The organism is Pseudomonas sp. Irchel 3E20 (assembly GCF_900187645.1).
Lineage (GTDB): Bacteria > Pseudomonadota > Gammaproteobacteria > Pseudomonadales > Pseudomonadaceae > Aquipseudomonas.
In genome coordinates this window covers 1-57,671 of sequence record NZ_FYEE01000016.1, presented here as the reverse complement: position 1 = coordinate 57,671, position 57,671 = coordinate 1, and the positions used below count along the sequence as shown (strand labels likewise).

43 protein-coding genes and 3 pseudogenes (1 of these 46 running past the window's edge) are annotated in these 57,671 nt (G+C 63.3%); 25 read left to right on the top strand and 21 right to left on the bottom strand.

Annotated features, from left to right (window positions below):
• The 12 genes from CKW13_RS22275 to fdhA form a co-directional block, all read left to right on the top strand.
• Positions 1–279: the 3' end of a type VI secretion system Vgr family protein gene (locus tag CKW13_RS22275; RefSeq protein ID WP_095110936.1), read on the top strand. Its footprint begins 2,397 nt before the window's first position; 279 of the gene's 2,676 nt are visible here — the last part of the coding sequence; the start codon falls outside the window, past its left edge; the stop codon is at positions 277–279.
• 4 nt (positions 280–283) lie between these two features.
• The gene (locus CKW13_RS22270) at positions 284–1,168 is read left to right on the top strand and encodes a DUF4123 domain-containing protein (protein WP_095110935.1); all 885 of its coding nucleotides are present in this window, start codon (positions 284–286) and stop codon (positions 1,166–1,168) included.
• Positions 1,165–1,632 carry a DUF3304 domain-containing protein gene (locus CKW13_RS22265; protein WP_095110934.1) on the top strand — a complete coding sequence of 156 codons (468 nt, stop codon included), beginning with the start codon at positions 1,165–1,167 and terminating at the stop codon, positions 1,630–1,632. The genes CKW13_RS22270 and CKW13_RS22265 overlap by 4 nt, the downstream gene beginning before the upstream one ends.
• 3 nt (positions 1,633–1,635) lie before the next feature.
• On the top strand, positions 1,636–2,106 hold the full coding sequence (locus CKW13_RS22260) for a hypothetical protein (RefSeq protein ID WP_218192068.1): 471 nt from the start codon (positions 1,636–1,638) through the stop codon (positions 2,104–2,106).
• A 161-nt stretch (positions 2,107–2,267) separates the two neighbouring features.
• Complete coding sequence (locus CKW13_RS22255) at positions 2,268–4,127, top strand: phospholipase effector Tle1 domain-containing protein (RefSeq protein WP_176465161.1); 1,860 nt, start codon at positions 2,268–2,270, stop codon at positions 4,125–4,127.
• A gap of 205 nt (positions 4,128–4,332) precedes the next feature.
• On the top strand, positions 4,333–5,586 hold the full coding sequence (gene glyA / locus CKW13_RS22250) for a serine hydroxymethyltransferase (RefSeq protein ID WP_095110932.1): 1,254 nt from the start codon (positions 4,333–4,335) through the stop codon (positions 5,584–5,586).
• 22 nt (positions 5,587–5,608) lie between these two features.
• Positions 5,609–6,859: a sarcosine oxidase subunit beta gene (locus CKW13_RS22245; protein ID WP_095110931.1), complete on the top strand. Its 1,251-nt coding sequence runs from the start codon at positions 5,609–5,611 to the stop codon at positions 6,857–6,859.
• A gap of 15 nt (positions 6,860–6,874) precedes the next feature.
• Positions 6,875–7,204, top strand: a complete 330-nt coding sequence (locus tag CKW13_RS22240) for a sarcosine oxidase subunit delta (RefSeq protein WP_095110930.1) — start codon at positions 6,875–6,877, stop codon at positions 7,202–7,204.
• Complete coding sequence (locus CKW13_RS22235) at positions 7,201–10,218, top strand: sarcosine oxidase subunit alpha (protein WP_095110929.1); 3,018 nt, start codon at positions 7,201–7,203, stop codon at positions 10,216–10,218. Before CKW13_RS22240 ends, CKW13_RS22235 begins: the two co-directional genes overlap by 4 nt.
• Positions 10,219–10,295: 77 nt before the next feature.
• Positions 10,296–10,928: a sarcosine oxidase subunit gamma gene (locus CKW13_RS22230; RefSeq protein ID WP_095110928.1), complete on the top strand. Its 633-nt coding sequence runs from the start codon at positions 10,296–10,298 to the stop codon at positions 10,926–10,928.
• Positions 10,929–10,996: 68 nt separating this feature from the next.
• The gene (gene purU / locus CKW13_RS22225; protein ID WP_095110927.1) at positions 10,997–11,854 is read left to right on the top strand and encodes a formyltetrahydrofolate deformylase; all 858 of its coding nucleotides are present in this window, start codon (positions 10,997–10,999) and stop codon (positions 11,852–11,854) included.
• Between the two features lie 111 nt (positions 11,855–11,965).
• Positions 11,966–13,165 (top strand): formaldehyde dehydrogenase, glutathione-independent, encoded by a 1,200-nt coding sequence (gene fdhA / locus CKW13_RS22220; protein WP_095110926.1) that lies wholly within the window; start codon positions 11,966–11,968, stop codon positions 13,163–13,165.
• Between the two features lie 47 nt (positions 13,166–13,212).
• Here the strand turns inward: fdhA and CKW13_RS22215 are convergent, their stop codons facing one another.
• Positions 13,213–13,560 carry a DUF3757 domain-containing protein gene (locus tag CKW13_RS22215; RefSeq protein WP_095110925.1) on the bottom strand — a complete coding sequence of 116 codons (348 nt, stop codon included), beginning with the start codon at positions 13,558–13,560 and terminating at the stop codon, positions 13,213–13,215.
• A 250-nt stretch (positions 13,561–13,810) separates the two neighbouring features.
• On the opposite strand from CKW13_RS22215, the gene CKW13_RS22210 reads away from it, so the two are divergent.
• On the top strand, positions 13,811–14,362 hold the full coding sequence (locus CKW13_RS22210) for a DUF2780 domain-containing protein (protein ID WP_095110924.1): 552 nt from the start codon (positions 13,811–13,813) through the stop codon (positions 14,360–14,362).
• 1 nt (position 14,363) lies between these two features.
• Here the strand turns inward: CKW13_RS22210 and CKW13_RS22205 are convergent, their stop codons facing one another.
• Complete coding sequence (locus CKW13_RS22205; RefSeq protein WP_095110923.1) at positions 14,364–15,251, bottom strand: acyltransferase; 888 nt, start codon at positions 15,249–15,251, stop codon at positions 14,364–14,366.
• 174 nt (positions 15,252–15,425) lie between these two features.
• On the opposite strand from CKW13_RS22205, the gene CKW13_RS22200 reads away from it, so the two are divergent.
• The 4 genes from CKW13_RS22200 (at position 15,426) to creD (ending at position 19,562) form a co-directional block, all read left to right on the top strand.
• A complete protein-coding gene (locus CKW13_RS22200) occupies positions 15,426–15,926 on the top strand; it encodes an ATP-dependent zinc protease (protein ID WP_095110922.1) in 501 nt (166 codons plus the stop codon).
• A gap of 61 nt (positions 15,927–15,987) precedes the next feature.
• On the top strand, positions 15,988–16,668 hold the full coding sequence (creB, locus tag CKW13_RS22195; protein WP_095110921.1) for a two-component system response regulator CreB: 681 nt from the start codon (positions 15,988–15,990) through the stop codon (positions 16,666–16,668).
• Positions 16,668–18,092: a two-component system sensor histidine kinase CreC gene (creC, locus tag CKW13_RS22190; RefSeq protein ID WP_095110920.1), complete on the top strand. Its 1,425-nt coding sequence runs from the start codon at positions 16,668–16,670 to the stop codon at positions 18,090–18,092. Before creB ends, creC begins: the two co-directional genes overlap by 1 nt.
• 105 nt (positions 18,093–18,197) lie before the next feature.
• The gene (gene creD / locus CKW13_RS22185) at positions 18,198–19,562 is read left to right on the top strand and encodes a cell envelope integrity protein CreD (protein ID WP_095110919.1); all 1,365 of its coding nucleotides are present in this window, start codon (positions 18,198–18,200) and stop codon (positions 19,560–19,562) included.
• 198 nt (positions 19,563–19,760) lie between these two features.
• Here creD and CKW13_RS22180 read toward each other — a convergent pair whose 3' ends face one another.
• From CKW13_RS22180 to CKW13_RS22145, 8 genes are all read right to left on the bottom strand, one after another.
• On the bottom strand, positions 19,761–20,390 hold the full coding sequence (locus CKW13_RS22180) for a glutathione S-transferase N-terminal domain-containing protein (RefSeq protein WP_095110918.1): 630 nt from the start codon (positions 20,388–20,390) through the stop codon (positions 19,761–19,763).
• Between the two features lie 151 nt (positions 20,391–20,541).
• The gene (locus CKW13_RS22175; RefSeq protein WP_095110917.1) at positions 20,542–20,721 is read right to left on the bottom strand and encodes a hypothetical protein; all 180 of its coding nucleotides are present in this window, start codon (positions 20,719–20,721) and stop codon (positions 20,542–20,544) included.
• Positions 20,718–21,836: a PepSY domain-containing protein gene (locus CKW13_RS22170; protein WP_095110916.1), complete on the bottom strand. Its 1,119-nt coding sequence runs from the start codon at positions 21,834–21,836 to the stop codon at positions 20,718–20,720. Before CKW13_RS22170 ends, CKW13_RS22175 begins: the two co-directional genes overlap by 4 nt.
• A gap of 169 nt (positions 21,837–22,005) precedes the next feature.
• A complete protein-coding gene (locus CKW13_RS22165; RefSeq protein WP_095110915.1) occupies positions 22,006–24,453 on the bottom strand; it encodes a TonB-dependent siderophore receptor in 2,448 nt (815 codons plus the stop codon).
• 362 nt (positions 24,454–24,815) lie between these two features.
• The gene (locus tag CKW13_RS22160) at positions 24,816–25,793 is read right to left on the bottom strand and encodes a FecR family protein (protein WP_095110914.1); all 978 of its coding nucleotides are present in this window, start codon (positions 25,791–25,793) and stop codon (positions 24,816–24,818) included.
• The gene (locus tag CKW13_RS22155; protein ID WP_095110913.1) at positions 25,790–26,308 is read right to left on the bottom strand and encodes an RNA polymerase sigma factor; all 519 of its coding nucleotides are present in this window, start codon (positions 26,306–26,308) and stop codon (positions 25,790–25,792) included. Before CKW13_RS22155 ends, CKW13_RS22160 begins: the two co-directional genes overlap by 4 nt.
• A 122-nt stretch (positions 26,309–26,430) precedes the next feature.
• Positions 26,431–27,138, bottom strand: coding sequence for a PolC-type DNA polymerase III (locus CKW13_RS22150; protein WP_095110912.1), 708 nt, complete (start codon positions 27,136–27,138; stop codon positions 26,431–26,433).
• Positions 27,135–29,069, bottom strand: a complete 1,935-nt coding sequence (locus CKW13_RS22145) for a putative nucleotidyltransferase substrate binding domain-containing protein (protein WP_095110911.1) — start codon at positions 29,067–29,069, stop codon at positions 27,135–27,137. Before CKW13_RS22145 ends, CKW13_RS22150 begins: the two co-directional genes overlap by 4 nt.
• 243 nt (positions 29,070–29,312) lie before the next feature.
• Here CKW13_RS22145 and CKW13_RS22140 point away from each other — a divergent pair, with 243 nt between their 5' ends.
• A complete protein-coding gene (locus CKW13_RS22140; RefSeq protein ID WP_095110910.1) occupies positions 29,313–29,756 on the top strand; it encodes a response regulator in 444 nt (147 codons plus the stop codon).
• An 82-nt stretch (positions 29,757–29,838) separates the two neighbouring features.
• Here CKW13_RS22140 and CKW13_RS22135 read toward each other — a convergent pair whose 3' ends face one another.
• On the bottom strand, positions 29,839–32,016 hold the full coding sequence (locus CKW13_RS22135; protein ID WP_095110909.1) for a malate synthase G: 2,178 nt from the start codon (positions 32,014–32,016) through the stop codon (positions 29,839–29,841).
• 494 nt (positions 32,017–32,510) lie between these two features.
• On the opposite strand from CKW13_RS22135, the gene CKW13_RS22130 reads away from it, so the two are divergent.
• A complete protein-coding gene (locus tag CKW13_RS22130; protein WP_095110908.1) occupies positions 32,511–33,029 on the top strand; it encodes a glycine cleavage system protein R in 519 nt (172 codons plus the stop codon).
• A gap of 220 nt (positions 33,030–33,249) precedes the next feature.
• Here the strand turns inward: CKW13_RS22130 and rarD are convergent, their stop codons facing one another.
• From rarD to CKW13_RS25065, 8 genes and pseudogenes are all read right to left on the bottom strand, one after another.
• Positions 33,250–34,137, bottom strand: coding sequence for an EamA family transporter RarD (rarD, locus tag CKW13_RS22125; RefSeq protein WP_095110907.1), 888 nt, complete (start codon positions 34,135–34,137; stop codon positions 33,250–33,252).
• Positions 34,138–34,366: 229 nt separating this feature from the next.
• Entirely contained in the window at positions 34,367–35,341 is a 975-nt protein-coding gene (locus CKW13_RS22120) for a serine/threonine protein kinase (RefSeq protein WP_095110906.1), read from the bottom strand.
• Between the two features lie 155 nt (positions 35,342–35,496).
• Positions 35,497–37,398, bottom strand: a complete 1,902-nt coding sequence (locus tag CKW13_RS22115) for a PhoX family phosphatase (RefSeq protein WP_095110905.1) — start codon at positions 37,396–37,398, stop codon at positions 35,497–35,499.
• 66 nt (positions 37,399–37,464) lie between these two features.
• Entirely contained in the window at positions 37,465–38,928 is a 1,464-nt protein-coding gene (gene selO / locus CKW13_RS22110) for a protein adenylyltransferase SelO (protein WP_095110904.1), read from the bottom strand.
• A 48-nt stretch (positions 38,929–38,976) separates the two neighbouring features.
• Positions 38,977–42,327 (bottom strand): mechanosensitive channel MscK, encoded by a 3,351-nt coding sequence (gene mscK / locus CKW13_RS22105; protein WP_095110903.1) that lies wholly within the window; start codon positions 42,325–42,327, stop codon positions 38,977–38,979.
• Between the two features lie 34 nt (positions 42,328–42,361).
• The gene (locus CKW13_RS22100; RefSeq protein ID WP_095110902.1) at positions 42,362–44,104 is read right to left on the bottom strand and encodes a potassium/proton antiporter; all 1,743 of its coding nucleotides are present in this window, start codon (positions 44,102–44,104) and stop codon (positions 42,362–42,364) included.
• Positions 44,105–44,588: 484 nt separating this feature from the next.
• A pseudogene (locus CKW13_RS25070) lies at positions 44,589–45,185 on the bottom strand (methyl-accepting chemotaxis protein); the annotation flags it as partial.
• A 306-nt stretch (positions 45,186–45,491) separates the two neighbouring features.
• A pseudogene (locus CKW13_RS25065) lies at positions 45,492–46,148 on the bottom strand (MCP four helix bundle domain-containing protein); the annotation flags it as partial.
• Between the two features lie 333 nt (positions 46,149–46,481).
• Between CKW13_RS25065 and CKW13_RS22090 the strand changes: the two are divergent.
• Together CKW13_RS22090 and CKW13_RS22085 are read left to right on the top strand one after the other, a co-directional pair.
• A complete protein-coding gene (locus CKW13_RS22090) occupies positions 46,482–46,712 on the top strand; it encodes a hypothetical protein (protein ID WP_095110900.1) in 231 nt (76 codons plus the stop codon).
• Positions 46,709–47,014 (top strand): cell division protein ZapA, encoded by a 306-nt coding sequence (locus tag CKW13_RS22085; protein ID WP_095110899.1) that lies wholly within the window; start codon positions 46,709–46,711, stop codon positions 47,012–47,014. Before CKW13_RS22090 ends, CKW13_RS22085 begins: the two co-directional genes overlap by 4 nt.
• Positions 47,015–47,131: 117 nt before the next feature.
• Here CKW13_RS22085 and CKW13_RS22080 read toward each other — a convergent pair whose 3' ends face one another.
• The gene (locus tag CKW13_RS22080) at positions 47,132–48,934 is read right to left on the bottom strand and encodes an acyl-CoA dehydrogenase (RefSeq protein ID WP_095110898.1); all 1,803 of its coding nucleotides are present in this window, start codon (positions 48,932–48,934) and stop codon (positions 47,132–47,134) included.
• A gap of 214 nt (positions 48,935–49,148) precedes the next feature.
• Complete coding sequence (gene putA, locus CKW13_RS22075; RefSeq protein WP_095110897.1) at positions 49,149–53,102, bottom strand: trifunctional transcriptional regulator/proline dehydrogenase/L-glutamate gamma-semialdehyde dehydrogenase; 3,954 nt, start codon at positions 53,100–53,102, stop codon at positions 49,149–49,151.
• Between the two features lie 461 nt (positions 53,103–53,563).
• On the opposite strand from putA, the gene putP reads away from it, so the two are divergent.
• The 4 genes and pseudogenes from putP to CKW13_RS22050 form a co-directional block, all read left to right on the top strand.
• Positions 53,564–55,048: a sodium/proline symporter PutP gene (putP, locus tag CKW13_RS22070; protein ID WP_095110896.1), complete on the top strand. Its 1,485-nt coding sequence runs from the start codon at positions 53,564–53,566 to the stop codon at positions 55,046–55,048.
• A 299-nt stretch (positions 55,049–55,347) separates the two neighbouring features.
• Positions 55,348–56,970, top strand: a complete 1,623-nt coding sequence (locus tag CKW13_RS22065; RefSeq protein ID WP_095110895.1) for a type VI secretion system Vgr family protein — start codon at positions 55,348–55,350, stop codon at positions 56,968–56,970.
• A 200-nt stretch (positions 56,971–57,170) separates the two neighbouring features.
• The gene (locus CKW13_RS22055) at positions 57,171–57,395 is read left to right on the top strand and encodes a hypothetical protein (protein WP_095110894.1); all 225 of its coding nucleotides are present in this window, start codon (positions 57,171–57,173) and stop codon (positions 57,393–57,395) included.
• A 35-nt stretch (positions 57,396–57,430) separates the two neighbouring features.
• A pseudogene (locus tag CKW13_RS22050) lies at positions 57,431–57,671 on the top strand (hypothetical protein); the annotation flags it as partial.

Genomic DNA, 57,671 nt, shown 5'->3' with positions numbered 1-57,671 from the left:
GCACAACGGGATTTGCACATGCGCAGTACCCAGGCCAGCGCCCGGGTGCAGGGCCACCGCCAGGTGTTGTTGCACGTGCAGGGCGCAGCCATCCGCCTGAGGGGAGGCAACATTGAAATCACGGCGCCGGGCAGCGTGACGTTCAAGGCACAGCACCATGCGCTGACCGGGCCAGCCCAACGCCCCGCGCCCACGCTGCCCGCCCTCAACCCACCCGTGTGCGTGGAATGCCTGCGCCACCTGGCGCGCTTGCATCGAAACGTCTCGCCCAGAGGATAAAAACATGCCGACCTTACTGGCGCGCTGGCACCTGGCCGCGCAACAAGCCCACGACAACCACCCCACACTGGCCCGCTACCTACTGATCGATGCGGCACAGTTATCTATCAATGCGCTCCCGTGGAAAGACCTGCTCGCGTGCCGGCAAATCGACAACCTGCTCAAAGGCCGGCCCGAAGCCAGCGCACCCGAAATCTGTGGCCTGTTGATGCCGTATGAGCACCATTGGGTGGCGTCGCTGCTGGAGCGCTCCCTGGCCCGCCGCCCTTTCGCCTTTACCCTGTTGGTCAGTGCCTTGCCCCGCGAGCAACTGGCCCGGGGCCTGAGTCGAAAAACCAACGTGGCCCTTTCTAAACACCGTACCGGGTTGCTGCGCTTCTACGACTCAACGTCATTACAGGCGCTGCTCAAGGTCCTTGAGCCTCGGCGCATCAATGCCTTGTTGGGCCACGCCCAGGCGTGGGTTTACGTGCGCCGCGACGGCGTCATCGACACGGCAAACCCATCCATCCCCCTGTTTGGCCGCTCAGCGACGTGGGGCCTGAGCGATCAGGAACTGCTGGCGCTGGAGCGATTGGAATGGGCGGACCGACTGACCGTTGAACTGCAAAACAGCGGACATGTACCGGTAAATGTCGATCCGTTTTTCATCTATGAACACATCACCCAGTTGATCGCGCTATTAAACGATGGCGGCGAACTTGAACTTACAACGCTCTACCGCTGTTGCGCGCTGCTCATCGGATTGCCCTTGTCAGATATTGAACGGGGCGAAATTTCTGCGTTGGTGATGCGTTGTCGCAATAGCGGTGAAGACTTGCTGTCAAGCCTGCGGGCATGGCGTACAGGGAAGCACTTGAGTCGTGTTTTTGATAGGCGCGAAAAATGAAAAAATTACTATTTTTGGGTGGCGTGGCGTTGGTGAGTTTGTTGGTGGGGTATGGCGATATTTTTTCGCCTGCCTCGAAGGAGGTTTGTATTACTGGGTATAACCAGTATGAGCGGCAGTTGCATAAGTTTCGATTGGATGCGGAAAGTAAATCTGGTTGCTGGGGGAATCCCTCTGGAAGAGAAGGGCATGGCACCTATGGCGGCGGCGGGGGATATGTGTGTGGGTGTCGTGTGACGCCAGGGAAGCAAGTGAGTTTGTATTGGGTTTTTGCTCAGAATAAGGCAGAGTATGCCGCTAAGGTTCCGGAAGTTGAACATACAGTGCAGGTCACTATTCCTCAGCCTGAATCTCCTACCTCTCGATATTTCCGAATCTTCTTTATGAAAAATGGAATTCCGCAGTTGCAGTGGGTTGATGATTTGCGTGCCCCAAGAGTCATGCCGCCAACCGAAGGAGAATAAGGGATGAATAAACAACTACTGATGGCAGGCCTATTGGTGACTTCGCTGGCGGGTTGCGGTGATGTTTTTGCGCCTGCCTCGAAGGAGGTTTGTATTACTGGGTATAACCAGTATGAGCGGCCAATTCATGAATTTAGATTGGATGCTACAAATAAGACGGGGTGTTCAGGTAACCCATCTGCGCGTAAGGGGAACTACATGTATGGCGGTGGAGGGGGGCTTTCGTGTGGTTGCCGTGTAACTCCGGGGAAGCAAGTGAGTTTGTACTGGAGTTTTGAGCCGACTCTTGAAGAATTCAGGAACGGTTTTCCATTGGAAGAATATTCTGTCGTGGTAACTGTTCCGCAGCCCGAGTCGTCGACTTCTCGCTATTTCCGAATTTTCTTTATGAAAGATGGAGTTCCTAAATTGCAGTGGGTAGACGATTTACGTGCTCCTAGAATAATGCCTTCGTCCGTGGAGGATCTGAAATGAAGGATGATATTGAACTCGGGTTGGATGATGTTTTCTTTGAAAGAGTTAAGTCAGAGTCTGAGCAGTTGTGCCCTATCTGTCAGCAGGTCTTGTGGCTAAGTTTTTACTTTGATGGGTTTGGTTGTTCAAAAACTACAACGCCGGCTACTAACGTACTCAAGTTGCATAATGCAAGCTATGAATTCGAGGATGAAGGCAAGCGCAAGTTTTACTACCCCGGCCTCGGCGCCGACTTTGACCCTGAAACCCGAGTATTGGCCGCTGCCATCGCCGATAAAGCCGGTGACGCTATTTACGATAAAGCCCCTGAGATGGCCCAAGACAAGGCCCGGGAACGCACGAAGGCCGCCGTGGAAGATGCCTGGGCCCGCAGCCAGGGGATCCGCGATCGTAGCCTGATTCGGCGGGCGATGTGGACGGCGCAAGAGGTCTTGGAGCAAGGCAAGGAGGCGGCCGGCAGGGCGGGGCGCCAGGCCAAGCGCCTGGTGGCCAAACCCCGTAAACAATGGGCGCGTATCGAGCGCAACCTGCGCCGCGAGTGGCAGGACTATTGGGAGGAGGTGACGCGCCACCCCTGGCGCGCCGCCCAGTCGGCGGGGCAAGCCGGGGCCAAGGTTTCGGCAGGGGCTGTGGCCGAGTCCTGGGGCTGGGTGCGTGATGGCTCCCTAGGGGCCGCGCTGTTCAATACCGGCGTGGAGGTGCGCCTCAACGCCGCCCGGCGCGACTTTCAACTGGCGGTGATGAGCGCCCAGCAGCGCCTGCCGATCCATAAGATCAACGTGGCGATTTTCGGCTACGACACGGGCGGTGGCCTGGCCCTGGCCTTTGCCCAACGCCTGCTGGAAGGCCTCATGGAGGGCGGGGCTTACCAGGGCATTCCCGTGCACATCCGGTTCATGGGCTTGTTCGATTGCGTGACCAACCGCTATGACGACAACCTGCTGACAGGGTTTATGCCGCTGAGTAACCAGGTGTCTTCGCAACTGCACCTCTCGCCCCAGGTTGAGCGTTGCGTGCATTACGCTGCCGCCCACGAACTGCGTTTTTACAAACCCCTGAGCATGCTCGGCGCCGACCCCGAGGACTGTCGCGGCCCCCTCCAGGAGCGTTTGTTTCCCGGTGCCCAGGTCGATGTAGGCGGTGGGGCCGATGAGGATGACGAGAACGCTTCGGATAACGTGTCGCGGTACCCGTTGCAGATGATGTATCACCGCGCCTACGCCGCGGGAATTCCGATGCCGAGCCTGGCGGCATTAGAGCGTGAAAGGCCGATTCTGTACCAAACCTTCCTCATCCCCCCCGAAATCACCACCTTCCAGCGCAACTACCGCGCCGCTGTTAAGCAACTGGCGGCCACCACCCGGGAAATCCCCTCGCTGGTGCTTGAGTCGGGCCGGGCCACCGAGCGTTTCAAGCCGCAGATCGTCAACGCGCAGGCCTCGGCGTACCAATGCACGGTGCCGGCAGCGCCCTTGTTCATCAGCCTACTGCCGACAACCATCGAAGAAGAACTCAGCGGCCACACGGTGATCTTCATCCACTGGCTGCGTATGTGGTACGACCAGCACCAGCACAGCGCCGGGCGCAAGACCCGTGGCTGGGGCCTGGGCGTGCCGCTGGACCCCAAAGCCTTTGGCCGCTACCAGAAACTGGCCGACGAGTTGGCCTACATGGACCGCCACGCCCGCTCCGGCCCGCAGTTCGACCCGCCGCAAGCGCGGCGCCAACTCGACGGCGAAGTGGCGCCGGACATCTTCATCAGCGACCCGCAGGCCCAGGCGTTGTTTTGGCTGTGGAACAACCCCGGCAGCCGAATCGCCGAGATCGAAGCGCTGTACCCGCACTTTCTCAGCGACATCCACGACAGCATGGCCGAGTCGGATATCGAGACGGCCTTCGGCGCGTGGGTGCATGCCCGGCACTACATGAACCGCCGGGCGATCCATCGGTTATCCACCGCGCCGGACCCCGGTTTCTTGCAGCGTTTGGAGCTGGCGTATGAGAGGTTTTTCGCCCATTGAGCGCCGCGCCAGTACTGCCGGGGAGTGTTTAGCCGCAATGCGCGAATGGCCGCTGGCCGCCCATGTCGCAAACAAACCCCTGCGTGGCGTCCATGGGCATTTGGCCGGCCTGCGCCAGCCCTACCATCGCATCCAAAGGGCACGGCCTTAAGGGCTTTTGCCTCACCGAGACGAATGGCGCAGCGCCGCCGCTGGGAGAGATGCGATGTTCAGCAAGCAAGACCAGATCCAGGGTTATGACGATGCACTGCTGGCGGCGATGAATGCCGAGGAGCAACGCCAGGAAGACCACATCGAACTCATCGCGTCGGAGAACTACACCAGCAAGCGGGTGATGCAGGCCCAGGGCAGCGGCCTGACCAACAAGTACGCCGAAGGCTACCCGGGTAAGCGCTACTACGGCGGTTGCGAGCACGTGGACAAGGTCGAGGCGCTGGCCATCGAGCGCGCCAAGCAGCTGTTTGGCGCCGATTACGCCAACGTCCAGCCCCACTCCGGGTCCTCGGCCAACAGCGCCGTGTACCTGGCCTTGATCCAGCCCGGCGACACGATTTTGGGCATGAGCCTGGCCCACGGCGGGCACCTGACCCACGGCGCCAAGGTGTCGTCTTCGGGCAAGCTGTATAACGCCGTGCAGTACGGCATCGACACCCGCACCGGGCTGATCGACTACGACGAAGTCGAGCGCTTGGCGGTGGAATGCCAGCCGAAGATGATCGTTGCCGGCTTCTCGGCCTATTCCAAGACCCTGGATTTCCCGCGCTTTCGCCAGATCGCCGATAAGGTCGGCGCGCTGCTGTTCGTCGATATGGCCCACGTCGCCGGGTTGGTCGCCGCCGGCCTGTACCCGAACCCGCTGCCCTACGCCGACGTGGTCACCACCACCACCCACAAGACCCTGCGCGGCCCCCGTGGCGGCTTGATCCTGGCCAAGGCCAACGAAGCGATCGAGAAAAAACTCAACGCCGCGGTGTTCCCCGGTGCCCAGGGCGGCCCACTGATGCACGTCATCGCCGGTAAAGCGGTGTGCTTCAAGGAGGCCCTGGAGCCTGGCTTCAAGGTTTACCAGCAGCAGGTGATCGACAACGCCCAGGCCATGGCCGGCGTGTTTATCAAACGCGGCTACGATGTAGTGTCCGGCGGCACCGACAACCATTTGTTCCTGGTCAGCCTGATCCGCCAGGGCCTGACCGGCAAGGACGCGGACGCGGCCCTGGGCCGGGCGCACATCACGGTGAACAAGAACGCGGTGCCCAACGACCCGCAGTCGCCGTTCGTCACCTCGGGCCTGCGCATCGGCACCCCGGCGGTGACCACGCGCGGCTTCAAGGTCAGCCAGTGCGTGGAACTGGCCGGCTGGATCTGCGACATCCTCGACAACCTCGGCGATGCCGATGTCGAGGCCAATGTGGCGCGCCATGTCGCGGCCCTGTGCGCGGACTTCCCGGTTTATCGCTGAGCGCGGTTTTGGAGTAACGACTATGCAACGCTATTCGGGCTTCGGCCTCTTCAAGCACTCCTTAAGCCACCACGAAAACTGGCAGCGCATGTGGCGCACGCCCACCCCGAAAAAAGTCTATGACGTGGTCATCGTCGGCGGCGGCGGGCATGGCCTGGCCACGGCCTATTACCTGGCCAAGGAGCACGGCATCACCAACGTGGCCGTGGTCGAGAAAGGCTGGCTGGGCGGCGGCAACACGGCGCGCAACACCACCATCGTGCGCTCCAACTACCTGTGGGACGAGTCGGCGCACCTCTACGAACACGCGATGAAGCTCTGGGAAGGCCTGTCCCAGGACCTCAACTACAACGTGATGTTCTCCCAGCGTGGCGTCTACAACCTGTGCCACACCCTGCAGGACATCCGCGACTCCGAGCGCCGGGTCAGCGCCAACCGCCTTAACGGCGTTGACGGCGAATTGCTCAACGCCCAGCAAGTGGCCGACGAAATCCCGTACCTGGATTGCTCGAAAAGCACCCGCTACCCCGTGCTGGGCGCCACCGTGCAACGGCGCGGCGGCGTGGCCCGCCACGATGCCGTGGCCTGGGGCTTTGCCCGGGCGGCGGATGCCCTGGGCGTGGACCTGATCCAGCAGACCGAAGTCATCGGTTTTCGTAAGGAAAACGGCGTGTGCATCGGCGTCGAAACCAACAAGGGTTTTATCGGTGCCAAGCGTGTGGGTGTGGTCACGGCCGGTAACTCCGGGCACATGGCCGGCCTTGCCGGGTTCCGCCTGCCGATCGAATCCCATCCGCTGCAAGCGCTGGTTTCGGAGCCGATCAAACCGATCATCGACAGCGTGATTATGTCCAACGCGGTGCACGGCTATATCAGCCAGTCCGACAAGGGCGACCTGGTGATCGGCGCCGGCATCGACGGCTACAACGGCTACGGCCAGCGTGGCTCGTACCCGGTGATCGAGCACACCATCCAGGCCATCGTCGAGATGTTCCCGGTGCTTTCGCGGGTACGCATGAACCGCCAATGGGGCGGCATCGTCGATACCACGCCGGACGCCTGCCCGATCATCTCCAAGACCCCGGTGCCGAACATGTTCTTCAACTGCGGCTGGGGTACGGGCGGCTTCAAGGCCACGCCGGGCTCGGGCAACGTCTTCGCGGCCAGCCTGGCCAAGGGCGAAATGCACCCCTTGGCGGCACCTTTTTCCATCGACCGGTTCCACAACGGTGCGTTGATCGACGAACACGGCGCTGCGGCCGTCGCCCACTAACAGGAGAAATTCCCTATGTTGCATATCTTCTGTCCTCATTGCGGCGAGCTGCGCTCGGAAGAGGAATTCCACGCCTCCGGCCAGGCCCACATCCCGCGCCCGCTGGACCCTAACGCCTGCACCGATGAGCAGTGGGGCGACTACATGTTCTTTCGCGACAACCCCCGTGGCCTGCATCACGAGTTGTGGATTCACGCTGCCGGTTGCCGCCAGTATTTCAACGCCACCCGCGACACCCTCACCTACGAAATTCTTGAAACCTACAAGATCGGCACCCGGCCGCAATTCACGGCCAGCGCAGGCGACACCAAAGCGGCCGCGCCGGCCTTGGGAGAGAAGGTATGAGCCAGATCAATCGCCTGGCCAACGGTGGCCGGATCGACCGCACCAAAGCCTTGACCTTCACGTTCAACGGCCAGAGCTACAAGGGCTTTGAGGGCGACTCCCTGGCCGCGGCCCTGTTGGCCAACGGCGTGGACATCATTGGGCGCAGCTTCAAGTATTCGCGCCCGCGCGGCATCTTCGCTGCCGGTGCCGAGGAGCCCAATGCGGTGCTGCAGATCGGCGCCACCGAAGCGACGCAGATCCCCAACGTGCGCGCCACCCAGCAGGCGCTGTATCAAGGGTTGGTCGCCACCAGCACCAACGGCTGGCCAAGCGTGAACAACGACGTGATGGGCATTCTTGGCAAGGTCGGCGGCAAGCTGATGCCGCCGGGTTTCTACTACAAAACCTTCATGTACCCGCAGTCGTTCTGGATGACCTACGAGAAGTACATCCGCAAAGCTGCGGGCCTGGGCCGCTCGCCCACCGAGAACGACCCGGACACCTACGACTACATGAACCAGCACTGCGACGTGCTGATCGTCGGCGCCGGCCCCGCCGGGCTGGCCGCCGCCCTGGCCGCCGCGCGCAGTGGTGCGCGGGTAATCCTCGCCGATGAGCAGGAAGAGTTCGGCGGTAGCCTGCTGGATTCACGCGAGAGCCTGGACGGCAAACCGGCCATGGATTGGGTGGCCAGCGTCATCGCCGAATTGAAAGTGCTGCCCGACGTGCTGCTGTTGCCGCGCGCCACGGTCAACGGCTACCACGACCACAACTTCCTGACCATTCATGAACGCCTCACCGACCACCTCGGCGACCGTGCGCCCATCGGCCAGGTGCGCCAGCGCATCCACCGTGTGCGGGCCAAGCGCGTGGTGCTGGCCACCGGTGCCTGCGAGCGGCCGCTGGTGTACGGCAACAACGATGTGCCAGGCAATATGCTCGCCGGCGCGGTGTCTACCTACGTGCGCCGTTACGGTGTGGCGCCGGGTAAAAAACTCTTGCTCTCGACCAACAACGACCACGCCTACCGCGTGGCCCTGGACTGGTTCGACGCAGGCCTGGCCGTGGTGGCCGTGGCCGATGCCCGCCACAACCCACGCGGTGCGTTGGTGGAAGAGGCGCGGGCCAAAGGCATCCGCATCCTCACCGGCAGTGCAGTGATCGAGGCCCGTGGCAGCAAGCACGTGACGGGTGCCCGGGTCGCCGCCATCGACGTGCGTGCCCACACCGTCACCAGCCCCGGCGAATGGCTGGACTGCGACCTGGTGGCCAGCTCCGGCGGCTACAGCCCAGTGGTCCACCTCGCCTCGCACCTGGGCGGCAAACCGACCTGGCGCGAAGACATCCTGGGCTTTGTGCCGGGCAATGCCCCGCAAAAACGCGTGTGCGTCGGCGGTATCAACGGCGTGTATGGCCTGGGGGATTCCCTGGCCGACGGTTTCGAGGGCGGCGTGCGTGCTGCCAGCGAAGCGGGTTTCGGCGCGGTGCAAGGGGTGTTACCCAAGGCCCTGAGCCGCCTCGAAGAGCCAACCCTGGCGCTGTTCCAAGTGCCCCACGAAAAAACCACGGCGCGGGCGCCCAAGCAATTCGTCGACCTGCAAAACGACGTCACCGCCGCTGCTATCGAACTGGCCACCCGTGAAGGCTTCGAGTCGGTGGAGCACGTCAAGCGCTACACCGCCCTGGGGTTCGGCACCGACCAAGGCAAGCTGGGCAACGTCAATGGCCTGGCCATCGCCGCCCGCTCGCTGAACGTGACCATCCCCCAGATGGGCACCACCATGTTCCGCCCCAACTACACGCCGGTGACCTTCGGCGCCGTGGCGGGCCGCCATTGCGGGCATATTTTCGAGCCGGTGCGCTACACCGCGCTGCACGCCTGGCACGTGAAGAACGGCGCCGAGTTCGAGGACGTCGGCCAATGGAAACGCCCTTGGTACTTCCCACGCAATGGCGAAGACCTGCACGCGGCGGTCAAGCGCGAATGCCTGGCGGTGCGCGACAGCGTGGGCCTGCTCGACGCCTCCACCCTGGGCAAGATCGACATCCAGGGCCCCGACGCCCGTGAGTTTCTCAACCGCATCTACTCCAACGCCTGGACCAAACTCGACGTGGGCAAGGCCCGCTACGGCTTGATGTGCAAGGAAGACGGCATGGTCTTCGACGACGGCGTGACGGCATGCCTGGCCGACAACCACTTCCTGATGACCACCACCACCGGCGGCGCGGCCCGCGTGTTGCAGTGGCTGGAGATCTACCAACAAACCGAATGGCCGGATCTGAAGGTGTACTTCACCTCGGTCACCGACCACTGGGCGACCATGACCCTGTCGGGCCCCAACAGCCGCAAGCTGCTCAGCGAAGTCACCGACATCGACCTGGACAAGGACGGCTTCCCGTTCATGACCTGGAAAGAAGGCCTGGTGGGCGGCGTACCGGCGCGGGTGTTCCGCATCTCGTTCACCGGCGAGCTGTCCTACGAGGTCAACGTGCAGGCCGACTACGCCATGGGCGTACTGGAAAAAATCGTCGAGGCCGGCAAACCGTACAACCTGACCCCCTACGGCACCGAGACCATGCACGTGCTGCGGGCCGAGAAGGGTTTCATCATCGTCGGCCAGGACACCGACGGCTCCATGACCCCCGACGACCTGAACATGGGCTGGTGCGTGGGCCGCACCAAGCCGTTCTCGTGGATCGGCTGGCGCGGAATGAACCGCGAGGACTGCGTGCGTGACGAGCGCAAGCAACTGGTGGGCCTCAAGCCCATCGACCCGAAGGTGTGGCTGCCGGAAGGCGCGCAACTGGTGCTCGACCCCAAGCAGACGATCCCGATGAAGATGGTCGGCCACGTCACCTCCAGTTATGCCCACAACTCCCTCGGCTATTCGTTTGCGATGGCGGTGGTCAAGGGCGGCTTGAAGCGCCTCGGTGAGCGGGTGTTCTCGCCCCAGGCGGACGGCAGCGTGATCGAGGCCGAGATCGTTTCCTCAGTGTTCTTCGACCCTAAAGGCGATCGCCAGAACATCTGACGGACCCACGCGCCTGCATCGGGGGCTTGCCCCCGGTGAGGCCAGAACAGCCACCACAGAATTCGCACAGGTGCTTTATGACCGCAGCCAACGTTTACCAACAACGCCCCACTACGGGGGCCAGAGCCGAATCTTCGCTGCATCACGCCGACCTCGCCAGCCTGGCCGGCAAGGGCCGCAAAAGCGCCGGCGTAACCGTGCGCGAACGCAAACTCCTGGGCCACCTCACGATCCGGGGCGACGGCCACGACCCGGCCTTCGCCGCCGGCGTGCACAAGGCTTTGGGTATCGAACTGCCCGGCGCGCTGGCTGTGATCGTCAAGGGCGAGACCAGCCTGCAATGGCTCGGCCCGGACGAGTGGCTGCTGGTGCTGCCGGGCGGTGAAGAATTCGCTGCCGAACAGAAACTACGCGAAGCGTTGGGCGAGCTGCATATCCAGATCGTTAACGTCAGCGGCGGCCAGCAGATCCTCGAACTCAGCGGCCCGAACGTGCGCCAGGTGCTGATGAAATCCACCAGCTACGACGTGCACCCCAACAACTTCCCGGTGGGCAAGGCCGTGGGCACGGTGTTCGCCAAATCCCAACTGGTGATCCGCCATACCGCGCCCGACACCTGGGAACTGCTGATCCGCCGTAGCTTCTCGGATTACTGGTGGTTGTGGTTGCAGGACGCCGCGGCCGAGTATGGCCTGAACGTGCAGGCCTGATATGACACTGCCCCGGGTAGCAAGCCCGCTTGCTACCCGGGCCCGTCACCCAGAGGAGTCACCGAGCAATGAGCCGCGCCCCCGACACATGGATTTTGACCGCCGACTGCCCCAGCGTGCTGGGTACGGTGGATGCGGTGACCCGTTTTCTGTTCGAGCAAGGCTGTTACGTCACCGAACACCATTCCTTCGATGACCGGCTCTCGGGGCGGTTTTTCATTCGCGTGGAGTTCCGCCAGCCCGAAGGTTTTGACGAACTCGCCTTTCGTGCCGGCCTGGCCGAGCGGGGCATTGCCTTTGGCATGGTCTTCGAGCTGACCCCGCCGCACCACCGGCCCAAGGTGGTCATCATGGTGTCCAAGGCCGACCACTGCCTCAACGACCTGCTCTACCGCCAGCGCATCGGCCAGTTGGCGATGGAGGTGGTGGCGGTGGTGTCCAACCACCCGGACCTCAAGCCCCTGGCCGACTGGCACCAGATCCCCTATTACCACTTTCCCCTGGACCCCAACGACAAACCGTCCCAGGAGCGCCAGGTGCTGCAGATCATCGAGGAGGCGGGCGCCGAATTGGTGATCCTTGCGCGCTACATGCAAGTGCTGTCGCCGGAGTTGTGCCGGCGCCTGGACGGCAAGGCGATCAATATCCACCACTCCCTGCTGCCCGGTTTCAAGGGCGCCAAGCCCTACCACCAGGCCTACAACAAAGGCGTGAAACTGGTGGGCGCTACGGCGCACTACATCAACAACGACCTGGACGAAGGCCCGATCATCGCCCAGGGCGTGGAAGTGGTGGACCACAGCCACTACCCCGAAGACCTGATCGCCAAGGGCCGCGACATCGAAGGCCAGACCCTAGCCCGGGCGGTGGGTTATCACATTGAGCGCAGGGTCTTTTTGAATGCCAACAGAACGGTGGTGCTTTGAGTGGCGAGCGGCAAGTAAGGGCAGTACACCGCACACCACTTGCAGCTTGTAGCTTGCCGCTCAAATCGCTTCCTGCTTTTTCATAACAACAAATGAGTAAAGGTGACTGACATGTCTGACAATCGTGGTGTCGTATATCTCGGCAACGGTAAGGTCGAAGTGCAGAAAATCGACTATCCGAAAATGCAGGATCCCCGTGGCCGCAAGATTGAACACGGCGTCATCCTGCGCGTGGTCTCCACCAATATATGTGGCTCCGACCAGCACATGGTGCGTGGCCGCACCACGGCCCAGACCGGTTTGGTGCTAGGGCACGAAATCACCGGTGAGGTGATCGAGAAAGGCAGCGACGTCGAGAACCTGAAGCTCGGCGACCTGGTGTCGGTGCCGTTCAACGTGGCATGCGGCCGCTGCCGTTCCTGCAAGGAGCAGCACACCGGCGTGTGCCTGACCGTCAACCCGGCCCGCGCCGGTGGCGCCTACGGTTATGTGGACATGGGCGACTGGACCGGCGGGCAGGCCGAATATGTGCTGGTGCCGTACGCCGATTTCAACCTGTTGAAGCTCCCGGACCGCGACAAGGCCATGGAGAAAATCCGCGACCTGACCTGCCTCTCCGACATCCTCCCCACTGGCTACCACGGTGCGGTCACCGCAGGCGTCGGCCCGGGCAGCACGGTGTACATCGCCGGGGCCGGCCCGGTGGGCCTGGCGGCGGCCGCATCGGCGCGCCTGCTGGGGGCGGCGGTGGTGATAATTGGTGACGTCAACTCCATCCGCCTCGCTCACGCCAAGGGCCAGGGTTTTGAGGTGGTCGACCTGTCCAAGGACACGCCGCTGCACGAACAGATCGCCGCGCTGCTGGGCGAGCCTGAGGTGGATTGTGCAGTGGATTGCGTCGGTTTCGAGGCCCGCGGCCACGGCCATGACGGCGTGAAACACGAAGCCCCGGCCACGGTGCTCAACTCCCTGATGGGCGTGGTGCGGGTGGCGGGCAAGATCGGTATCCCCGGCCTGTATGTCACCGAAGACCCGGGCGCGGTGGACGCCGCGGCGAAAATGGGCAGCCTGAGCATCCGCTTCGGCCTGGGCTGGGCCAAGTCCCATAGCTTCCACACCGGCCAGACCCCGGTGATGAAGTACAACCGCCAACTGATGCAAGCCATCATGTGGGATCGCATCAAGATCGCCGATATTGTCGGTGTGGAAGTCATCAGCCTCGACGACGCCCCCCGTGGCTACGGCGAGTTCGATGCCGGCGTGCCGAAGAAGTTTGTGATCGACCCGCACAAGCTGTTTAGCGCGGCCTAAACCCTTTGGCGGAAGTAGCAAGTGGGCGAGCCCGCTTGCTACGACACCTACTGGCGCACCATCTTCAAATAAGGCTTAGAAACGAACTCGCCTTCGGTCACAGCGGTGCCGCCATAGGAGCAGATGACCTTTGCGCCTTGAGTCTCTACCGACTCGGCTTTGAGCGCGTACTTCGCGTCCAGGAAGTCGTCGTCGGTGGCCATGGTTTCTCCCGTCCACTCTTTCCCATCGACTCCTTTGGCCGTGTAGGTGAAGCCGGCGAGGTTTCCTTCTTTGCCATTCCCTTCTGACGTGATCTCAGACACCTTCGGGCAGATGGATAAATCCTCTTCGGCATAGACATTACCCATCAATGCCATCGTGGCCAGGACGGCTGCAATCAATTGCGTGTGCATGGGGCTGTACTCCTTTATGTGGTTGGAGTGCTCATGGTGGGCAATTTTGCCTAGTGGAGTAACTGTCAGATATGACAGGTATCTAGACTGTTTTCGACTAGCGCCCAAAGGCGGTTAGATCGTTTTCCAGTCGCCGCATTCAAGGCTCCAATGTTCGCCAGGCTGTGGAACAATGCCCCCCGTTTGCCGGTCTTATCGGCAGCTTTGCGCCCGATTCCGGGCCCGTATTTAGCCCCAGGAGTGGTTCCCGATGAAGATGTCTCGCGGTTTGGTTTTGGCTTCGCTCTTGGCCCTGGCGGCCGGGCCGGTGTTTGCCGGTTTTAGCTTGAACGATGTGGTGGGCGCGGCGGCGAGCATGCAGGGCGGTGACAAGGCAGCCGCTGCGGCGCCGACTTCCCAGACCGCTGGCCTGCTCAGCGCGCTATCGGCGCTGGACGTCACGCCGCAGCAAGCGGTGGGCGGCACCAGTGCGATGTTGGGGCTGGCGAAGAACCAGCTCAGTTCCACCGATTACTCGCAGTTGGCCAAGAGCGTACCGGGGCTGGACAAGTTGTCCGGTGGCGGGCAGTTGGGCGCCTTGAGCGGCTTGCTTGGCGCCTCCGGCAAAGCCGCGGGCCTGGAAAACGCCCTGGGCAACGTGAAGAACACTGCCGACCTGAACAGTGCCTTCGGCGCGCTGGGGATGGACAGCGGCATGATCGGCCAGTTTGCTCCGGTGTTGCTCAAGTACCTGGGCGAGCAGGGCGTTGGCGGCCCACTGCTGCAAAGCCTGGGCAGCATCTGGGGCGCCAGCGCCGGTTGATTCAGGGGCGCTCGTCGCGCAACGCGGCGATGCGCGCGTCCTTTTCGGTCCAGAGCTGGTTGACCCAGTTCTGCACCGTTTGGCGAAACACCGGGTCGTTTTCGTAGTCGCCCTGCCACAGCGCCGGGTCCAGTTCGCGGGTGCGGATATCGATGATGACCTTGGGCACGTCGCCGCAAATCAGGCGCCAGAACCCCGGTATCCGTTGTGACGGATAGACCACCGTCACATCCAGCACCGCATCCAATTGCTCCCCCATCGCCGCCAGCACAAAGGCCACGCCGCCAGCCTTGGGCTTGAGCAGGTAGTTGAAGGGTGATTGCTGTTGCGCCCGTTTGGCGGGGGTGAAGCGCGTGCCTTCGAGGTAGTTGACCACGGTCACCGGTTGGCGCTTGAACAGCTCGCAGGCCTGTTGGGTGATCTTCAAGTCCTGGCCCGCCAGTTCCGGGTGCTTGGCCAGGAACGCCTTGGTGTAGCGCTTCATGAAGGGGTAATCCAGCGCCCACCAGGCCAGGCCCAGGAACGGCACCCAGATCAGCTCTTTCTTGAGGAAGAACTTGAAGAACGGCGTGCGCCGGTTGAGGGTCTGGATCAGCGCCGGGATATCGACCCAGGACTGGTGGTTGCTGATGACTAGGTACGAGGTGTCGCGGCGCAGGCCTTCACCGCCGCGGATGTCCCATTGGGTGGGGATGCACAGGGCGAAAATAAGCTTGTCGATTTCGGCCCAGGTCTCGGCGATCCACATCACCGCCCAGGAGGCGTAGTCGCGGCCACGGCCGGGCAGCAGGAGTTTGAGCAGGGCGAACACCATTAGCGGGCCAAACAGCACGAGGGTGTTGAGCAGTAGCAGCAGGGTAACCAGACAGCCGGTGAGCAGGCGGCGCATAAGCAACTCTTGGGTCATGTGGGACGGGGCATGATAAGCAGCTTAGTGGCGCAGGCCAACTTTGCCGGGGTCACGAATGTTTCACGCGCGCCTCGTTATGTTGAGCAACTGAGGAACCAACCTGCGGCCCGGGGTCTAAAATCCCGCTGCTTCCACTCCAAGGACATTGCCCACGTGAAATCCCTTCTCGCACTGCTGACCCTGGTGGCCCTGCCGGCCCTGGCCGCCGAACCGACCCTGTACGGGCGCTACGAATACATCCAGTTGCCGGAGATCGGCGGCGAGGTGCTCAAGGCCAAGATGGACACCGGCGCGTTGACCGCGTCCCTGTCGGCCAAGGACATCGAGACCTTCACCCGCGACGGCGAAGACTGGGTGCGCTTTCGCCTGGCGACCAAGGGCGCGAGCAACAAGGTCTACGAACACAAGGTCGCGCGCATCAGCAAGATCAAGAGCCGCGCCGACGAAGACGAGGAAGAAACCCCCGAAGCGGCGCGCCGCCCGGTGGTCGATCTGGAGCTGTGCCTGGGCAACGTCAAGCGCACGGTGGAGGTCAACCTCACCGACCGCAGCAGCTTCAACTACCCGTTGCTGATCGGCGCCAAGGCCCTGCGCGAATTCAATGCGGCGGTGAACCCGGCGCGGCGTTTTACCGCGGACAAACCTGACTGTTGAACGATTGACGGCGCCCCAGCCTTGGGGCACCGTTCGCGCACTCCACTCCTGGCCCGATGCCATGCCCCATATCCTGATTGTCGAAGACGAAGCGGCCATTGCCGACACCCTGGTGTTCGCCCTCCAGGGCGAGGGCTTCACCACCACTTGGCTGAGCCTCGGCGCAGCGGCCCTTGAGCACCAGCGCAACACCCCGGCGGACCTGCTGATCCTCGATATCGGCCTGCCGGATATCAGCGGCTTCGAGACGTGCAAGCAACTGCGGCGCTTCAGTGACGTGCCGGTGATGTTCCTCAGTGCCCGTGACGGTGAGATCGACCGGGTGGTGGGCTTGGAGATCGGTGCCGACGATTATGTGGTCAAGCCCTTCAGCCCCCGGGAAGTGGCGGCGCGGGTGCGTGCCATCCTCAAACGCATGGCGCCACGGGTGACGCTGGCCGGTTGCAGCCCGCTGTTCCAAGTGGACGTCGAGCGCGTGTTGATTACCTATCGCGGCCAGCCCCTGAGCCTGACCCGCCACGAATTCCGTTTGCTGCACTGCCTGCTGGAGCAACCGCAGCGGGTGTTCAGCCGCGAGCAATTGCTCGATGCCCTGGGCGTGGCGGCGGATGCCGGCTACGAGCGCAGCATCGACAGCCATATCAAAAGCGTGCGCGCCAAATTGCGCCTGGTGGCACCCAACGCCGAGCCGATCCAGACCCATCGGGGCCTGGGCTACAGCTACAGCCCGGAGCATGGCTGATGCCCCTGGGGGTGCGGATTTTCCTGGTGTACGCGCTGTTCATCGGCCTCACCAGCTACTTCGTACTGAACACGGTGATGGAAGAAATCCGCCCCGGCGTGCGCCAGTCCACCGAAGAAACCCTGGTGGACACCGCCAACCTGATGGCCGAGATCCTGCGCGACGACGTCAAGGCCGGCACCCTGGGCCAGAGCCGCTGGCCACAACTGCTCAAGGCCTACGGCGACCGCCAGCCAGCAGCCAGCATCTGGGGTTTGGCGAAGAACCAGGTCAACCACCGCATCTACGTGACCGACGCCCAGGGCATCGTGTTGCTCGACTCCAGCGGCCTGGCCCTGGGCCAGGATTACTCGCGCTGGAACGACGTCTACCTGACCCTGCGCGGCGAATACGGCGCACGTTCCACCCGCAGCGATGCGCATGATTCCACCTCTTCAGTGATGCACGTGGGCGCGCCGATCCGCGATAACGGCCGGATCATCGGCGTGGTCACGGTGGCCAAGCCCAACAGCTCGCTGCAACCCTATATCGACCGCACCGAGCGGCGGCTGCTGTGGTACGGCGCGGCGCTGATCGGCCTGGGCCTGTTGTTCGGCGCCTTGCTGTCGTGGTGGCTGAGCCGCTCGCTGCGCCGCCTCACTGCCTACGCCCAAGCCGTCAGCGAAGGGCGCCGGGCCCAGGTGCCGCACTATCGCGGTGGTGAGCTGGCGCAACTGTCCAGCGCCGTGGAGCACATGCGCACCCAACTGGAGGGCAAGGCCTACGTCGAGCGCTACGTGCACACGCTGACCCACGAATTGAAGAGCCCATTGGCGGCGATTCGCGGCGCGGCGGAGTTGCTCCAGGGCGACATGCCGGTGGCGGCGCAGCAGCGCTTCGTGAGCAATATCGACAGTGAAAGCGCGCGCATGCAGCAGTTGATCGAACGCCTGCTGAACCTGGCCCTGGTGGAACAGCGCCAAGGTTTGGAAGAGCGGGTGGCGGTGCCATTGGCGCCGCTGTGGGAACAATTGCTCAGCGCGCAAAGTGCGCGGATCGAGGCACGGCAAGTGCGCATCGAACACACCATCGCCCCGGACCTGGCCCTGATCGGCGAGCCGTTCCTGCTGCGCCAGGCCCTGGGCAACCTGCTGGAAAACGCCCTCGACTTCACCCCGCGCGGTGGCCTGCTGCGGCTACAGGCCCAGCGGCGGGGCGAGCAGGTCGAAGTGGCGTTGTTCAACCAGGCCGCAGCCATTCCCGACTATGCCTTGCCCAGGCTCTGTGAGCGCTTCTACTCCCTGCCACGGCCCGACAGCGGGCGCAAAAGCACTGGCCTGGGCCTGAATTTCGTCGAGGAAGTGGTGCAACTGCACAGCGGGCGCATGAGCATCGGCAATGTCGAGGGCGGCGTGCAAGTTACCCTCCTACTCCCCTGCCAGTAGCCTGCGGGCGGGCCCGCTTGCTACCACCACACAATCTCCACATTCGCTCCATAAAGCCTCCACCGACGCGCCCCAGACTCTCCCCATCCAAACAGGGAGACACCCATGAACCGCAGCCTGACTTTAAAACTAGGGGCCATTGCCCTACTGATTGTGCTGTTGTTGATTCCGCTGCTGATGATCGACGGCATGATCCAGGACCGCCAGCAACTGCGCGACGGCGTGCTCGAAGACATCGCCCGCAGCTCCAGCTACAGCCAGCAACTGACCGGGCCGATCATGGTCGTGCCGTTTCGCAAGGTGGTGCGCACCTGGAAGACCAACGAAAAAACCAACCAGCGCTACCAGGAAATCGGTGAGCAGCGCGGGCGCCTGTACTTTCTGCCGGAGCGTTTCGAGCTCGACGGTAAGGTGCAGACCGAACTGCGTTCGCGGGGTATTTACCAGGCGCGGCTGTTCCACGCCGATAACCGCATCAGCGGCCAATTCGTGATTCCCCCGCAATGGGGCATCGACGAAGACTTTGCCGACTATCAGTTTGAGCAGGCCTTTGTCGCGGTTGGCATCAGCGATATCCGCGGCATCGAGAACGCCCTCACGTTGCAGTTCAACGGCCAGGACCTGGACTTCATCCCCGGCAGCAACGTTGATTGGTTGGGTGAAGGCGTGCGCGTCGCCCTGCCACCGCTGAACCCGGCCAAGGCTTTGCAATTGCCGTTCGGCTTCGACCTGCGCTTGCAAGGCACCGGCCAGTTGCAAGTGACGCCGGTGGGCAAAACCAGCGAAGTGAAACTGGCGGCCAACTGGCCCCACCCCAGCTTTATCGGCAACTACCTGCCGACCCGGCGCGAGATCGGCGAGAGCGGCTTTACCGCCCAGTGGCAGACGTCGTTCTTCTCCACCAACCTCGAAGAAGCCATGAGCACCTGCGTCAACGGCGCCCGCTGCGAGGAGTTCAACGGCCGCAGCTTTGGCGTGAGCTTTATCGACCCGGTGGACCAGTACCTCAAGAGCGACCGGGCGATCAAATATGCGCTGCTGTTCATTGCCTTGACCTTTGCGGGCTTCTTTCTCTTTGAAGTGCTCAAGAGCATGGCGGTGCACCCGATCCAGTACGCTTTGGTGGGTGCGGCTTTGGCGTTCTTCTACTTGCTGCTGTTGTCGTTGTCCGAGCACCTGGGCTTTGCCCTGGCGTACCTGCTGTCGGCCAGTGCCTGCGTGGTGTTGATCGGCTTTTACGTCAGCCACGTGCTGCGCAGCGCCCGCCATGGCCTGAGTTTTTCGGCGGGGTTGGCGGCCCTGTACGGCTTGCTCTACGGCTTGCTCAGCGCTGAAGACTACGCACTGCTGATGGGCTCGCTGCTGCTGTTCGGCTTGCTGGGGGTGTTCATGGTGCTGACGCGCAAACTGGATTGGTACGGCATCGGCCCGGGCAAGTCGGCCAAGGCGCTGGAGGTGGCCGATGAGTAGGTCGCTGGGGTTGCGCGAGGATCAGCGCGAAGGGGAACGGTTGGTGATGTGGTTGGCGCAGGTTTTTGTGGGGGACCTACAGGCGCTATCGCGGGCAAGCGGTGCGCCGCCCGGCCCTCTCCCACATTGGAATGCGCTTGCCCGTGGGAGCGAGCCTGCTCGCGATAACCCTTGCCCCTCCACCGCGATGCCGGGGTTTTACTGCGGTGGTTCAGTCTCGCGCATCGATTCACGCTGACTGACCTGGGCATACCACGCCGCCAACTGTGGGTTGGCGGTGCGCCATTGCAGGTCGGGGTGGCGAAAATCCAGGTAACCCAAGGCGCAAGCCAGGCTGATGGCGGCCACGTCAAAGTGGCTGGCGAGTTCGGCGATGGCCTGGGCCTCGAAGGCCGCCAGGGCCCGGCGCATTTTGTCGCGTTGGGCCTCGAGCCATTGTTCCCAGTGCTTCTCAGGCGCGCGCAGGGCCAGTTCGTAACGCACCAGCACGGCGGCGTCCAGGATCCCGTCGGCCATTGAGGCCAGCGTCAGGCGCCGCCAGCGCGCCGGGCCGTCGCGGGGGATCCGCGGGTTGCCGACATGCTGGTGGTCGAGGTAGTCAAGGATCACCCGGCTGTCGTGGATGACAGTGCCGTCGGCCAGGCGCAGGGCCGGGATCTTGCCCAGGGGGTTGTCCAGGTTCAGCGCCGCATCGGGGTGCACCGGGCTTAACTGGCTCAGTTGCAATGCCACCCGGCTCTGTTGCCCGGTTTCGTGGAGCAGCACCCTGACCTTGCGCACATAGGGCGAGGCCGGGTTGTGGAAGAGGGTCATGCTGGGCGCGGACATGGGCGTTCCTCGAAAAGCATCGAGTGTAGCTGCGGGCGGTCTGCGTGGGAAAAGGCTGGGTTGTTTTTCTGGTCGCCAGATGGCTATCGCGGGCGGGCCCGCTCCCACAGGGTTCAGCGCAATCCCCGTGGGAGCGGGCTGGGCGGCGCCCTCAAGCCCTACGCCACAACCCCCGGATGCCCAACACCGCCGGTACCCCCAACCCCAACCAACTCAAGGCGTCCCACACGCCATCCCCCAGCAGCGCGGCAAACAGCCCGGCCGCGCTGAGCAGGGCGATGACGCTGGGAATGGCGAAGACCTTCCAGAAACTCGATTGCCGTGGCTTCACGCGGGCACCTCCACGGCTTTCGCCGCTTTGCGCCGCACGACCCACAGGTACAGGCCACTGCCAAGGACGACGATGGTCAGCACGTCCAGCACGGCCCAGAGGATTTTCATCGGCATGCCGCCGTAGTCGCCAAAGTGCAGGGGCTGGGACATGCCCATGGCGTCCATGTACCAGGGCCGTTGCGCCACGGCAGTGACCTTGAGGGTGCTGGCGTCGATCAGTACCGGGGTGAGCAGGTGTGAGGTCAGGTGAGTGCTGCCTTTCATGAACACCGCGTAGTGGTGCTCGCTGGAAAAGCGCGTGCCGGGGAAGGCGATGAAGTCCGGGCGCATGCCGGGTGCAGCTTCTTGCGCGATGTCGAGCAAGCGGCTGGCCGGGGCCAGCGTGGCCAGCGGCGGGGCATCGCGGTAGGGCTGGACCATGGCGCTGAGACTGTCGTTGCGCCACGCCGCGATAATCAGGTCGGCGCAGGCGCTGATGACCCCGGTCACGCCCACCACCAGGGCCCAGGTCAGGGTCACGACGCCGATCAGGTTGTGCAGGTCGAGCCAGCGCAGGCGGGTGGATTTGTCGTGGCGCACGGTGGCGAATTTCAAGCGGCGCATGAACGGCAGGTACAACACCGCGCCCGAGACAATCGCCAGCACGAACAGGATGCCCATGAACGCCAGCAGCAGCTTGCCCGCTAACCCGGCGAACATATCCACATGCAGGCGCAGGATGAACATCATCACCCCGCCATTGGCCGAAGGCATGTCCACCACCTCGCCGGTGCGGGCATCGAGCATGAAGGTGTGGGACGCGTTGGGCTCGGTGCCGGCGGTGGCGGCCATGATCGCCACCACGCCGTTGGGGTCTTCTTCATCCCAGCCGAAGTACTGCATCACTTCCCCGGGGCGATGGGCCTGGGCCTTGAGCACCAGTTGCTGCAAGTCCAGTTGGGGGGTATCGGCGGGCAATTGTGCCAGCTCGGGCGCATCGCCCAGCAGGTGATCGATTTCATGGTGAAAGATCAACGGCAGGCCGGTCAGCGCCAGCATCAGCAGGAATGCGGTGCAGATCAGGCTGGTCCAGGTATGAACCGCAGACCAGCGGCGGATGGTTCGGCTTTTCATCGGGGCTCCACAGGCAAAAATAGGCTGCCTTGCGGGCAGCCTATAGGTCACGGGATTTTTCTTGGGTGGGAGCGAGCCTGCTCGCGATAGCGCCGGCCCAGCCAACATCGCTGTCGGTTGGCCGGCCGCCATCGCGAGCAGGCTCGCTCCTACAAGGGTTTATCTCTTTTTAGAATTTGTAATTCACGCTGGCGACCACGTTGCGTTCGTCACCGTAGTAGCACCAGTAGCCGTCGCAGTTGGCCAGGTAGTCCTTGTTGAACAGGTTCTTGGCTTCGACGGCGACGGTCATGCCTTTGAGGCTGTTGCCCAGGCGGCCCATGTCGTAGTGCACGGCGGCGTCGTACACGGTGTAGGAGCCCACGTGGGCGACGGCGGTGTTGCTGGCATTGCCGTAGGTGTCACCGACGTAGCGCACGCCCGCGCCCATGCCGAAGCCGTCGAGCACGCCGGCGTTCCAGGTGTAGTCGCCCCACAGGGTGGCCTGGTTGCGCGGGATCAGCGCCATACGCTTGCCCACTTCGTCGGGTTTGCCCTTGAGGGTTTCGGTGTCGGTGTAGGTGTAGGAGCCGACCACCTTGAGGTTGTCGTTGACCTGGGTGGTGGCTTCCAGCTCCAGGCCGCGGACCTGCACTTCGCCGACCTGGCGGGTGAGGCTGCCTTCGGCGACTTTCACGTTGCTCTGGCGCAAGTCATACACGGCGGCGGTCAGCAGGCTGCGGCTGCCCACGGGTTGATACTTTACGCCGGCCTCGTACTGGCGGCCCTCGGTGGGTTTGAACGATTGCGCCGCATCGACGCTGGCGCCGGTGCTCGGTTGGAACGACTCGGTGTAGGACAGGTACGGCGTCACGCCGTTGTCGAACACGTAGCTCAGGCCGACGTTGCCGGTGAAGGCTTTGTCGCGCTGGGTGCTGGTGGCGTCGCCCCTGTTGTGGAAGGTGGTGCCGGTGTGCACCCAGTCTTCACGTCCGCCCAGGGTCAGGCGCCAGTTGTCCAGGGCCATTTGGTCCTGGATGTAAACGCCGGTTTGCTGGGTTTTCTGGCCAAAGTCCTGCAACGCGAAGTAGCTGACATTGGACATGTCCTGGCCGTGCACCGGGCGGTTCACGTTGATCGGCGGCACGTTGTAGCCATTGGGTTTACCGTCGGCGCCGTAGGTGTACGAGCCGCCGTACAGCCATTGGTAGTTGGTGTTGGAGCGTTGGTGATCGACGCCCAGCAACAGGGTGTGCTGCACGGCGCCGGTCTGGAAGTCAGCCTGGAAGTTGTTGTCCACGGCGAACTGGCTGATGTCTTCGTTGACGATGCCCGCCTCGCGGTTGACGTTGCCATCGGCATCGACCGTGTTGATGGTGCCGACGTTGACGGCTTGAAAACCCAAATCGCTCTTGGTGTAGCGCAGGTTTTGCTTGAACTGCCAGGTGTCGTTGAGGTGCGTTTCAAAGGCGTAGCCCAGGGCGTAGTAGGTGCGGTCGTAGAAGTCCCAACCCGGCTCGCCGAGGTTCTTGTGGTGGGAAATCTTGCTGCCTGGCAGTTGGGTGCCCTGCAACGGCAGGAACTGCCCGGTGATGCCCGTATCGTCGCGGGTGTACTGGGAAATGAACGTCAGCTTGGTGTCGTCGTTGATGTTCCAGGTCAGGCTGGGGGCGATGTTGTAGCGCTTGTCCGGGATGTGATCGACCGGCGCGTTGCTGTCGCGCACCACGCCGCTGACGCGGTAGAGAAAGCGGCCTTCGTCATCGATTTTGCCGGTGCTGTCGAAGTTGATTTGCTTGTGTTCGTTGCTGCCGGCCTGGGCTTCGACCTGGTGGGCACTTTCAGCCTGGGGGCGGCGGCTGACCATGTCGAGCATGCCGCCGGGCGGGGTCTGGCCGTACACGGACGAGGCCGGGCCGCGCAACACGGTGATGCGTTCCAGGTTCCACGGCTCGACCTTGGGGTTGGAGAACGAGCCCTTGGGCAGCGGGATGCCGTCGAGGAACTGGGTCGGGTCGAAGCCGCGCACCCGCAGCCAGTCGGCGCGCGAGTCGGAACCGTAGCCGCTGCTCTGCACGCCGGCGGTGTAGCGCAACGCGTCGTTGAGGTTGAGCACTTGGCGCTCGTCCAGTTGCTCGCGGGTAATCACCGTCATCGAGCGCGGTGCTTCGACAATCGGCGTGTCGGTCTTGGTGCCGGCGGCGGTGCGGGTGGCGACGTAACCGTCGGCCGGGCCCCAGGCGCTTTCCAGGTTTGCCTGGCCGGTGATGCTGGTAACCGGCAGGGCCAATGCGCCCTCCGGCACTGGGGCCAGGCTGTAGGTGCCGGCGCCGCTCTGTTCCAGTTGCAGGCCGGTGCCACGTAGGGCCTGGCGCAGGGCGGTGCTGGCGTCGAACTGGCCCTGCACCGGCGCCGAGGTCTTGCCGGCGGCCAGGGCGGGGTCCAGGGTCAGGGCCAGGCCGGCCTGGCTGGCGATCTGATTCAGGGTGCCGGCCAAGGGTGCAGCCGCCAGGTTGTAGGCCCGCACGGCGGACGCCTGCTCGGCGGCGATCAAGGCAGTGCTGGCCAGCGGTGCGCACAGGGCGATGGCGACGGCCAACAGGCTGGGGCGCAACAGGGTATCGAACGAACGGGACATCGGCGGCTCCTGAATGGAAATATTTCTCAATTGCCTAGGTGCCGAACGAGATGGAAAAAGTGATAGGGCGTGAATGAAATTAATTTAGATTCAGCAAGTAAAGAGGGATGTGGGTCGTTTGAGTGTGGGCCGGGCGCCGCTCCGCTCGCCCGCGATGAGGTCGGCCATCGAATGGATACATATCGACAGTGCTGCCGCCATCGCGGGCAGGCCCGCTCCCACAGTTGAATGGTGGTGAGGGTGGAATTTTATTTTTTCTGTGGGCGCGAGCCTGCTCGCGATGGCGGCACTGAGTGGCGGTGACGAATGGTCGAGGTAAGACCGTTGCTCCCACAGGAAAATGCCCCAACCGCGTTCTGAGGCTAAAGCGGCTCAACCTTGGCCTCGACCGTCACCCACCACGGCGTGTGCTGCTGGATCTGCACCGGCAGGGTCGGCAGCAGGGCGGTGAGGGCCAGGTCGGTGTCGTGCAGCGGGAAGCTGCCGGTGATACGCAGGTCGGCCACTTGCGCGGTCACGCCCAGGTGGCCGGGGCGGTAGCGGCTCAGTTCGTTGACCAGGTCTTCCAGGCGCGCGTTGTCCACCACCAGCATGCCGCGGGTCCAGGCGTCGGCGCCGGGCTTGAGGGCGATCAGCGGGCCGAGGCCGTCGCGGCGCATCAGCACTTGCTGGCCGGCCTGGTAGATCTGCTCGTCGGCGCCGGCCTGCGGGTGGGCGGCCACGGCCGATTGCAGCACGCTCAGGCGCGTGCCGGCCTCTTCGCGGCGCACCAAGAAGCGTGTGCCCAGGGCGCGCAGGCTGCCGTCGGCGGTTTCGACGATAAACGGGCGTGGGTCGTTGTGGCCGGTCTCGACCAGGATTTCCCCTTCCTGCAACACGATGCGCCGCTGCTTGTCGTCGAAGCGCACGTCCATCGCGCTGTGGGTGTTGAGGTTGATAAGGGTGCCGTCGGCCAGGCGCAGCGTGCGTTGCTCGCCGGTGGCGGTGCGTTGGTCGGCCAGCCAGTAATCCACAGGCAGGTAGCGCGGGCCGGCGAACAGCGCCAGGCCGCACACCAACACCACACTGGCCAACCCGGTGCCGAGTTTGCGCACGCGCCGGCGGATGCCTTCGCGCGATTGCAGCAGGGCCGTGCGCGCCGGGCCGCTGGCGGCGCTGAAGCGTTGGTCGAGCATGCCCAGTTGCCGCCAGGCGCGGGCGTGTTCTTCGGCGGCGGCGTGCCATTGGGCGAAGGCTTCGCGCTCCAGCGCGCTGGCGGCGCCGCAGTCCAGGCACAACTGCCAGGCAATCGCGGCGTCCAGCACCTGTGCCGAGACGGGTTGGCGTTCGGCGCGGCTCATTGCGGCGCGCCGTACAGGGCGATGTAGCACTGGCGGATGCCCTGGGCCAGGTACTGGCGCACGCGGGGCACCGACACACCGAGGCGCTCGGCGATTTCGCCGTGGCTCATGCCGTCGAGACGGTTGTAGAGGAACGCGGCGCGGGCCTTGGTCGAGAGCTTGCCTAGCAGGCGATCGATGGCCTTGAGGTCTTCGAGGATCAGTTGCTGTTCTTCCGGGGACGGTTGTTCGTGCACGGGGATCAGCATCAGTTCGCTGAGGTAGGCCTGTTCCAGCGCGGCGCGGCGGAAGTAGTCGAACAACAGGCCCTTGGCGATGGCCACCAAAAACGCCCGCGGTTCACGCGGGGCGTTGAAGCTGTCGCGGCCCAGCAGGCGCACGAACGTGTCCTGGCTCAGGTCCTCGGCGCGCTGCGGGCAGGCCACATTGCGCCGCAGCCAAGCCAACAGCCAGCCGCGATGGTCGCGATAAAGCGAACCTACCAGCTCATTGTTGGGGTTTTGGACTGACGACACAGGGCATCACCGACGTAGGAGTTTAAGCTAACGAGAATTGTTCGCGATTCTGGCAGAAGCCTGGAGGCGGCGCAATTGGCGTTGGTCGGGTGCTGCTGTAGCAGGCGGGCGAGCCCGCTAGGTCAGAACGACCGCGCCTGGCGTCGGCGTTTCCATTGGCCCAGGCGCTGTTGCAGGTTCAGCGGGCTGTGGATTTGCTGCTGGCGGGCGCGGCTAAACAGGATCAGCGCCAGCTCGGCAGTGGCCAGGGCGTCGGCGCTGGCGTGGTGGCGTTCGCCCACGTGCAGCTTGAAGTGCTCGATCCAGTCGTCCAGCCCCGCCTCGCGGATGTGCGCCTGGGGGCAGACCAGCGGCGCCATGTCCGCCACATCCAGGAACGGGTGCTGCAAGCGGTAGCCCAGGCTGGTTTTCAGGGCGCGGCCGAGCATGTGCTGGTCGAAGGGCGCATGGAAGGCCAGCAGCGGGCTATCGCCGACAAATTCCATGAAGTCGAGCAAGGCCTCCACCGGGTCGCTGCCGGCGGCAATCGCGCTGGGCCCCAGGCCATGGATCAACACGCTGGGCCCCACGCTGTGGTCGGGGCGTTGCAGGGTGCGCTCGAACTGTTGACGAAAATCGATGGCGCCGTCTTCGATCACCACGGCGCCGATGGACAGCACTACATCTTTGTTCAGGTTCAGGCCGGTGGTTTCCAGGTCCACCACCACCCAGCGCTGCTCGCGCAGGCTGCACTCGTCCAGTGGCGCGGCGGGCGCCAGGGCCTCCAGGCGTTGTTGCTGGGTTGGGCTCAGGGTCGGCGCGCTGGGGCGCAGCCAGTTGAACAGGCTCATAGCTGATACCGCAGGGCCAGGCTGCTTTGCAGGCGTTGGGCCTGGCGCAGGGACTCGCGCAGGATGCGCCGGTCGAGGTGGTTGAGGCTGTCGGGGTCGACGCGGTTGGAGTAGGGCAGGTTTTCCCGGGTCTGCAATTGGTGTTGCTGCATGCGGGTTTGCTGGATGAAGTGGTAAGCCTCCTCGTAGGCGGCGCCGTCCAGGCGTTCGATCACTTCGCGCTCGACCAATTGGCGCAGGCGTTCGAGGGTGTTGTTGGCTTCCACGCCGTTGGCCAGGGCCAGCAGGCGGGCGCCGTCGACGAAGGGGGTCAGGCCTTGCACTTTCAAGTCCAGGGTGGCTTTGTCCGTGCCTTTGCGCGTCAGCACGAAATCGCGGAAGCGCCCCACGGGCGGGCGTTGGCGCAGGGCGTTCTCGGCCATCATGCGTTGGAACAAGCGGTTGTCGGCGACCTGCTCCAGGATGCCCCGGCGCAGTTGCTCGCAACCCTGTTCGTCACCCCATACCACCCGCAGGTCGAAGTAGATGCTGGAGGCCAGCAGGTTTTCCGGTGTCGCCTCGCGGATAAACGCCGCGAAGCGCCGCGCCCATTCGGCCCGCGACAGGCACAGCTCGGGGTTGCCGGCCATGATGTTGCCTTTGCACAGGGTAAAACCGCACAACGCCAGGTTCTGGTTGATGTGCTGCGCCAGGGGCAACAGCTTGCCGCGGATCTCGGCGGCATGGGCGGCGTCGCGGGCCTCGAAGAGGATGCCGTTGTCCTGGTCGGTGTGCAGGGTCTGCTCGCGGCGCCCTTCGCTGCCAAAGCACAGCCAGGTGAACGGCACGCCGGGGTCGCCCTTGTCGGCCAGGGCCAGCTCGATGACCCGACACACGGTGTGGTCGTTGAGCAGGGTGATGATGTGGGTGATTTGGGTCGAAGACGCACCGTGGGCCAGCATGCGCTCGACCAATTGGCCGATTTCCCCGCGCATGGCCACCAGGTTCTCCACCCGGGGCGCATTGCGGATGGTGCGGGCCAGGTGCACCAGGTCGACCCGCTGCAGGGAGAACAGATCGCGCTCTGACACCACGCCGCACAGGCGCTGATCCTTGACCAGGCAGACGTGGGCGATATGCCGCTCGGTCATGGCGATGGCCGCATCAAACGCACTGTGCTCGGGGCTGAGGAAAAACGGCGCCTGGGTCATGTGCCGGGCGATGCTTTGGTTGAAATCGCTGGTGCCGTCGGCCACCACTTGGCGCAGGTCGCGCAGGGTGAAAATGCCCAGCGGTGCCTTGTGCTCATCCACCACCACAATGCTGCCGACCTGCTGCTCGTGCATCAGCGTCACCGCCTCGCGCAGGGGCGTGGCGGGCAGGCAACTGACCGGGTGGCGCATGGCCAATTCACCCAGGCGCGTGTTCAGGGAGTATTGGGTGCCGAGGGTTTCCACGGCTTTTTGCTGCACCTGCTGGTTGACCTGATCCAGCAGGCTGCTGACCCCGCGCAGGGCGAAATCGCGAAAGGCGCTGGAAAGGGCGAACAGCTTGATGAACGCGAGTTTGTTCAGTTGCAGGCAGAAGGTGTCCTCCCCCGCCCGATGCTCGGTGCGGGTGGCGCGCTCGCCCAGCAGCGCGGCCAGGGGAAAGCACTCGCCCGTAGTGATCTCGAACGTGGTTTCGGTACCGCCCCGCGCCGTGTGCGGGCGCTCACCCACCACGCGGCCCTGCTTGACGATAAAAAAGTGCTCCACCGGCCCGTCGGCAGGTTTGACGATACTCTCGCCAGCGGCATAGAAGCGCAGTTGGCATTGCTCCACCAGGTACGCCAAGTGGGCGTTTTCCATCTGGTTGAAGGGCGGGAAGCGCTGCAGGAACTGCATGGTGCCGTGGATGTTCTGCAACACCGCGGTTTTCCCTGCCTGGGTGAAGGCATCCGTTTTGCTCATTGGCGTGTACCGCAGTCTTTTTGGATTTGTTGTGGCGGCCATGGTCGGCTGCCCGGTGCGCAGTGCCCATTGGACGTAAGTCTAGGCTCGGTCACAAATATTCAGACATGGCCTACGAGAACTGGCGAATAAACCGCTTGTCGGCACTCTTGGAAAACTTTCCGACGAAGCGCACATTGAAGCTTCGCCCGGCGATGTCAGACCACTGTGCTGGGAGATTGTCTTGAACCTGTAGAGATTGTTATGCCTGACCACGATATTTTGAGCGAGGCCGAGCGCGAGGCGCTCAGTGCCGTGATGCTGGAACCGGATTTGCCGCCGCAACGGGTACTGATCGTTGACGACGACCGCGATGCCCGCGAGCTTCTCGCAGAAATCCTCGCCCTGGACGGCATCCACTGCCTGACTGCCGCCAGCGGCAAGGCCGCGCTCGACCTCTTGGCCTCGCGCAACTCCATCGGCCTGCTGATTACTGACCTGCGCATGGCGCCCTTCGATGGCCTGGACCTGATCCGCCAGGTGCGCGAATCGGTGCGCGCAGCGCTGCCGATCATCATCGTTTCCGGCGACGCCGAAGTGGGCGACGCCATCGCCGCCATGCATTTGAACGTGGTGGATTTTTTGCTCAAGCCCATCGATACCGACAAGCTGCTGGCGCTGGTCAAGCACGAATTGGGCATGGCATAGCCAGCCTGCGTCCTACGAACAGGTGCCAGAAACGACAAAGCCCCGACCTTGCGGCCGGGGCTTTGTGGTTTACGGCGTTGGCTTACAGGCCGTTGGCAGCCTTGAACTCACGGCGGCGGCGGTGCAGCACCGGCTCCGTGTAGCCGTTGGGCTGTTTGGTGCCTTCGATCACCAGTTCGACCGCTGCCTGGAAGGCAATGTTGCTGTCGAAGTTCGGGGCCAGTGGGCGGTACAGCGCGTCCCCGGCGTTCTGGCGGTCTACCACTGGGGCCATGCGCTTGAGGCTTTCCAGCACCTGAGCTTGAGTGACGATGCCGTGACGCAGCCAGTTGGCGATGTGCTGGCTGGAGATACGCAGCGTGGCACGGTCTTCCATCAGGCCGATGTCGTTGATGTCCGGCACCTTGGAGCAACCCACGCCTTGGTCGATCCAACGCACCACATAACCGAGGATGCCTTGGGCGTTGTTGTCCAGTTCGTTCTGGACTTCTTCGGCCGACCAGTGGGGATTGCCCGCCAACGGGATGGTCAGGATGTCGTCCACCGACGCGCGGCCGCGCTTGGCCAGTTCGGCCTGGCGGGCGAATACATCGACCTTGTGGTAGTGCAGCGCGTGCAGCGCGGCGGCGGTCGGCGACGGTACCCACGCGGTGTTGGCGCCGGCCAGCGGGTGGGCGATTTTCTGCTCCAGCATGGCGGCCATCAGGTCAGGCATGGCCCACATGCCTTTGCCGATCTGGGCGCGACCTTGCAGGCCGGTGCTCAGGCCGATATCGACGTTCCAGTTCTCGTAGGCGCCGATCCACTTCTCGGTTTTCATGGCGGCTTTGCGCACCATCGCGCCGGCTTCCATGGAGGTGTGGATTTCATCGCCGGTGCGGTCCAGGAACCCGGTGTTGATAAACACCACGCGCTCGCTGGCGGCCTTGATGCAGGCCTTGAGGTTGACCGTGGTACGGCGCTCCTCGTCCATGATCCCGACTTTGAGGGTGTTGCGTGGCAGGGCCAGCACGTCTTCGATGCGGCCGAACAACTCGTTGGTGAACGCGGCTTCTTCCGGGCCGTGCATCTTCGGTTTGACGATGTAGACCGAACCGGTGCGGCTGTTCTTGCGCGAGGTGTTGCCGTTGAGGCTGTGGATCGCCGCCAGGCTGGTCATCAGGCCATCGAGAATGCCCTCGGGGACTTCGTTGCCGTCCTTGTCGAGGATCGCGTCGATGGTCATCAGGTGGCCCACGTTACGCACGAACAACAGCGAACGACCGTGCAGGCTCAGTTCGCCGCCATCCGGGGTGGTGTAGGTGCGGTCGGCGTTCATGGTGCGGGTGAAGGTCTGGCCGCCCTTGGCCACTTCTTCGGCCAGGTCGCCCTTCATCAGGCCGAGCCAGTTGCGGTAGATCACCACTTTGTCGTCGGCATCGACGGCGGCGACGGAGTCTTCGCAGTCCATGATGGTGGTCAGCGCGGCTTCCATCAGGATGTCTTTGACACCGGCGGCATCGGTCTGGCCCACCGGGGTGCTGGCATCGATCTGGATTTCGAAGTGCAGGCCGTGGTTTTTCAGCAGCACGGCGGTCGGTGCCGCGGCATCGCCGTGGTAGCCGATCAGTTGCGCGTCATTGCGCAGGCCACTGTTGCTGCCGCCCACCAGGGCGACCACCAGTTTGCCGTCCACAATCTTGTAGCCCGTGGAATCGACGTGGGTGCCAGCGGCCAGGGGCGCGGCTTCGTCGAGGAAGGCGCGGGCGAAGGCGATGACCTTGTCGCCACGGACCTTGTTGTAGCCTTTGCCCTTTTGCGCGCCATCGGCTTCGCTGATGGCGTCGGTGCCGTACAGCGCGTCATACAGCGAACCCCAGCGGGCGTTCGAGGCGTTGAGGGCGAAGCGGGCGTTCATCACCGGCACCACCAGTTGCGGGCCGGCCATGCGGGCGATTTCGTCGTCGACGTTTTGCGTCGTCGCCTGGAAATCCGCTGCTTCTGGCAGCAAATAACCGATGTCTTGCAAGAAGGCTTTGTAGGCCACGGCGTCGTGGGCCTGGCTGGCATGAGCCTGGTGCCAGGCATCGATACGCGCCTGGAAATCATCGCGTTTGGCGAGTAGGGCTTTGTTCTTCGGTGCCAGGTCATGGATGACCTTGTCGGCACCGGCCCAGAACTGGTCGGCGGTGAGGCCGGTACCGGGAATGGCTTCGTTATTCACGAAGTCGAACAGGACTTTGGCGACCTGCAGGCCACCGACTTGAACGTGTTCAGTCATTGCTTGCCTCACTCTGCTCAGCTATTTCGCTTTTCAGCTCTTGTAAAAAAACAATGAAGCCTCTGGCCATTTAAACCACAAACCCCGGTGCCAGTACATGCCATCACTGTGGCGGCTGGTTCGTTCCAATCACAGGCTTGACGCCTTGCCGATAGTGCCGTGCGGGGTTGCGATGGCGCCGTGGCAGACATCGATCCAACGTTATGTAGTGCGCGCCGGGGCATACTACATGATGAATTGCGGTTGTGAAAATTAGACTAAATACGTCGTTCTGCGACCTAAGTCGGCAGTCTGGTCACGCCGTGGTGGGCGATGTTCTCAAAAAACAGATGAATTGTTCCAGATAAATATAAAAACAGTACACAGAATGTTTTTTAACCGGCTCCACAGAGGCTCCGTCGCCAGCGCGCTAGCCCGCTTGCTACAGCAGATGGGCCTCCGGCAGGCGAGGGCGCTGCCTATACTGGTTCGATCCATCACCTGAGGGCTTTGCCATGGACCACCTCGTACTCACCGTGATCGCCCCGGACAAACCCGGCCAGGTCGAGCACATCGCCCAGTGCATCGCCGAGCACGGCGGCAATTGGCTGGAAAGCCGCATGGCGCGCATGGCCGGGCAGTTTGCCGGGATCCTGCGCATCGGCGTGCCCGCCGAGGCCTATGACGCGTTGGTCGATGCTCTGCAAGGCTTGGCCACCCACGGCATCCGGGTGCTGATCGCCGAAAGCGGCATCGAACAGTCGTGCACCTGGAAGCCTATCGCTATGGAACTGGTAGGCAACGACCGGCCGGGTATCGTGCGCGATATCACGCGGCTGTTGAGCGAGCAGGGCGTCAACCTGGAGCGGTTGGTAACCGATGTGCGCCCCGCGCCCATGAGCGGCGAGCCGCTGTTCCATGCCGAGGCGCTGCTGGCTGTGCCGTTGACCCTGTCGCTGGACGTGCTGCAAACACGCCTGGAAACCCTGGCCGACGACTTGATGGTGGAGCTGGTGCTGCGCAGCGACAGCTGAAAGGCGGGGGTTATCCAAGGAAACCTTGCACCTGCCTGTGGATAACCTGTAGAGACTCGCCGCCAGCCCAGGCGGGCCGGGCTGCTTCAGCAATTGAGCAAAAAACCAGCAGTTTCAACGGCTTGTGCACAAACGCCGGGGATGGGCCTGTGGATAACCTTGGGAAAGATGCGTGCAGGCCACGGCAGGCGTGGCCCGGGAGGGTTTGTACGTTTTTCGATCAGCGCCGCTTGCGGATGCTCAGCCAGATATCGACGCTGTACACCACCAGGGCCGCCCAGATAAAGACCAACGCCACCAGGGTGCTGGGCGACAAGTGTTCGCCAAACAACAGCACCGCTTGCAGCAACACCAGGGTGGGGGCGATGTACTGCAAAAAGCCCAGGCTGGTGTAAGGCAAGTGCCGTGCGGCGGCGTTGAAGCACACCAGCGGGATGAGCGTCACCGGCCCGGCCGCCACCAGCCACCAGGCTTCGCTGGTGCTCCAGAACGCCATCTGCGCGCTGTGGGCGCCGGGGTTGAGCAGCAACCAGCCCAGGGCAATCGGCACCAGCATCCAGGTTTCCACCACCAGCCCCGGCAGGGCTTTGACCGGCGCCTGTTTGCGGATCAGGCCGTAGCAGCCGAAGGTCAGCGCCAGCACCAGGGAAATCCACGGCACGCTGCCCAGTTGCCACACTTGCTGCGCCACGCCCAATGTCGCCAGCCCCACCGCGACCCATTGCAGGCGCCGCAGGCGCTCGCCCAGGATCACCATGCCCAGCAGTACATTGACCAAGGGGTTGATGTAGTAGCCCAGGCTCGCCTCGACCATGTGCCCGCTGTTCACCGACCAAACGTAGGTCAGCCAGTTCGCCGCGATCAGCGTGCCGCTCAGCGCCAGGATCGCCAGGCGCCGCGGGTTATCGCGCAGTTCGCGCCACCAACCGGGGTGCTTCCACACCAGCAACAGCAAGCCGCCGAACAGCGCCGACCACAACACCCGGTGGATGATGATCTCGACTGCCGGCACCGAGGCGATGGCCTTGAAGTAAAGCGGGAACAGGCCCCAGATGATGTAGGCACTCAGGCCCAAGATGTAGCCGTGGCGCGGGTTGGCGGCTGGCATGCAAAGTCCTTGCTTAGGCAACTAACAAAGCGGTGATTGTAAGGAGGTTTGTCCGCGGTTGCCGCTTTTTGTGGGGGCGGGCTCGCGACGATGGCAGGCATTCAGTCCTCCTCTGTGGGAGCAGGCGTGCCCGCGATGGCGGCCTCCCAGCCGCTGGAGGAGTGGTGGCCGCCATCGCGAGCAGGCTCACTCCCACCCGCATCACCACACCTCAGTAGCCACGCGGTGTTCAGAACAAGCGCAACGGCTCTTCATTGAGCGCCGACAGTTGCTCGCGCAGGGCCAGCACCTGGTCGCCCCAATAGCGCTCACTGCCGAACCACGGGAAGCTGTGGGGGAACGCCGGGTCGTCCCAGCGCCGCGCCAGCCAGGCGCTGTAGTGCATCAAGCGCAGGGCGCGCAGAGGTTCGATCAGCGCCAGTTCGCGTGGGTCGAAGTCGTGGAATTCCTGGTAGCCATCCATCAATTCCGACAGCTGCCCCAGGCATTCCTGACGGTCGCCGGCGAGCATCATCCACAAGTCTTGCACCGCCGGGCCCATGCGGCAGTCGTCGAGGTCGACGATGTGGAACACCTCGTCGCGGCACATCATGTTGCCGGGGTGGCAATCGCCGTGCATGCGGATGTTCTTGTGCGGCGTGGCCTTGTACACCTCTTCCACGCGCTTGAGCAGGTCACGCGCCACCGACTCATAGGCCGGCAGCAGGCTTTTGGGGATGAAGTTGCCGTCCAGCAGGGTGTTGAGCGAGTCGTGGCCGAAGTTCTTCACGCCCAGCGCTTCGCGGTGCTCGAACGGGCGGGTGGCGCCCACAGCGTGCAAGCGCCCCAGCAATTGGCCGAGGCGATGGAGTTGGTCGAGGTTGCCCGGCTCCGGCGCCCGGCCGCCACGGCGCGGGAACAGGGCGAAGCGGAAACCGGCGTGCTCGAACAGGCTTTCGCCGTTGTGGATCAGTGGCGCCACCACCGGCACTTCGCAGTCGGCCAGTTCAAAGGTGAAGCGGTGTTCTTCCAAGATGGCGTCGTTGGTCCAGCGCTGGGGGCGGTAGAACTTGGCGATCAGCGGTTCGCTGTCGTCGATGCCGACTTGGTAGACGCGGTTTTCGTAGCTGTTGAGCGCCAGCACGCGAGCGTCGCTGAGGAAACCGATGCTTTCAACGGCATCGAGCACCAGGTCGGGGGTAAGGGTTTCAAACGGATGGGCCATGCTGACTCCTGCGCGCAGCAGGCTGCCGCGTCCGGCCCGGCATGTTAGCGCAGACGGGCGCAGATAGGTGGGGATCGCTATCGCGAGCAGGCTCGCACCCAGCCTTGAAGGGTGCCAAGCATTCAAGGCTGGGGCGGGCCGGCGATGGCGGTTTATCAGGCGCCGACGATCCCGCCATCCTCCCGGCTGATTGCCATCACCGATGAACGCGGCTTGCCGTTGGGCAGGTGCTCGGGGAAGGTCGAACCGCCGTTTTCGCCAGGGTGCTGGATGCCCACGAACAGGGTCTTGAAGTCGGGCGCGAAGCTGATGCCGGTGACTTCGCAACCCACCGGGCCGACCATGAAGCGGCGGATCTCGCCGCTGTCCGGGTCGGCGCAGAGCATCTGGTTGTTGCCCATGCCGGCGAAGTCGCCGCCGTTGCTCGAATCGCCGTCGGTGAGAATCCACAACCGCCCGGCACCGTCAAAACCCAGGCCATCGGGGCTGTTGAACATGTTCTGTGGGGTGATGTTGGCCGAGCCACCCTTGGCCGTGCCGCCGTGCACCACCGGGTTGCCGGCGACCACGAACAGATCCCAGGCAAAGGTCGGGGCCCCGTGTTCGCCGCGCTCAGGCTGCCAGCGCAGGATCTGCCCGTAGACGTTTTTCTCCCGTGGGTTGGGGCCGCCCACCGGTTGGCCGTCTTCGCCGCGCTTGGCGTTGTTGGTCAGGGTGCAATAGACCTGGCCGTCCTTGGGGCTGACCACGATCCATTCCGGGCGGTCCATGCGCGTGGCCTTGACCACGCTGGCGGCCAGGCGCGCATGAATCAGCACCTGGGCCTGGTCGGCGAAGCCGTTACTGGCGTCGAGGCCGTTCTTGCCGTGGCTCAACTCCACCCACTGGCCCTGGCCCTTGGGGTGGTCGGCGTTGCCGTCGCCGCCATCGAACACGGCGACGTAGAGGGTGCCGTGGTCCAGCAGGTCGCGGTTGGCCTTGGGGTTTTTGTGGTCGATCTTGTCGCGGCTGATGAACTTGTAGATGAACTCGCCGCGCTCGTCGTCGCCCATGTACACCACGGCGCGGCCGTCGCCGGTTTCGGCCAGGGCTGCGTTTTCATGCTTGAAGCGGCCCAGGGCGGTGCGCTTGACCGGGGTGGATTGCGGGTCGAACGGGTCGATTTCCACCACCCAGCCATGGCGGTTGAGTTCGTTGGGGTTCTTCGCCAGGTCAAAACGCGGGTCGTGCTGATGCCAGTTGATTTCTTTGCTGGCGGCCACGGCGCCGTAGCGCTTTTGCGCGGCGTCCAAGTGCTGCTCGGCGTTGCTGCTGCCAAAGCAGTCGGTGAAGTTTTCTTCGCACGTCAGGTACGTGCCCCACGGGGTCTTGCCGTTGGCGCAGTTCTGGAAGGTGCCCAGCACAAGTTTGCCGCTGGGGTCGGCGCTGGTTTTGAGCAGCGCGTGGCCGGCCGCCGGGCCGCCGACGCGGATCGGCGCGTTGCCGTGGATGCGGCGGTTGTAGCGCGAACCCTGGACGAACTGCCAGTGGCCGTCGCGGCGCTGCACTTCAATCACCGAGACGCCTTCGCAGGCCTGGGCCTTGTGCACGTCCTCGGCCGATTGCGGCATGCCGCCGTGGGGGTAGAGGTAGCGGTAGTTGGTGTATTCGTTGTTGATCGCCATCAGCGCGCGGTTGGGGTCGTCGGGGAAGGCGAACAGGCTCATGCCGTCGTTGTTGTCGCCAAATTGCAGCTCCTGGGCCTTGGCCGTGCCATTGCCGCTGGGGTCGAAGGCCGGGCCGCCCTGGTGCAGCGGTTGGCCCCAACTGATGAGGACCTTGGCGCTGTAGCCGGCGGGCAGGCTGATGGTGTCGGTGGTGGCGGCGGCGATGCTGGCAAACCCGAGCAGAGGGCTGGTGCCGCTGCTGGCGCCGATGGCTAGGGCGCTGCGGCTGAGCAGGTTGCCGCCCAAAAACATCGCCGCGCCACACAGGGCGCCGGCGCTGATAAAGCCACGCCGGCTCATGCCCACCAGGGTTTCGAGGTCGGTGGGTTGGTTGTCTTCTAATAGGTTCACATCAGGCTCCCTGCAGGTTTTTGCAGTCACCTTAACCAGCGCGTATGACACAAATGTTGCAGGTGCCTAGGACGAACAACTGATCTCCAGGTGCTTGCCCCACTCCGGTGGGCGCTGTGCGTAGGCGGCCATGCCCGGTTGTTCGTCAAAGGGTTGGCTCAACACCTGGTGCAATTGGCGCACGACGCTGTAATCGCCGTTTTCGGCGGCATCGATGGCGTGTTGCGCCAGGTAGTTACGCAGGATGTACAGCGGGTTGACGGCGTGCATGCGCTTGCGGCGCAGGTCTTGCCGTGGCTCGCCGTCGCGGGCGACGCGGGCGGTGTAGTGCGCGGCCCAGGCGTCGAAGCCCGGGCGGTCGATGAAGTCATCGCGCAGGCGCGCCACGGCTTGTTCGGCGGGCTCATCGCCGAGGCGGCGGAAAAACAGGCTGTAGTCGATGCCGCCGCTTTGCATCAGTTGCAGCAGGTGCTCGATCAGTTTCGCGTCGCTGTCTTCGGCGCGGGTCAAGCCCAGGCGCCGGCGCATCAGGTCCAGGTAGTGGGCCTGGTACAGCGGCAGGAACAGCCCCAGGGTTTCGCGCAAGGCTTCGACCTCGATCAGCGGCGTCAGGGCTTGGGCCAGGGCGCTGAGGTTCCATTGGCCGATGGGCACCTGGTTGCTGAAGGCGTAGCGGCCACGGTCGTCGGAGTGGTTGCAGATGAAGTTGGCGTCGAAGTCGTCGAGGAAGGCGAACGGGCCGAAGTCGAAGGTGATACCCAGGATCGACATGTTGTCGGTGTTCATCACCCCATGGCAGAAGCCATAGGCCTGCCACTTGGCGATCAGTTCGGCGTTGCGCTCGACGATCTCGCGGAACATCGCCAGGTACGGCTGCGGCTGCTCGCGGCACTGAGGGAAATGCGCGGCCAGCACGTGTTCGGCCAGGGCGGTGTGCTCATCAGTACGTTTTGTGTAGTAGAAATACTCGAAGTGGCCAAAGCGCACATGGCTGGGCGCCAGGCGCAGGACCATGGCGGCGCGCTCCTGTTTTTCGCGCCACACCGGGGTGCTGGAGCCGATCACGCACAGCGCCCGCGAGGTGGGAATACCCAGGGCATGCAGGGCTTCGCTGGCGAGAAATTCGCGGATTGAAGAGCGCAGCACGGCGCGGCCATCGCCCATGCGCGAGTAGGGCGTTTGCCCTGCGCCTTTGAGATGCAGGTCCCAGTGCTCGCCCGCTGCGTTGCAGACCTCCCCCAGCAGCAGGCCGCGGCCGTCCCCCAGTTGCGGGTTGTAGCTGCCGAACTGATGCCCGGAATAGACCATCGCCCGCGGTTGCGCCTCGGCCCACAGTTTGTGGCCGCCGAACAGTTGGGCAAACATCGGGGTGTCGGCCTGCGCCGGGTCGAGGTCGAGCAGGGCCATGGCGGCGGGGCTTGCCACCACCAGGCGCGGGTCGTCGATGGGCTCGGGCAGTACATGGGTCGAGAAGGCGTCACCCAGGCGGGCGAAGCGGTTGTCGAAGGTCAGTTCGTCGAGGGCTTTCAAGGGCCATCTCCAGCAGAATGTCCGAGCATTCTGCTGGGATTAACCGGGCTAGTCGAGCTTGGCCGGCGGTGGCTCGCTGTCGGGTTTACCGTCGGCCTTGGGCCCGATGGTTTTGGTTTCCGGGTCGATGGGCACCATTTTGTATTCCTGGCCTTGGAGGTTTTTCAGGTAGACCTCCATTTGGCGGAACGAAATGTTGATGTGCTGCTTCTTGAACTCGCGGTTGATGAAACGGTTGACCTCGTCCACCACCGGGTTGCGGTCGCCCAGGTCGCGCACGTGCATGCGCAGTTCGTGGTCCAGGGTGCTCTCGCCGAAGTTGAGGAAGTACACGAGGGGCTCGGGCTCCTTGAGCACGCGGGGGTTTTCCCGGGCGGCCTTGAGTAGCAGTTCCTTGACCAGGTCCAGGTCGGAGCCGTAGTCCACCCCCAGTTTCAGGGTGACGCGGGTGATGGTGTCGGTCAGCGACCAGTTAATCAGTTGCCCGGTAATGAACGTCTTGTTGGGGACGATGATGTCCTTGCGGTCGAAGTCGGTGATGGTGGTGGCGCGGATGCGGATCTTGCTCACCGTGCCCGACAGGTTGCCGATGGTGATGGTGTCGCCGATGCGCACCGGGCGCTCGAACAGGATCATGATCCCGGAGATGAAGTTGGCGAAGATCTCCTGCATGCCAAACCCCAGGCCCACCGACAGCGCGGCCACCAGCCATTGCAGCTTGTCCCAGCTCACGCCCAGGGTGGACAGGGTGGAGACAAACCCCACGCCGGCGATCACGTACGACAGCAATGTGGTGGTGGCGTAGGCGCTGCCCTGGGCCAGGTCGAGCTTGGACAGCACCAGCACCTCCAGCAGGCCCGGCAGGTTGCGCGCCAGGGCGAAGGTGATGCCGATGATAATCAGCGCGCCGAGCATGTCGCCGATGCTGATGGGCACCATGCTCATGTTGGCGCCGGTGCCGCTGGTGTATTCGTAGAGGGTGATGTTGTCCAGGTAGGAGAACACGGTAATCAGGTCGGCCCAGACCCAGTACAGCGCTGCGATGAACCCGCCGAGCAAGGCCAGGCGGATCAGGCGCATGGACTGCTCGTTGACCTGTTCGATGTCCAGGGTCGGTTCTTCGACCACCACGTCGCCGTCGCCCGCCTCCTTGGCGGCCTGGCGCTTGCTCAGGGCCCGGGCATAGGCCAGGCGCCGCGCCGCCACGCCCAGGCCACGCACGAAAGTGGCTTCGATCACCAGCCAGAACATCAGCAGGTACAGGGTGTTGATGAGCCGGTCACTGAGTTTGAGCGCGGTGTAGAAGTAGCCAAAGCACACGGCGATGAACAGGGCGATGGGCAGCGCGGTGAACAGCACCCCCAGGGCCTTGCGAAACAGCGAGGTGTTCTTGTGGGTCGGGCTGCTCAGTAGCAGACGGCTGAGCAGCCACGCCATCAGGGCGTAGCAGGTCAGCACCACGGCAATGCCCAGCACGTCTTCGGCCAGCGCCGCCGGTTGGTGTTCGGCCACGGCCACCACCGCCACCAGCGCCAGCACCACGATGCCCAGGCGCCGCACCCACACCTGCAGGAACTCGACCTGAGGTTTCTCCCAGCGAAAATGCAGCTCCGCTACGCCCCCGGGGGCGAGGATGCGGTAGGCGGTGTAAAACACCAGCCAGGCCTGGGCGGTTTGGATCAGCGCCGCGCCGAGGTTTGCGTTCTGCCCGCGGGCGTCGATCTGCAAGGCGTAGCCGCACAGGGCCAGGGCCAGGGCCACCGGCATCGCCAGCAGCACGTTGATAAGGATCGCCTGGGGCGTGTGCCACTGGCTGTCGCGCTTGAAGTGGCCGATGTCCTGGTGGACCTTGTTGAGCCGCGCATATAAGGGCTTGCGCCGCCACAGCAACACGCCGAACAGCAGCAGCAACGGCAGGAACAGCAGCGGCCGCTGGGTCAGGCCGTCGCGCAACTCGCTCAGGCTGGAGGCCCAGGGCAGGTTATCGATCTGCTTTTCCAGGCGCTGGGGCATGGTGCGCAACCATTCCAGGTCCAGGGGCTTGTTGCTGGGGATCCAGAACATCTGCTCGTCGAGGGTGGCGCGCAGGTTTTGCGCGGTGGTCAGCAGTTGCTTCTGGTTCAGTTGCAGGGTGATGGATTCGTTGAGCAGGGCGCTCAGTTCGCGGCTCAGGCGCTCCAGCAGGTCGGCGCGGGTCATCGCCAGTTCCAGCAGGGTGCGGCGCAGTTGCGGGGTGATTTGCTCCGCGGGCTGGGTGGCTAGCAGGTTGTCGACGTACTTGCTCGGGCTGCTGATGAGTTCGCGTTGCTGGTTGACCTCGAACTGGTAGAGGCGGATGTCGGCGATCTGGTCGGCCAGGTCGCCGTCCATCTGCAGGCGCGGCAAGGCCTGCTTCTGTTTGTAGAGGATCTTGGACAGCAGCAGGCTGCCCTTGAGCACGCTGATCTGCTCGTCCAGGGCCGCGTCGCTCTGGGTCACGTTGTCGAGCAATTGCTTGGTCTTGAGGTTCTGTTGGGTCAGTTCGTTGAGGCGGTCGGTGCTTTTGAGCAGGTAATCGGAGAGCTTGAGGTTGGCCGAACTCTCGCTGGCCAACAGGCTGCTGCCGCCGGCCTTCTGCGCCTCGATCGATTGCTGGGTCACGGTTTCCTGGGACTGGGCCAGGCGCTTCTGGTTAATCAGGGTTTGCAGGTCCTGGATTTCCTGCTCCAGGCGTGCGGCTTTTTCCAGCACCAAATCGTGCTGGCTGTTGCCCAGGTCTTGCAGTTGGCTGTTGCCGGCCAGTTCCTGGCGGCGCAGCGGAATCAGGGCGTTGAGGGCCGCCAGCTCGGCGTTGAGCTGGTCGCGTTGCTCGGCGGTAAGGGGCTTGCCGCCGTCCTTGCCGGCCTTGAGCAGGCTGTTGATTTGCAGGATGCGCGTTTGGCTGCTGCTGATTTCGGCCTGGGCCCGCTCGGGGCGCGTCTGGGCGGTGATGGTCAGGCTGTTGGCGTCGGCCAGGGCCTTTTGCAGGTCGCTTTGCTGGGTGCTGCGCTCGGTCAGCAACTGTTCGAGCCGCGGCACGTCCAGGTTGGCGTAGCGCTGGGCCACGGGCACCACTTTGGTGGCCTTGAGGCGTTCGAGTTCTTTCTGGTTTTCGCTGTTCTGGCGCGGGGCGTTGGCCAGTTGCTGCTTGAGGTCGATCAGCCGCTGCTCGTAGTCAGCCTTGTTATTGAGCTGGTTGAGGGTTTGCTGCAACACCGCTTGCAGGGCTTTCTGGTCGGCCTCCGGCAGTTTGCGGTCGGCGATTTTGTCCAGGCTGCGCTGAACCGCTTCGCTGCTGGGGGGCTCGGCTGCCTGGACGGCACCGAGGGACAGGCACAGGCTCAGCAGGGCCGTGGCAAAAAGAGTGCGCAAGATTGGCATAGAGACCGGTCAAGACAGGGTGGAAAAACGCAGTTTAGAGGAACAACCCGGGGCCCGGGCGACTTCCTTCGGGGAATCTGACGCCCACTTTGCCAATCTTGTTCCCGTCCATCACCGCGACGGTCCAGATTGTGCCGTTCCATTCCACCTGGTCGCCCACCACCGGCGCGCCGCCGACCTTCTGGGTAATGAAGCGGCTCAGCGGCATGTCGGGGTCCAAGCCCTCGAGTTGCAGGCCGTACAACGCCGACACCGCGCCCAGTTGGGCATCGCCTTCGAGGACGAAATCGCCGAAGAAGCGCAAGTCCAGGCCCCGTTGCGGCGCCTGGCTGAACAGCTTGCCCAGGGCTGGGAGGTTGTGTTCGTGGCCGATCACACACAGCAGGTCGTCGGCTTCTAGCACCGTGCTACCGGAGGGGTGGAGCAGTTGCTGGCCGCGGAACAACGCGGCGATCCGCGTACCCTCGGGCATTTTCAGCTCGCGCAGGGCGGCGCCGATGCACCATTTCTCCGCGCCGAGGCGGTAGACGAATAGCTCCCACTCGCTGGTGACATGCACCTCCAGCGCCGCCCGGGAGATCGGCGCCGGTTCCGGCGGCACCGTGACCTTGAGCAACTTGGCCACCCACGGCAGGCTCGTGCCCTGCACCAACAGCGACACCAGAACGATGAAGAACGCCAGGTTGAAGTACAACTGGGCATTGGGCAGCCCGGCCATCAGCGGGAACACCGCGAGAATGATCGGCACCGCGCCGCGCAGGCCGACCCAGGAAATGAACACTTTTTCGCGGCCATGGAACGCCTTGAACGGCAGCAGGCCGACCATCACCGACAGCGGCCGGGCGAACAGGATCATCCACAGCGCCAGGCCCAGGGCCGGCAGGGCGATGGGCAGCAGGTCATGGGGCGTGACCAGCAGCCCCAGCACCAGGAACATGCCGATCTGCGCCAGCCACGCCATGCCATCAAGCATATGCAGGATGCCGTGGCGGCTGCGCACCGGGCGATTGCCGATCACCAGGCCACACAGGTACACCGCCAGGAACCCACTGCCGTGCAGGGCGTTGGTCAGGGCGAACACCAAGAGGCCGCCGGCGATCACCAGGATCGGGTACAGGCCCGCGGCCAGGTTGATGCGGTTGACCAGTTGCAGTAGCAACCAGCCGCCGCCCAGGCCAATGGCGCCGCCGATGCCGAATTCGCGCACCAAGTGGCCCAACAGGCTCCAGTGCAGGTCACTCTGGCCGCTGGCGAGGATGTCGATCAGGGTCACGGTGAGGAACACCGCCATCGGGTCATTGCTGCCGGACTCGATCTCCAGGCTGGCGCTGACCCGCTCGTTCAGGCCCTTGCCGCCCAACAGTGAAAACACCGCCGCGGCATCGGTGGAGCCAACGATGGCGCCCACCAGCAGGCCTTGCATCAGGCTCAGGTCAAACAGCCACGCGGCGGCCATGCCGGTCAGCCCGGTGGTAATCAACACCCCCACCGTGGCCAAAGACAACGCCGGCCACAGCGCCACGCGAAAGCTCGACACCCGCGTGCGCAAGCCACCGTCCAGCAGGATGACCGCCAGGGCGAGGTTGCCGACCAGATAGGCCGTGGGGTAGTTGTCAAAGATGATGCCGCCGCCATCGACGCCAGCGGTCATGCCCACCGCCAGGATAATCACCAGAATCGGGATGCCCAGGCGTGAAGAAAGGGAACTCACCAGAATGCTCGCACCTACCAGCAACGCGCCGATCAAGAACAGGCTGTTGATGGTCGTCGCATTCAAAGGCAGTACTCCAGAAGCAGAAGGGCGGGCGCAAACTGACCATGCAGTCTGCGTGCCAGGGATTCTAACCTGTTGAAATAGCGTACTGTCAAAAAGCTTTTATCTGGCCACACCGCGTGAACCCACTCCCAGCCGGAGTGGGCTGGCCCGCGATGAAGCCGGTATAACCACTACTCCTCTATTGGCTTGAGTCCCGCCATCGCGGGCGAGCAAAGCGCCGCCCGGCCCACAGTTGAACTGTGGTGCGGGCGGGATTTTCACTTTTCCATTGTGGGAGCGAGCCTACTCGCGATGGGGGCATACCGGTCGCCACAAGTGCATCGCCTGTTCCGGCCTCATCGCGGGCAAGGCCCGCTCCCACAGTTGAACTGTGGTGCGGGCGGGATTTTCACTTTTCCACGGTGGGAGCGAGCCTGCTCGCGATGGGGGCACTGAGTGGCCTGGGGTGAGACAGTTGCTCCCACCGTGCTCTGGGCCGCAAGCCTTAGAGGCTAAACCGCCCAACCAGGCTGTTGAGGTCCACGGCCAGGCGCGACAGCTCATTGCTGGCGGCGCTGGTCTGGTTGGCGCCGGTAGCCGATTGCACCGACAGGTCGCGGATGTTCACCAGGTTGCGGTCCACTTCGCGGGCGACTTGGGCCTGTTCTTCGGCAGCACTGGCGATCACCAGGTTGCGCTCGTTGATCTCGACGATGGCAGTGTTGATGGTATCCAGGGAGATACCCGCACCTTTGGCGATGTTGAGCGTCGATTCGGCGCGGTCGGTGCTGTTGCGCATCGAGTCCACCGCATGTTCAGTACCGCTTTGGATGCTGGCGATCATGCGTTCGATTTCGCTGGTCGACTGCTGGGTGCGGTGGGCCAGGGCGCGCACTTCATCGGCGACCACGGCAAAACCGCGGCCCGCCTCGCCGGCACGGGCGGCTTCGATGGCGGCGTTGAGGGCCAGCAGGTTGGTCTGGTCGGCGAGGCCGCGAATCACATCCAGCACCTTGCCGATGTCACGGGATTCTTCGGCCAGCTCACCGATCAGGGTGGCAGTGCTCTGCACATCACCACTCATGCGTTCGATGGCACTGACGGTTTCCTGCACCAAATCGCGGCCGTCGCTGGCCGAGGTGGTGGCGTTGCTGGACGCCTGAGAGGTGCTCACCGCGTTACGGGCCACTTCTTCCACGGCGCTGGTCATTTCATTGACCGCCGTGGCGGCCTGTTCGATTTCGTTGTTCTGCTGGGTCAGGCCCCGGGCGCTTTCGTCGGTGACGCTGTTGAGCTCTTCTGCGGCGGAGGCCAGTTGGGTGGCCGAGCCGGAAATCCGTTGCAGGGTGTCGCGCAGTTTTTCCTGCATCCGCGCCATGGCCAGCAGCAAGCGGCCGGCCTCGTCGCTGCCGTCCACCGTGATCGGCTGGGTCAGGTTGCCCTCGGCGATGGCCTCGGCGGCGCTCAGGGCGTTGGCGATAGGCCCAGTGATGCTGTGGGTCAACAGCCAGGCGAACAACACCGTCAGGGCACTGGCCACCAGCAACAGGCCCACCACCAGGTTGAAGGCGTGGTCGTACTGGTCGGCGGCATTTTGGTCGGTGGCGTGGGTCTGCTCGGTGTTGATGTCCATCAGGCGCGCGAGCACGCTGTTGATCGCCTCTGAATTGTTCAACAACTCGGTGTTGAGCAACTCGCGCAACTCATCGACCCGGTCATTGCGCGACAGGTTTTTCATCCGCTCTTCGAGCTGGCGGTACTGGCCCAGGAGCTGCACGTACTGGTCGTAGGCGGCCTGTTCCTGGGCGCCGTTGATGAGTTTTACGTAGTCGCGCTGGGCGCTGGCGATCTGCTGGTTGCGCAGGTCGAACAGCTCCAGGGTCTTTTGCTGCACGTCCGGTTCGCGGTTGATAAGCAGGCGATAGGACAGCACGCGCAGGCGCAGGGTCAGTTGGGTGAACTCGTCCAGGCTCTTGAGGCTGGGCACGCTGGTCAGGGCGATGTCTTCGCCGCCGGCGCGGATCTTGCTCATCTGGTTGAGGGCAAACACCCCCAGCAGCAGCATCAGGGCGCCAATCATGGCAAAACCGAGGAACGCCCTCGGAGCGATGTTCATATTGCGAAGAGACATGACAGTTACCGACAAAAGGCTCGCCTTGGCGCAGGGTGCAAAAAAGGCAGAATCCTGACCTATCGGTCATGTAGGCAAAGTCTTGAGTGCCTGTGCGGTTTTGTCGCAGCCCCCCAGGGGGGGAACCAGAAGCGCTAATCGCAGTCTGTAAAGCTCGCAAGCCGGTCCATCGCCAGGAAAATCAAGGCTTTGCACCCGGATAACCCTGGCGTGTGTGGTGACTTTTCTTTATCGTACGCGCCCTTCGAAAAAGCCCGAGAAATCAAAATGTTGGAAGCATCCCTCAGTCAATTGGAGCAACTGGTCGGCGATCTGGTGCAACAGAACCAGGCCCTGGCCGACAGCAACCGCACCCTGAGCGCCGAACTGGCCCAGGCCAAGGACGAAAACGAAAACCTGCAACTGAACTTGATGGAGCAGGAAGAAAAACACGGCGCCACCGCCGCGCGTATCCAGGCGCTGGTCGAGCGCGTCAGTGCAGGCCCTGGCAACGCATGAGACAGGGGCCAGACGCAATCAAGGTTGTCTCCATTCTCGGTGAGGACTACTCGATCAAGGCCCCCGCGGGGGAAGAACAGACCCTGCTGGACGCCGCCCTGATGCTCAAGGCCGCGCTGGCCGAAACCAAACGCAAGTACCCGACCCTGATCGGCGATAAGTTGCTGGTGCTGGCGGCGATGAACCTGTGCTCCCAGCAGTTGGAAATGCAAAAGCAGCACAAGCTGGAACTGGACCGTTATCAAGAGCAGGTCAGCGCCACGGTCGAGGTGATTTCCAAGGCCATTGGCAGCGAAGCGTGAGCCTCTAGCTGATTGTCGGGGCACATTTTTGACAGCTGGCACCGTGATCTAGGTGACTGGCGCGCTGCGCAAAAGGCGCAGCGCGCGGGTGGTCAGTTGCCAGCGTGTGCGATCCAACTAAAACCACTCATCCTGCATCCCCAGGCAGGTGTCATCCCGCGCTTCGAGAATCGCCAGTTCATGGTGGCAACCCGGCACTTCCCAGGTCAGGAAGTAGCGCGCCGCTTGCAGCTTGCCTTTATAGAAGCCGATATCCGCTGCCGTGCCGCGCAGTAGGCCTTCCTCGGCGCGAATCGCCTGTTCCAGCCAGCGCCAGCCAATCACCGTATGCCCGAATACTTTCAGGTACAGCGCCGAGTTGGCCAGGCTGCTGTTGACCTTGCCTTGGGCCAGGTCGCCGAGCAGGCCCAGGGTCACCGTTTGCAGGCGCGCCACCAGCTGTTCCAGCGGTTCACGCAAGGCGTTGAGTGATGGGTATTCCTGGGCCCGCGCGCCGGTGTCGGCGATCAGGCGAATCAGTTGCTTGAGCCCCGCGCCGCCGTTTTGCGCCAGTTTGCGCCCTAGCAGGTCCAGGGACTGGATGCCGTGGGTGCCTTCGTGGATCGGGTTCAGGCGATTGTCGCGGTAGTACTGCTCCACCGGGTATTCGCGGGTGTAGCCGTGGCCGCCGAGGATCTGGATCGCCAGTTCGTTGGCCTTGAGGCAGAACTCCGATGGCCAGGACTTGACGATGGGCGTGAGCAAATCCAGCAGTTCCTGGGCCTGCTTGCGCTCGGCCTCGCCTTCCAGCGTGGTGGTGTCATCGAACAGCCGCGCCGCGTACAGGCCCAGGTCGAAGGCGCCTTCCACATAGGCCTTTTGGGTGAGCAGCATGCGCCGCACATCGGCGTGCTGGATGATCGATACCGGCGCGGTGTTGGGGTCCTTGCTGTCGGGCAGGCGCCCCTGCGGGCGTTCGCGGGCATAGTCCAGGGAATACAGGTAGCCGGCATAGCCGAGCATCACCGCGCCCATGCCCACGCCAATGCGCGCCTCGTTCATCATCTGGAACATGCAGCTCAGGCCCTGGTGCGGTTTACCTACCAGATAGCCGACACAGTTGCCGTTATCGCCGAAGTTCAGCGCCGTGGACGTGGTGCCGCGCCAGCCCATCTTGTGGAACAACCCGGCCAGCAGCACGTCATTGCGCGGGCCGAGGCTGTCGTCCTCGTTGACCAGGAACTTGGGCACGATAAACAGCGAAATACCCTTCACTCCGGCCGGCGCGTCCGGCAGTTTGGCCAGCACCATGTGCACGATGTTTTCCGACAGCGGATGGTCGCCCCCGGAGATGAAAATCTTATTGCCCTTGAGCCGGTAAGTGCCGTCCGCCGCCGGTTCGGCGCGGGTACGGATGTCCGACAGCGACGAGCCGGCGTGGGGTTCGGTCAGGGCCATGGTGCCGAAGAAGCGGCCGTCGATCATCGGTTGCAGGAAGCGCTGTTTTTGCTCCGGCGTGCCAAAGCTCTCGATCAGGTTGGCCGCGCCCATGGTCAGGAACGGGTAAGACGTGGACGCCGCGTTGGCGGCCTGGAAGTGCGCGAAGCAGGCTTGCGACAGCAGCGTCGGCAACTGCATGCCACCGGCCTCGAAACTGCGCGCGGCGTTGAGAAAGCCCGCTTGGAGAAAGGCATCCACCGCCGGTTTGACTTCCGGGATCAGGATTGCGTTGCCGTCCTCATAACGCGGCTCGTTCTCGTCGCCCTTGCGGTTGTGCGGGGCGAAGAACTTCTCGGCAATGCTGCGCGCAGTGCCGATGGCGGCGTCAAACGTCTCGCGGTTGTGCTCGGCGAACCGCTCACGCCGGGTCAGGCCCTCGGCGTCGAGGACTTCATACAGCTCGAAAGCCAGATTGCGGGAACTGAGCAGCGTCTCGGACATGGCGGCCTACCTTTTTTTGGAATGGACCGAGTCTAGGCGCGTGAATAAGGGCTGAACAGGATGATTGATGAGCGTGATGGTGGGGCAGAGCAGCGGCTTAACCTGCCACCTAAAAAACGTTGCCGGAACCTGTGTGGGAGCGCGCCGGGCGGCGCGCCCACAGGTTTTTCAAGCACACCGGGCCGCCATTGCAGCGGCCCGGTGTTGGTGCGGTTTAGCCGATGGTCATCAGGCTGGCGTTGCCGCCCGCGGCCGCTGTGTTGACGCTCAGGGCGCGTTCGATCACCAGGCGTTCCAGGGCGACGTTGGTTTCGCCCTGGGACAGGCCCTGGACGCCGACGATGGCACCGGCACGCTTGGCCACTTGCTGGCAGACCTGGCGCAACTGGTCGCTGTGACCGTGATGCAGGACGGCGTCGAGGGTGACTTCGTCCTTGGTCCAGTCGGCCACCAGGGTGATCTTCGCCTGAAGAGCCTTGGGCAAACGTGCGAACACAGCCTTGGTCAACTCCCCTTCCGGCCACACTGCCGAACCGCCGACTGCCAGCACGGCCGCCAGTTGGGTCAGCAGGTCGCCTTCGACTTCCGCCAGGCACAGCACGTGTTCGCGCGGCAGGATGGCGTAGCTGTTGCGCTCGCCGGTCGGGCCGTTGAGGGTGCGGGTGATGCCGCTTTGCGACTGGGCCGCGAACTGCACGCACAGGGCGCTCAGGTCGGCCAGTTTGTGGCTGTCGGCCCAGGTTTGCAGGGCGGTCAGCGGCTGGAGCAGGGCTTCACGCAGGCGCATGTCCGGGGCGTTGGCCGCATCGCTGCGTACGAACGATTGTTCGATGGCATCGGTAGGGCGGGTCGACAGCAAGCGGTACAGGTACAGCGGGCCGCCGGCTTTCGGGCCGGTGCCCGACAGGCCTTCGCCGCCGAACGGCTGTACGCCCACTACGGCACCTACGATGTTGCGGTTGACGTAGACGTTACCGGCGTTGACGTTGTCGATCACCTTGGCGATGGTTTCGTCGATGCGGGTGTGCACGCCCAGGGTCAGGCCGTAGCCCGACGCGTTGATCTGCTCGATCAACTGGTCGATGTCTTTGCGCTTGTAGCGCACCACGTGCAGCACCGGGCCGAAGATCTCCCGTTGCAGTTCGTCGAAGCTTTCCAGCTCGATCAGGGTCGGCATCACGAAGGTGCCGCGCTTGACCTCTTCGCTGTCGGCGATGGCGACCTGGTACACGTTGCGGCCTTTATCGCGCATGCCCTGGATGTGCTTGTCGATGCCAGCCTTGGCTTCGGCGTCAATCACCGGGCCGATGTCCACGGACAGGCGCTCCGGGTTGCCGAGGCGGCATTCGGCCATGGCGCCCTTGAGCATTTCGATGACGCGGTCTGCAGAATCTTCCTGCAGGCACAGTACGCGCAGGGCCGAGCAACGCTGGCCGGCGCTGTCGAAGGCCGAGGAGACGACGTCGATGACCACTTGTTCGGTCAGCGCCGAGGAATCGACGATCATGGCGTTCTGCCCGCCCGTTTCGGCGATCAGCGGGATCGGCCGGCCCTGGGCGTCCAGGCGCCCGGCGATGTTGCGTTGCAGCAGGCGCGCCACTTCGGTGGAGCCGGTGAACATCACGCCTTTGACGCGCTCGTCACCCACCAGGCGGGCGCCCACGGTTTCGCCACGGCCGGGCAGCAGTTGCAGCACGCCTTCGGGAATCCCGGCTTCCAGCATCAGGCGCACGGCTTGCGCGGCCACCAGCGGGGTTTGCTCGGCAGGCTTGGCCAGCACCGGGTTACCGGCGGCCAAGGCTGCGGCGACTTGGCCACTGAAAATCGCCAGCGGGAAGTTCCACGGGCTGATGCACACCACCGGGCCCAGTGGGCGGTGGGCGTCGTTGGTGAAGTCGTTGCGCGCCTGCACCGCGTAGTAACGCAGGAAATCCACGGCTTCGCGCACTTCGGCGATGGCGTTGGCGAAAGTCTTGCCGGCTTCGCGGGCCAGCAGGCCCATCAGCGGCTGGATCTCGGCTTCCATCAGGTCGGCGGCACGCTCCAGGATCGCGGCGCGCTCGGCCGGCGGGGTGGCCTGCCAGATAGGTGCGGCGTTGAGGGCGCACTGGATGGCGTTATCAACGTCTTCGACGGTGGCTTCCTGCACATGGCCGACCACGTCACGCAGATCCGAAGGGTTGAGCACCGGTGCCGGGGTTTCGCTGCTGGCAGCGCAACCGAGCATGGGCGCGGCTTTCCAGTTGTTATGGGCGGTGGCCAGCAGGGCGCAGGACAGCGATGCGAGGCGATGTTCGTTGGCCAGGTCGATGCCAGCGGAGTTGGCGCGTTCGTGGCCATACAGGTCACGCGGCAGTGGAATGCGCGGGTGCGGCAAGCCGAAGCCGCCTTCCACCGTGGCCATTTGCTCGATGCTGGCCACTGGGTCGGCCACCAGCTCCTGGATGGAGATGGATTGGTCGGCGATGCGGTTGACGAACGAGGTGTTGGCGCCGTTCTCCAGCAGGCGACGCACCAGGTAGGCCAGCAGCGTTTCGTGGGTGCCGACCGGGGCGTACACGCGGCACGGACGGTTCAGCTTGCCTTCGGAAACCTTGCCCACAACCTGTTCGTACAGAGGCTCGCCCATGCCGTGGAGGCACTGGAACTCGTACTGGCCCGGGTAATAGTTCTGCCCGGCGATGTGGTAGATGGCCGACAACGTGTGGGCGTTGTGGGTGGCGAACTGCGGGTAGATGACTTCCGGCACCGAGAGCAGTTTGCGTGCGCAGGCGATGTAGGAAACGTCGGTGTACACCTTGCGGGTATAGACCGGGTAGCCTTCCAGGCCTTCAACCTGGGCGCGTTTGATTTCGCTGTCCCAGTACGCGCCTTTGACCAGGCGGATCATCAGGCGATGACGGCTGCGGCGAGCCAGGTCGATCACGTAGTCGATCACATACGGGCAACGCTTCTGGTAGGCCTGGATCACGAAACCGATGCCGTTCCAACCGGTCAGTTGCGGCTCGAAGCACAGGCGTTCGAGCAGGTCCAGCGACAGCTCGAGGCGGTCGGCCTCTTCGGCGTCGATGTTCAGGCCGATGTCATATTGCTTGGCCAGCAGGGTCAGCGACAGCAGGCGCGGGTACAGCTCGTCCATCACGCGCTCGTACTGGGCGCGGCTGTAGCGCGGGTGCAGGGCCGAGAGCTTGATGGAAATGCCCGGGCCTTCATAGATGCCGCGGCCATGGGAAGCCTTGCCGATGGAGTGGATGGCTTGCTCGTAGGACGCGAGGTACTTCTGGGCGTCATGTTCGGTCAGTGCGGCTTCACCGAGCATGTCGTAGGAATAGCGGAAACCCTTGGCCTCGAACTTGCTGGCGTTGGCCAGGGCTTCGGCGATGGTCTCGCCGGTGACGAACTGCTCGCCCATCAGGCGCATGGCCATGTCGACGCCCTTGCGGATCATCGGCTCGCCGCTCTTGCCGATGATGCGGCTCAGGGACGAAGTCAGGCCGGTTTCATTGTGGGTCGAGACCAGTTTGCCGGTCAGCAGCAGGCCCCAGGTGGCGGCGTTGACGAACAGCGAAGGGCTGTTGCCCAGGTGCGGCTGCCAGTTGCCGGTGCTTATCTTGTCGCGGATCAGGGCGTCGCGGGTGCCTTTGTCCGGGATGCGCAGCAGTGCTTCGGCCAGGCACATCAGCGCCACGCCTTCCTGAGACGACAGGGAGAATTCTTGCAGCAGGCCCTGCACGATCCCGGCACGGCCGCCGGCGCTCTTCTGGTTGCGCAGTTTTTCGGCAATCGAGGCGGCGAGTTTGTTGGTGGCTTCGGCCATCGCGGCGGGCAGGCGCGCCTGCTCGATCAGCATCGGCACCACTTCGGGCTCAGGGCGGCGGTAGGCGGCGGTGATGGCGGCGCGCAATACCGATTGCGGCAGGATGCTTTCGGCGAACTCCAGGAAGCACTGGTGCGCGTGGTCGGCTTGCACTTCGCCGGCGTCGTCTGCGTCCTTGGCGGTCAAACCGCTGAGTTCGGTCAGGGTTGCACCACCCTCGAGTTTTTCCAGGTAATTGAAAATTGCCTGCTTAATCAGCCAGTGCGGCGTGCGATCAATCGAGGTCGCGGCTGCTTTGAGGCGCTCGCGGGTTGGGTCGTCAAGTTTGACCCCAAGGGTGGTGGTAGCCATATTTTTATCCTCATGTTTGCCACGACCGGTGGCATCAGCTGGCGGCAAGATTAGCGGCGAGCCGATAGAGGTGCAACCGGGTGCAACCCTTTTTTTGACGGAATAATAGACGGCTCGTCAGGAAAATTTTTCCTGCCTGTGTAGGATGCACGGCCTTGGTGCATTTGGGCTTAGCAATGCGGCGTTTTGTGCTCCAAAAAGGAGCATAAAACCGCATGGGAAATTTATTTCCGACTAGGTGCAACTTATTCCCGAGAAACTGGTTGCACCTTATTTGCTTTGTTGCATAGCATTCGCGGCCAAGGTGCAACCGGACCAAAAGAACGGTGCATCGGCCGATGGCTTTCCTGGGGAAACATCGGTCATAAATGCGTGGCTCGTGCAATCGTCTGTCAAACGTGATCCGTTGGCGGAGGGCTAGAAGCCGCCGCTACATAAAAACAAAGCCAGGGCGTAACTCAATGAGTGCAAGTAATCCAACCCTGATCACTTTCGTGATCTACATCGCGGCAATGGTCCTGATCGGCTTTGCGGCCTATCGCTCCACCAACAACCTTTCTGACTACATCCTCGGTGGCCGCAGCCTGGGCAGCGTCGTGACCGCATTGTCGGCCGGTGCCTCGGACATGAGCGGCTGGTTGCTGATGGGCCTGCCGGGCGCCATCTATATGTCGGGCCTTTCGGAAAGCTGGATCGCCATCGGCCTGATTATCGGTGCCTACCTCAACTGGCTGTTCGTGGCCGGTCGCCTGCGGGTGCAGACCGAACACAACGGCGACGCGTTGACCCTGCCGGACTATTTCTCCAGCCGTTTTGAAGACAAAAGCGGCCTGCTGCGGATTATCTCGGCCATCGTGATCCTGGTGTTCTTCACCATCTATTGCGCCTCCGGCATCGTGGCCGGCGCCCGTCTGTTCGAAAGCACCTTCGGCATGTCCTACGAGACCGCGCTGTGGGCCGGTGCTGCGGCGACCATTGCCTACACCTTCGTGGGTGGTTTCCTGGCGGTGAGCTGGACTGACACCGTGCAAGCCACGCTGATGATCTTCGCCCTGTTGCTGACGCCGATCATCGTGCTGCTGGCCACTGGTGGCGTGGACACCACTTTCCTGGCGATCGAAGCGCAGAACCCTGACAACTTCAACATGCTCAAGGGCACGACCTTCATCGGCATCATCTCCCTGCTGGGCTGGGGCCTGGGCTACTTCGGCCAGCCGCACATCCTCGCGCGCTTCATGGCGGCGGATTCGGTCAAGTCGATCGCCAATGCCCGTCGCATCTCCATGACCTGGATGATCCTGTGCCTGGGCGGCACCGTGGCCGTTGGTTTCTTCGGTATCGCCTACTTCTCGGCGCACCCGGAAGTGGCCGGCCCTGTGACCGAGAACCACGAACGTGTGTTCATCGAACTGGCGAAAATCCTCTTCAACCCATGGGTTGCCGGTGTACTGCTGTCGGCCATCCTGGCGGCCGTGATGAGTACCCTGAGCTGCCAGTTGCTGGTGTGCTCCAGCGCCCTGACCGAAGACTTCTACAAAGCCTTCCTGCGTAAAAGCGCTTCCCAGGTCGAGCTGGTATGGGTCGGTCGTGCCATGGTGCTGGTGGTTGCACTGGTCGCTATCGCCCTGGCCGCCAACCCGGAAAACCGCGTACTGGGCCTGGTGAGTTACGCCTGGGCCGGCTTCGGTGCCGCTTTTGGCCCGGTTGTGCTGATCTCGGTACTGTGGAAAGGCATGACCCGCAACGGCGCACTGGCCGGTATCCTGGTCGGCGCGATCACCGTGATCGTGTGGAAACACTTCGAGCTGCTGGGCCTGTACGAAATCATCCCGGGCTTCATCTTCGCCAGCCTCGCCATCTACCTGGTGAGCAAGGCCGGCGCGCCAACCGCGGGCATGATCCAGCGCTTCGATGCGGCAGAAAAAGACTTCGCCCTGAACCACTGATGGCGTTGAGCTGAGGCTCTAACGCCAGCAGCGAAACGAAAAAAACCGCGTCCCAAGGGCGCGGTTTTTTTTTACTTAAATGGTTAAGGACGGTGCGTGGCGCCTACCCTCAGTGCTGTTGTCTTGGCAACTGCTGCCAGCCGATATGCCGTGTTTTCGGAGTGCTCCTACTTGTCGGTGGCTTGCGTCCGACATGTCGTTTTCCTTTTCCCATGCTCAAATTCGCGCGGTCAGGCGAATGGGTAGCCCCTCTCCCTATCGATGAACGTTCGCCGTCCTCAGCATAAGAAGAGGCCAGCATGCTCATCACCCCCGCATCACTTCTCAGCGCGCAAAAACAGCGTTTGATAAAGCTGACCGTCCACACTGAACCCAAGCATGAATTACTGCTGGACAGCTTCAGTGGCAGTGAAGCGATATCGCAACCGTTCAGCTTCGATCTGGCGTTACTGAGCCCTGATCCACGTATTGAACTCAAGACCCTGATCGACCAAGGCGCGTTGCTTGAAATCGAACTGGCCAACGGTACCCACCGCTGCATTCATGGCCATATCACTGCCTTCAGCCACTTGAAGAATGACGGTGGCTTGAGCCACTACTGCGCGACACTGAGCCCATGGCTTTGGTATTTGGGGCAGCGGGTTGATGCCCGTATTTTTCAAGAGCGCACGGTGGTGGATGTACTGCGCACGGTGTTCGCCCATTACGGCGCATTGGCGGTGTTGCGCTTCGATCTTCAGCAGGATCTGCCCCTGCGAACCCACAGTTGTATTACCCAGTTCAATGAAACCGACGAGCACTTCGTACGCCGTTTGTTGGAAGAAGAGGGCTGGCTGTTCTACTTCGAGCACACAGCGCAAGGGCACACGCTGGTGGTGCGCGATGACTGCCGTGGGCTCTCGCCACTGCCACAACAACCGGTGATTGCGTACCTCCAGGGCTCGATCCCGACCCATGCCGACACCATCAGCGAATGGACCGCCCAGCGCGTACGGCAACCCGATGCCGTTAGCGCTGGCACGTTCGATTACAAACAGGTGGGCCAGTGGGATCGCGTGTCTACAGCGCTACTGACACCCGCCAGTGGCTCCGTGCCACTGGAGCGCTACGCCTTTTCAGGGCAATACAGCGCTGGCGATGAACGCGAGGCCAAGCATCGGCTCGACAGCCACCGCGATGCCTTGCATGTGCTGAGTAAGACTTTTCGCGGTGTCAGCAACTGTCGCGCCATGGAGCCGGGCTACACCTTCACCCTGACAGAGCATCCCCGGCATGAGGGGGCGCCGGCCCAGCGCCATCATTTGTACGCCAGGGAGTTTCTGCTGCTAGGCGTCCAACATCAGGGGCGCAACAACTACCTCAACGAAGACAAAGCGGATTACCGCAACAGCTTTTCCAGCATTCGTCGCGACATTCCCTACCGCCCCCAATGCTTGACGCCACGCCCAGTGGTGGCGGGGCCTCTGACTGCCGTCGTGGTGGGCGATCTAGCGTTGGGCGAGGTGTACACCGATGAGTGGGCGCGGGTGAAAGTGCGCTTTCATTGGCAACGCCAACAGCCTGATGAGCACGACAGCGCCCGGCAGCATGCGCAAGACACCGCGTGGCTGCGGGTGGCCCAGCCCAGCGCCGGGGACGGTTTTGGCCACCAGTTCATGCCGCGCATCGGTCAGGAAGTGGTGGTGAGTTTTATCGCAGGTGACATCAACCGGCCGTTGATTACCGGGGCTGTCTACAACAGCAGCCACCACTCGCCACGCTTCAGCGACGTGGGGGGAACTGGGCAATTGCCCGCCAACCAAGCCCTGTCCGGGATCAAGACCAAAGAGCACAAGGGCGGCGGCTATAACGAGTTGCTGTTCGATGACACCGCCGGTGAACTGCGCGCCCGGCTGGCGAGCCGCCATCAGGTACTGCGGTGATCATCAATACCGAACCTCGAACCGAAATGAACCTTGAGTTGCACGCTGTGGGGAAGACCTACGGCGTTATCAAATTTCTGCGGGGCGACCGAGACAAACCGCATTGGTCGACGGATGGAAAGTAACCCATGACTACCCATTTCTCAGTAGCGGCAGTGCTGTTATTCGCATTGACTCAAGTGGCTTGCGGATCGGAACAAATGCCCAGCGATATCAGTGAATTCGTTCAACAGCGGGACCTGTGCGACCACTTGCGTGGCGAAATCCCCGACCAAGGTGATGAGCAATCGCAGGCCATCGACGACATCAACCAGCAATGCCGAGGCACGGACGCTGAACTGCAACGGCTCAAGCTCAAATACACCGGCAGCACTGCGTTTGAGCAGGTGTTGAATCAGTACGAACCGGACATCGAATCCCCGTGAGGTGGGCTGATGGCCGCCTTCAAAGGAGCTAAGGCATGAGCGACCCCAACTACAGTGTTATCGCCGAACTACGCAGTCGGCTTGTCCCTAATCGACCGGGTGATCGACTGATCGCCATCCCTCGGGATATGCCCGGTATCGTGATTTTTTTGCATGGCGTCAATGACCCCGGCGCCGCCTATGAGTCAGTGGAAACCGGGCTGATGCAGGGTTTGAACGAGCGCCTGCACCGCCCGGATTTGTGTGCGGGGCGCTATGGCGCTGAGTTTGCGGCGG

Bases quoted from the DNA above. Each gene is read 5' to 3' on its own strand.
- CKW13_RS22270 (WP_095110935.1), top strand. From the start codon at position 284: ATGCCGACCTTACTGGCGCGCTGGCACCTGGCCGCGCAACAAGCCCAC.
- CKW13_RS22265 (WP_095110934.1), top strand. From the start codon at position 1,165: ATGAAAAAATTACTATTTTTGGGTGGCGTGGCGTTGGTGAGTTTGTTG.
- CKW13_RS22260 (WP_218192068.1), top strand. From the start codon at position 1,636: ATGAATAAACAACTACTGATGGCAGGCCTATTGGTGACTTCGCTGGCG.
- glyA (WP_095110932.1), top strand. From the start codon at position 4,333: ATGTTCAGCAAGCAAGACCAGATCCAGGGTTATGACGATGCACTGCTG.
- CKW13_RS22245 (WP_095110931.1), top strand. From the start codon at position 5,609: ATGCAACGCTATTCGGGCTTCGGCCTCTTCAAGCACTCCTTAAGCCAC.
- CKW13_RS22240 (WP_095110930.1), top strand. From the start codon at position 6,875: ATGTTGCATATCTTCTGTCCTCATTGCGGCGAGCTGCGCTCGGAAGAG.
- CKW13_RS22235 (WP_095110929.1), top strand. From the start codon at position 7,201: ATGAGCCAGATCAATCGCCTGGCCAACGGTGGCCGGATCGACCGCACC.
- CKW13_RS22230 (WP_095110928.1), top strand. From the start codon at position 10,296: ATGACCGCAGCCAACGTTTACCAACAACGCCCCACTACGGGGGCCAGA.
- purU (WP_095110927.1), top strand. From the start codon at position 10,997: ATGAGCCGCGCCCCCGACACATGGATTTTGACCGCCGACTGCCCCAGC.
- fdhA (WP_095110926.1), top strand. From the start codon at position 11,966: ATGTCTGACAATCGTGGTGTCGTATATCTCGGCAACGGTAAGGTCGAA.
- CKW13_RS22215 (WP_095110925.1), bottom strand. From the start codon at position 13,560: ATGCACACGCAATTGATTGCAGCCGTCCTGGCCACGATGGCATTGATG.
- CKW13_RS22210 (WP_095110924.1), top strand. From the start codon at position 13,811: ATGAAGATGTCTCGCGGTTTGGTTTTGGCTTCGCTCTTGGCCCTGGCG.
- CKW13_RS22205 (WP_095110923.1), bottom strand. From the start codon at position 15,251: ATGCGCCGCCTGCTCACCGGCTGTCTGGTTACCCTGCTGCTACTGCTC.
- creB (WP_095110921.1), top strand. From the start codon at position 15,988: ATGCCCCATATCCTGATTGTCGAAGACGAAGCGGCCATTGCCGACACC.
- creC (WP_095110920.1), top strand. From the start codon at position 16,668: ATGCCCCTGGGGGTGCGGATTTTCCTGGTGTACGCGCTGTTCATCGGC.
- creD (WP_095110919.1), top strand. From the start codon at position 18,198: ATGAACCGCAGCCTGACTTTAAAACTAGGGGCCATTGCCCTACTGATT.
- CKW13_RS22180 (WP_095110918.1), bottom strand. From the start codon at position 20,390: ATGTCCGCGCCCAGCATGACCCTCTTCCACAACCCGGCCTCGCCCTAT.
- CKW13_RS22170 (WP_095110916.1), bottom strand. From the start codon at position 21,836: ATGAAAAGCCGAACCATCCGCCGCTGGTCTGCGGTTCATACCTGGACC.
- CKW13_RS22165 (WP_095110915.1), bottom strand. From the start codon at position 24,453: ATGTCCCGTTCGTTCGATACCCTGTTGCGCCCCAGCCTGTTGGCCGTC.
- CKW13_RS22160 (WP_095110914.1), bottom strand. From the start codon at position 25,793: ATGAGCCGCGCCGAACGCCAACCCGTCTCGGCACAGGTGCTGGACGCC.
- CKW13_RS22150 (WP_095110912.1), bottom strand. From the start codon at position 27,138: ATGAGCCTGTTCAACTGGCTGCGCCCCAGCGCGCCGACCCTGAGCCCA.
- CKW13_RS22145 (WP_095110911.1), bottom strand. From the start codon at position 29,069: ATGAGCAAAACGGATGCCTTCACCCAGGCAGGGAAAACCGCGGTGTTG.
- CKW13_RS22140 (WP_095110910.1), top strand. From the start codon at position 29,313: ATGCCTGACCACGATATTTTGAGCGAGGCCGAGCGCGAGGCGCTCAGT.
- CKW13_RS22135 (WP_095110909.1), bottom strand. From the start codon at position 32,016: ATGACTGAACACGTTCAAGTCGGTGGCCTGCAGGTCGCCAAAGTCCTG.
- CKW13_RS22130 (WP_095110908.1), top strand. From the start codon at position 32,511: ATGGACCACCTCGTACTCACCGTGATCGCCCCGGACAAACCCGGCCAG.
- rarD (WP_095110907.1), bottom strand. From the start codon at position 34,137: ATGCCAGCCGCCAACCCGCGCCACGGCTACATCTTGGGCCTGAGTGCC.
- CKW13_RS22120 (WP_095110906.1), bottom strand. From the start codon at position 35,341: ATGGCCCATCCGTTTGAAACCCTTACCCCCGACCTGGTGCTCGATGCC.
- mscK (WP_095110903.1), bottom strand. From the start codon at position 42,327: ATGCCAATCTTGCGCACTCTTTTTGCCACGGCCCTGCTGAGCCTGTGC.
- CKW13_RS22090 (WP_095110900.1), top strand. From the start codon at position 46,482: ATGTTGGAAGCATCCCTCAGTCAATTGGAGCAACTGGTCGGCGATCTG.
- CKW13_RS22085 (WP_095110899.1), top strand. From the start codon at position 46,709: ATGAGACAGGGGCCAGACGCAATCAAGGTTGTCTCCATTCTCGGTGAG.
- CKW13_RS22080 (WP_095110898.1), bottom strand. From the start codon at position 48,934: ATGTCCGAGACGCTGCTCAGTTCCCGCAATCTGGCTTTCGAGCTGTAT.
- putA (WP_095110897.1), bottom strand. From the start codon at position 53,102: ATGGCTACCACCACCCTTGGGGTCAAACTTGACGACCCAACCCGCGAG.
- putP (WP_095110896.1), top strand. From the start codon at position 53,564: ATGAGTGCAAGTAATCCAACCCTGATCACTTTCGTGATCTACATCGCG.
- CKW13_RS22065 (WP_095110895.1), top strand. From the start codon at position 55,348: ATGCTCATCACCCCCGCATCACTTCTCAGCGCGCAAAAACAGCGTTTG.
- CKW13_RS22055 (WP_095110894.1), top strand. From the start codon at position 57,171: ATGCCCAGCGATATCAGTGAATTCGTTCAACAGCGGGACCTGTGCGAC.